55 protein-coding genes and 1 riboswitch (2 of these 56 cut by a window edge) are annotated in these 57,428 nt (G+C 45.9%); of the genes, 41 read left to right on the top strand and 14 right to left on the bottom strand.

Features of this window, described 5'->3' with window-relative positions; all coding sequences use genetic code 11:
• Both Q9R36_RS21465 and gnd read left to right on the top strand, forming a co-directional pair.
• Positions 1 to 77 carry the end of a nucleotidyltransferase family protein gene (locus Q9R36_RS21465; protein ID WP_009795043.1) on the top strand. Its footprint begins 490 nt before the window's first position, so 77 of the gene's 567 nt are visible here — the last part of the coding sequence; its start codon lies off the left edge, out of view; its stop codon occupies positions 75 to 77.
• Between the two features lie 119 nt (positions 78 to 196).
• The gene (gene gnd, locus Q9R36_RS21470) at positions 197 to 1,123 is read left to right on the top strand and encodes a phosphogluconate dehydrogenase (NAD(+)-dependent, decarboxylating) (RefSeq protein WP_311225860.1); all 927 of its coding nucleotides are present in this window, start codon (positions 197 to 199) and stop codon (positions 1,121 to 1,123) included.
• Between the two features lie 159 nt (positions 1,124 to 1,282).
• On the opposite strand, the gene Q9R36_RS21475 is transcribed toward gnd, so the two are convergent.
• Entirely contained in the window at positions 1,283 to 2,131 is an 849-nt protein-coding gene (locus Q9R36_RS21475) for a MurR/RpiR family transcriptional regulator (RefSeq protein WP_009795046.1), read from the bottom strand.
• A gap of 213 nt (positions 2,132 to 2,344) precedes the next feature.
• Between Q9R36_RS21475 and Q9R36_RS21480 the strand changes: the two genes are divergently transcribed.
• Positions 2,345 to 3,688, top strand: a complete 1,344-nt coding sequence (locus tag Q9R36_RS21480; protein ID WP_022543531.1) for a GntP family permease — start codon at positions 2,345 to 2,347, stop codon at positions 3,686 to 3,688.
• Between the two features lie 157 nt (positions 3,689 to 3,845).
• On the top strand, positions 3,846 to 5,390 hold the full coding sequence (gntK, locus tag Q9R36_RS21485) for a gluconokinase (protein WP_009795049.1): 1,545 nt from the start codon (positions 3,846 to 3,848) through the stop codon (positions 5,388 to 5,390).
• A 47-nt stretch (positions 5,391 to 5,437) separates the two neighbouring features.
• On the opposite strand, the gene Q9R36_RS21490 is transcribed toward gntK, so the two are convergent.
• Together Q9R36_RS21490 and Q9R36_RS21495 are read right to left on the bottom strand one after the other, a co-directional pair.
• On the bottom strand, positions 5,438 to 6,436 hold the full coding sequence (locus tag Q9R36_RS21490) for an inorganic phosphate transporter (RefSeq protein WP_009795050.1): 999 nt from the start codon (positions 6,434 to 6,436) through the stop codon (positions 5,438 to 5,440).
• Between the two features lie 13 nt (positions 6,437 to 6,449).
• Complete coding sequence (locus Q9R36_RS21495) at positions 6,450 to 7,067, bottom strand: DUF47 domain-containing protein (RefSeq protein ID WP_009795051.1); 618 nt, start codon at positions 7,065 to 7,067, stop codon at positions 6,450 to 6,452.
• A gap of 413 nt (positions 7,068 to 7,480) precedes the next feature.
• On the opposite strand from Q9R36_RS21495, the gene helD reads away from it, so the two are divergent.
• The 3 genes from helD (at position 7,481) to Q9R36_RS21510 (ending at position 10,941) form a co-directional block, all read left to right on the top strand.
• Positions 7,481 to 9,739, top strand: a complete 2,259-nt coding sequence (helD, locus tag Q9R36_RS21500; RefSeq protein WP_253616491.1) for an RNA polymerase recycling motor HelD — start codon at positions 7,481 to 7,483, stop codon at positions 9,737 to 9,739.
• A 368-nt stretch (positions 9,740 to 10,107) separates the two neighbouring features.
• On the top strand, positions 10,108 to 10,629 hold the full coding sequence (locus tag Q9R36_RS21505; protein WP_253616492.1) for an apolipoprotein A1/A4/E family protein: 522 nt from the start codon (positions 10,108 to 10,110) through the stop codon (positions 10,627 to 10,629).
• Between the two features lie 54 nt (positions 10,630 to 10,683).
• A complete protein-coding gene (locus Q9R36_RS21510; protein WP_009795056.1) occupies positions 10,684 to 10,941 on the top strand; it encodes a GlsB/YeaQ/YmgE family stress response membrane protein in 258 nt (85 codons plus the stop codon).
• 513 nt (positions 10,942 to 11,454) lie between these two features.
• Here the strand turns inward: Q9R36_RS21510 and Q9R36_RS21515 are convergent.
• Positions 11,455 to 12,366 (bottom strand): RluA family pseudouridine synthase, encoded by a 912-nt coding sequence (locus Q9R36_RS21515; RefSeq protein ID WP_253616493.1) that lies wholly within the window; start codon positions 12,364 to 12,366, stop codon positions 11,455 to 11,457.
• 336 nt (positions 12,367 to 12,702) lie between these two features.
• Here Q9R36_RS21515 and Q9R36_RS21520 point away from each other — a divergent pair, with 336 nt between their 5' ends.
• Entirely contained in the window at positions 12,703 to 13,101 is a 399-nt protein-coding gene (locus tag Q9R36_RS21520; protein WP_022543532.1) for a YhcU family protein, read from the top strand.
• Positions 13,102 to 13,631: 530 nt separating this feature from the next.
• Here the strand turns inward: Q9R36_RS21520 and Q9R36_RS21525 are convergent.
• Together Q9R36_RS21525 and Q9R36_RS21530 are read right to left on the bottom strand one after the other, a co-directional pair.
• Complete coding sequence (locus tag Q9R36_RS21525) at positions 13,632 to 14,102, bottom strand: thioredoxin family protein (protein WP_009795059.1); 471 nt, start codon at positions 14,100 to 14,102, stop codon at positions 13,632 to 13,634.
• 1 nt (position 14,103) lies between these two features.
• On the bottom strand, positions 14,104 to 14,541 hold the full coding sequence (locus tag Q9R36_RS21530; RefSeq protein WP_009795060.1) for a disulfide oxidoreductase: 438 nt from the start codon (positions 14,539 to 14,541) through the stop codon (positions 14,104 to 14,106).
• Positions 14,542 to 14,777: 236 nt separating this feature from the next.
• Between Q9R36_RS21530 and Q9R36_RS21535 the strand changes: the two genes are divergently transcribed.
• The 7 genes from Q9R36_RS21535 (at position 14,778) to Q9R36_RS21565 (ending at position 22,752) form a co-directional block, all read left to right on the top strand.
• Positions 14,778 to 15,326, top strand: coding sequence for a Rossmann-fold NAD(P)-binding domain-containing protein (locus tag Q9R36_RS21535; protein WP_101551062.1), 549 nt, complete (start codon positions 14,778 to 14,780; stop codon positions 15,324 to 15,326).
• 48 nt (positions 15,327 to 15,374) lie between these two features.
• Positions 15,375 to 16,913: a carbon-nitrogen hydrolase family protein gene (locus Q9R36_RS21540; RefSeq protein WP_009795062.1), complete on the top strand. Its 1,539-nt coding sequence runs from the start codon at positions 15,375 to 15,377 to the stop codon at positions 16,911 to 16,913.
• Positions 16,914 to 17,140: 227 nt separating this feature from the next.
• Positions 17,141 to 18,895, top strand: coding sequence for a phospho-sugar mutase (locus Q9R36_RS21545; RefSeq protein ID WP_253616494.1), 1,755 nt, complete (start codon positions 17,141 to 17,143; stop codon positions 18,893 to 18,895).
• A 165-nt stretch (positions 18,896 to 19,060) separates the two neighbouring features.
• On the top strand, positions 19,061 to 20,179 hold the full coding sequence (locus Q9R36_RS21550) for a GAF domain-containing sensor histidine kinase (protein WP_022543533.1): 1,119 nt from the start codon (positions 19,061 to 19,063) through the stop codon (positions 20,177 to 20,179).
• A gap of 11 nt (positions 20,180 to 20,190) precedes the next feature.
• Positions 20,191 to 20,826, top strand: a complete 636-nt coding sequence (locus Q9R36_RS21555) for a response regulator (RefSeq protein ID WP_009795065.1) — start codon at positions 20,191 to 20,193, stop codon at positions 20,824 to 20,826.
• A gap of 147 nt (positions 20,827 to 20,973) precedes the next feature.
• The gene (locus Q9R36_RS21560) at positions 20,974 to 21,504 is read left to right on the top strand and encodes an NADPH-dependent FMN reductase (RefSeq protein ID WP_009795066.1); all 531 of its coding nucleotides are present in this window, start codon (positions 20,974 to 20,976) and stop codon (positions 21,502 to 21,504) included.
• A gap of 9 nt (positions 21,505 to 21,513) precedes the next feature.
• The gene (locus tag Q9R36_RS21565) at positions 21,514 to 22,752 is read left to right on the top strand and encodes an MFS transporter (protein ID WP_253616495.1); all 1,239 of its coding nucleotides are present in this window, start codon (positions 21,514 to 21,516) and stop codon (positions 22,750 to 22,752) included.
• 32 nt (positions 22,753 to 22,784) lie between these two features.
• Here Q9R36_RS21565 and Q9R36_RS21570 read toward each other — a convergent pair whose 3' ends face one another.
• Positions 22,785 to 23,033 carry a YhdB family protein gene (locus tag Q9R36_RS21570; protein ID WP_022543534.1) on the bottom strand — a complete coding sequence of 83 codons (249 nt, stop codon included), beginning with the start codon at positions 23,031 to 23,033 and terminating at the stop codon, positions 22,785 to 22,787.
• A 211-nt stretch (positions 23,034 to 23,244) separates the two neighbouring features.
• On the opposite strand from Q9R36_RS21570, the gene Q9R36_RS21575 reads away from it, so the two are divergent.
• The 7 genes from Q9R36_RS21575 to Q9R36_RS21605 all read left to right on the top strand — a co-directional run bounded on the left by Q9R36_RS21575 (position 23,245) and on the right by Q9R36_RS21605 (position 30,066).
• Positions 23,245 to 23,565 carry a DUF3889 domain-containing protein gene (locus Q9R36_RS21575; RefSeq protein ID WP_009795069.1) on the top strand — a complete coding sequence of 107 codons (321 nt, stop codon included), beginning with the start codon at positions 23,245 to 23,247 and terminating at the stop codon, positions 23,563 to 23,565.
• A 97-nt stretch (positions 23,566 to 23,662) separates the two neighbouring features.
• Positions 23,663 to 25,078 (top strand): SpoVR family protein, encoded by a 1,416-nt coding sequence (locus Q9R36_RS21580; RefSeq protein ID WP_009795070.1) that lies wholly within the window; start codon positions 23,663 to 23,665, stop codon positions 25,076 to 25,078.
• A 124-nt stretch (positions 25,079 to 25,202) separates the two neighbouring features.
• Positions 25,203 to 25,499, top strand: coding sequence for a hypothetical protein (locus Q9R36_RS21585; RefSeq protein WP_009795071.1), 297 nt, complete (start codon positions 25,203 to 25,205; stop codon positions 25,497 to 25,499).
• A gap of 306 nt (positions 25,500 to 25,805) precedes the next feature.
• Positions 25,806 to 26,936, top strand: a complete 1,131-nt coding sequence (locus Q9R36_RS21590; protein ID WP_009795073.1) for an NAD(P)-binding domain-containing protein — start codon at positions 25,806 to 25,808, stop codon at positions 26,934 to 26,936.
• 12 nt (positions 26,937 to 26,948) lie between these two features.
• Positions 26,949 to 27,401 carry a MarR family winged helix-turn-helix transcriptional regulator gene (locus Q9R36_RS21595; RefSeq protein WP_009795074.1) on the top strand — a complete coding sequence of 151 codons (453 nt, stop codon included), beginning with the start codon at positions 26,949 to 26,951 and terminating at the stop codon, positions 27,399 to 27,401.
• A gap of 27 nt (positions 27,402 to 27,428) precedes the next feature.
• Positions 27,429 to 28,793, top strand: coding sequence for an NAD(P)-binding domain-containing protein (locus tag Q9R36_RS21600; protein WP_094768348.1), 1,365 nt, complete (start codon positions 27,429 to 27,431; stop codon positions 28,791 to 28,793).
• Between the two features lie 55 nt (positions 28,794 to 28,848).
• A complete protein-coding gene (locus Q9R36_RS21605) occupies positions 28,849 to 30,066 on the top strand; it encodes an MFS transporter (protein WP_253616496.1) in 1,218 nt (405 codons plus the stop codon).
• A 206-nt stretch (positions 30,067 to 30,272) separates the two neighbouring features.
• Here the strand turns inward: Q9R36_RS21605 and Q9R36_RS21610 are convergent, their stop codons facing one another.
• A complete protein-coding gene (locus Q9R36_RS21610) occupies positions 30,273 to 30,764 on the bottom strand; it encodes a PCYCGC motif-containing (lipo)protein (RefSeq protein WP_269147780.1) in 492 nt (163 codons plus the stop codon).
• 228 nt (positions 30,765 to 30,992) lie between these two features.
• Here Q9R36_RS21610 and Q9R36_RS21615 point away from each other — a divergent pair, with 228 nt between their 5' ends.
• The 5 genes from Q9R36_RS21615 (at position 30,993) to Q9R36_RS21635 (ending at position 35,704) form a co-directional block, all read left to right on the top strand.
• Positions 30,993 to 31,358 (top strand): ArsR/SmtB family transcription factor, encoded by a 366-nt coding sequence (locus Q9R36_RS21615; protein WP_009795078.1) that lies wholly within the window; start codon positions 30,993 to 30,995, stop codon positions 31,356 to 31,358.
• Positions 31,355 to 33,490, top strand: a complete 2,136-nt coding sequence (locus Q9R36_RS21620) for a heavy metal translocating P-type ATPase (protein ID WP_253616497.1) — start codon at positions 31,355 to 31,357, stop codon at positions 33,488 to 33,490. The genes Q9R36_RS21615 and Q9R36_RS21620 overlap by 4 nt, the downstream gene beginning before the upstream one ends.
• A 140-nt stretch (positions 33,491 to 33,630) precedes the next feature.
• Positions 33,631 to 34,590, top strand: a complete 960-nt coding sequence (trxB, locus tag Q9R36_RS21625) for a thioredoxin-disulfide reductase (RefSeq protein ID WP_009795081.1) — start codon at positions 33,631 to 33,633, stop codon at positions 34,588 to 34,590.
• Between the two features lie 129 nt (positions 34,591 to 34,719).
• Entirely contained in the window at positions 34,720 to 34,914 is a 195-nt protein-coding gene (locus Q9R36_RS21630; RefSeq protein WP_009795082.1) for a hypothetical protein, read from the top strand.
• Between the two features lie 385 nt (positions 34,915 to 35,299).
• Positions 35,300 to 35,704 (top strand): hypothetical protein, encoded by a 405-nt coding sequence (locus Q9R36_RS21635; protein WP_009795084.1) that lies wholly within the window; start codon positions 35,300 to 35,302, stop codon positions 35,702 to 35,704.
• A gap of 98 nt (positions 35,705 to 35,802) precedes the next feature.
• Here Q9R36_RS21635 and Q9R36_RS21640 read toward each other — a convergent pair whose 3' ends face one another.
• The gene (locus tag Q9R36_RS21640; RefSeq protein WP_101551047.1) at positions 35,803 to 36,669 is read right to left on the bottom strand and encodes a TetR/AcrR family transcriptional regulator; all 867 of its coding nucleotides are present in this window, start codon (positions 36,667 to 36,669) and stop codon (positions 35,803 to 35,805) included.
• Between the two features lie 208 nt (positions 36,670 to 36,877).
• Here Q9R36_RS21640 and Q9R36_RS21645 point away from each other — a divergent pair, with 208 nt between their 5' ends.
• Entirely contained in the window at positions 36,878 to 40,060 is a 3,183-nt protein-coding gene (locus tag Q9R36_RS21645) for an efflux RND transporter permease subunit (RefSeq protein WP_101551045.1), read from the top strand.
• A gap of 65 nt (positions 40,061 to 40,125) precedes the next feature.
• Here the strand turns inward: Q9R36_RS21645 and Q9R36_RS21650 are convergent, their stop codons facing one another.
• Complete coding sequence (locus Q9R36_RS21650; RefSeq protein WP_224949890.1) at positions 40,126 to 41,316, bottom strand: chromate transporter; 1,191 nt, start codon at positions 41,314 to 41,316, stop codon at positions 40,126 to 40,128.
• A gap of 23 nt (positions 41,317 to 41,339) precedes the next feature.
• Positions 41,340 to 41,648 carry a PadR family transcriptional regulator gene (locus Q9R36_RS21655; RefSeq protein WP_009795088.1) on the bottom strand — a complete coding sequence of 103 codons (309 nt, stop codon included), beginning with the start codon at positions 41,646 to 41,648 and terminating at the stop codon, positions 41,340 to 41,342.
• A 202-nt stretch (positions 41,649 to 41,850) separates the two neighbouring features.
• Here Q9R36_RS21655 and Q9R36_RS21660 point away from each other — a divergent pair, with 202 nt between their 5' ends.
• The 6 genes from Q9R36_RS21660 to Q9R36_RS21685 all read left to right on the top strand — a co-directional run bounded on the left by Q9R36_RS21660 (position 41,851) and on the right by Q9R36_RS21685 (position 45,925).
• Positions 41,851 to 42,168: a YckD family protein gene (locus Q9R36_RS21660; protein WP_009795089.1), complete on the top strand. Its 318-nt coding sequence runs from the start codon at positions 41,851 to 41,853 to the stop codon at positions 42,166 to 42,168.
• 373 nt (positions 42,169 to 42,541) lie between these two features.
• Positions 42,542 to 43,156 carry a serine/threonine protein kinase gene (locus Q9R36_RS21665; protein WP_009795090.1) on the top strand — a complete coding sequence of 205 codons (615 nt, stop codon included), beginning with the start codon at positions 42,542 to 42,544 and terminating at the stop codon, positions 43,154 to 43,156.
• Positions 43,157 to 43,227: 71 nt separating this feature from the next.
• The gene (locus tag Q9R36_RS21670) at positions 43,228 to 43,566 is read left to right on the top strand and encodes a hydrolase (protein ID WP_253616498.1); all 339 of its coding nucleotides are present in this window, start codon (positions 43,228 to 43,230) and stop codon (positions 43,564 to 43,566) included.
• A 90-nt stretch (positions 43,567 to 43,656) separates the two neighbouring features.
• Positions 43,657 to 43,986, top strand: a complete 330-nt coding sequence (locus Q9R36_RS21675) for a four-helix bundle copper-binding protein (RefSeq protein WP_009795092.1) — start codon at positions 43,657 to 43,659, stop codon at positions 43,984 to 43,986.
• Positions 43,987 to 44,185: 199 nt separating this feature from the next.
• A protein-coding gene (locus Q9R36_RS21680) for an IS3 family transposase (protein ID WP_396137133.1) occupies positions 44,186 to 45,366 on the top strand; the annotation gives its coding sequence in 2 pieces (ribosomal slippage) (positions 44,186 to 44,494 and positions 44,497 to 45,366; 1,179 coding nt in all).
• 190 nt (positions 45,367 to 45,556) lie between these two features.
• Positions 45,557 to 45,925, top strand: a complete 369-nt coding sequence (locus tag Q9R36_RS21685; RefSeq protein WP_009795094.1) for a rhodanese-like domain-containing protein — start codon at positions 45,557 to 45,559, stop codon at positions 45,923 to 45,925.
• 175 nt (positions 45,926 to 46,100) lie between these two features.
• Here the strand turns inward: Q9R36_RS21685 and Q9R36_RS21690 are convergent, their stop codons facing one another.
• Both Q9R36_RS21690 and Q9R36_RS21695 read right to left on the bottom strand, forming a co-directional pair.
• The gene (locus Q9R36_RS21690; RefSeq protein WP_022543541.1) at positions 46,101 to 47,093 is read right to left on the bottom strand and encodes a sensor histidine kinase; all 993 of its coding nucleotides are present in this window, start codon (positions 47,091 to 47,093) and stop codon (positions 46,101 to 46,103) included.
• 42 nt (positions 47,094 to 47,135) lie between these two features.
• Positions 47,136 to 47,837, bottom strand: coding sequence for a LytR/AlgR family response regulator transcription factor (locus tag Q9R36_RS21695; RefSeq protein ID WP_009795097.1), 702 nt, complete (start codon positions 47,835 to 47,837; stop codon positions 47,136 to 47,138).
• A 165-nt stretch (positions 47,838 to 48,002) separates the two neighbouring features.
• Between Q9R36_RS21695 and Q9R36_RS21700 the strand changes: the two genes are divergently transcribed.
• The 5 genes from Q9R36_RS21700 (at position 48,003) to Q9R36_RS21720 (ending at position 55,044) form a co-directional block, all read left to right on the top strand.
• A complete protein-coding gene (locus tag Q9R36_RS21700; protein WP_022543542.1) occupies positions 48,003 to 48,752 on the top strand; it encodes an ATP-binding cassette domain-containing protein in 750 nt (249 codons plus the stop codon).
• Positions 48,742 to 49,908, top strand: coding sequence for an ABC transporter permease (locus tag Q9R36_RS21705; RefSeq protein WP_129613560.1), 1,167 nt, complete (start codon positions 48,742 to 48,744; stop codon positions 49,906 to 49,908). Before Q9R36_RS21700 ends, Q9R36_RS21705 begins: the two co-directional genes overlap by 11 nt.
• 157 nt (positions 49,909 to 50,065) lie before the next feature.
• A complete protein-coding gene (locus tag Q9R36_RS21710; protein ID WP_009795100.1) occupies positions 50,066 to 51,277 on the top strand; it encodes an MFS transporter in 1,212 nt (403 codons plus the stop codon).
• 291 nt (positions 51,278 to 51,568) lie between these two features.
• The gene (locus Q9R36_RS21715; RefSeq protein ID WP_165352675.1) at positions 51,569 to 53,899 is read left to right on the top strand and encodes an immune inhibitor A domain-containing protein; all 2,331 of its coding nucleotides are present in this window, start codon (positions 51,569 to 51,571) and stop codon (positions 53,897 to 53,899) included.
• Between the two features lie 284 nt (positions 53,900 to 54,183).
• Entirely contained in the window at positions 54,184 to 55,044 is an 861-nt protein-coding gene (locus tag Q9R36_RS21720; RefSeq protein ID WP_094768457.1) for a YihY/virulence factor BrkB family protein, read from the top strand.
• A gap of 42 nt (positions 55,045 to 55,086) precedes the next feature.
• On the opposite strand, the gene Q9R36_RS21725 is transcribed toward Q9R36_RS21720, so the two are convergent.
• Entirely contained in the window at positions 55,087 to 55,401 is a 315-nt protein-coding gene (locus Q9R36_RS21725) for a DUF948 domain-containing protein (protein ID WP_022543543.1), read from the bottom strand.
• A 199-nt stretch (positions 55,402 to 55,600) separates the two neighbouring features.
• A riboswitch (purine riboswitch) is annotated at positions 55,601 to 55,702 on the top strand.
• A 135-nt stretch (positions 55,703 to 55,837) separates the two neighbouring features.
• Between Q9R36_RS21725 and Q9R36_RS21730 the strand changes: the two genes are divergently transcribed.
• Positions 55,838 to 57,133 (top strand): NCS2 family permease, encoded by a 1,296-nt coding sequence (locus tag Q9R36_RS21730; RefSeq protein WP_094768335.1) that lies wholly within the window; start codon positions 55,838 to 55,840, stop codon positions 57,131 to 57,133.
• A gap of 165 nt (positions 57,134 to 57,298) precedes the next feature.
• A protein-coding gene (locus Q9R36_RS21735; RefSeq protein ID WP_148950886.1) for a nitroreductase family protein crosses the window boundary here: on the top strand, positions 57,299 to 57,428 show its beginning. It continues 491 nt past the right edge of the window; only the first 130 of its 621 coding nucleotides appear in the window; the start codon lies at positions 57,299 to 57,301; its stop codon lies off the right edge, out of view.

Below are 57,428 nucleotides of genomic sequence, written 5' to 3' on the forward strand. Positions count from 1 at the left end.
GGGAAATATACCGCCAGAGGATAATAAAGAAAAAATGGCATCTCAGCTGGAGCGGGCTGTGCATTCAGCAGATTTAAAAGGGCTATAAAATAATCCAGCAGAAATAGGGCATGAATAAGGTAATTGGGCAGAGGTTGTAGTGATTGATTTTTGGAGATAAAATGTTATAGTTGAAAAGGATTTTAATCAAAGGCTTATGCTGTACATAGGAGGAAGAAACGTGAAGCTAGGTATAATCGGACTGGGCAAAATGGGATATAATCTTGCCCTTAATATGAGAGACAAAGGCCATGAAGTGGTGGCTAATGATGTAAATACAGAAGCAATGGAAAAGATTTCGGCAGAAGGCGTCGCGACGGCAGCTTCGATAGAAGAGCTTGCAGCAAAGCTCCCTTCTCCTAAGGTCATCTGGATGATGGTGCCTGCTGGCGACATCACAGAAAAGGTTCTGAGCAGTGCAGCAGCCGTGCTGACAGAAGGAGATATCATCATTGACGGCGGAAACTCCAACTACAAGGAAACTCTGCGCCGCGGAGATGAGCTGGCAGAGGAGGGCATCCATTATATCGACTGCGGAACAAGCGGCGGCCAGGAAGGTGCACGCCATGGCGTCTGCACGATGATTGGCGGCGACAAAGAAGCTTTCAGCCAGGTTGAGCAGCTGTTTGCTGATATTTCTGTTCCAAACGGCTATCTTTACTCTGGAAAGCGCGGCAGCGGCCACTTCCTGAAAATGGTCCACAATGGCATTGAGTACGGAATGATGCAAGCTTTTGCCGAAGGCTTTGAAATTCTTGAAAAAAGCAATTTCAACTATGACTACAAAGAAGTATCGCGTGTATGGAATAATGGTTCTGTTATCCGTTCATGGCTGTCTGAGCTTCTGGAGAATGCGTTCAGCAAAGATCCTAAGCTTGAAGGCATCAGAGGCGTCATGAATTCTTCAGGCGAAGGCAAATGGACAGTAGAGGCAGCACTTGACTTCCAGGCGTCTGCCCCGGTTATTGCGATGTCCCAGTTCATGCGCTATCGCTCACTTGAGGATGATACATTCCACGGTAAGGTAGTGGCAGCACTCAGGAATGAATTCGGCGGCCATGCGGTCGTAAAAAGCGGCGAATAATAAAAAATGATCCTGCCTAAGCAAGATCTGAAGACTGCAGATAAATTCAATGAAAATTGAATGTCTGCAGTCTTTTTTTTTTGCTGGTTATGCTGTGAATTTTGATGTTCACAGCCGTACCTGAAATACGCAGCATATAAAGCGTTTTCATTTTCGAGGTTAAATCCGTTTTGAAGAGATGGCATTTCTCATTTTCCGAAGTGCCTGCTTTCCTTCATCTTTGCGGGCGATCATGACGTTTACATATAAGGCGTCAATGATGCTCAGCTGGGCAATGCGGGATGACAGGGCCTCTGAGCGGTAGTCTGTTTCTTCAGCAACCGTGTAAAGGGCGATGTCGGCCTGCTGGGTCAGCGGGGTTTTGGCAAAGTTGGTGATGCTGATCGTCCTGGCGCCGTTTTCCTTGGCCACCTTCAGCACTCCGATCATATCCTTCGTTGCCCCTGAATGGGAAATGAACACGGCCGTATCTTTATCGGAAAGCTGGGAAGCTGACATGAGCTGCAAATGGGAATCACTGTTGGCATGAACGGTAAGTCCGGTCCGGATGAATTTGTGGTAGGCATCCTGGGCAATGATTCCTGAGCCCCCGCTTCCGAAAAACTCAACCTTTTCCGCCTGCAGGATTGCTTCCACAGCCATTTCAAAAGCGCCTCCTCTTATCAGCTTCAAGGTATCCTCCAATGTATTGATGTTTGAGCGGAACACTTTTTCCGAGACCGTAAGAATGTCATCCTCCTCCTGGATCGTCTCATGGATATCCTTTATCGGTGCGACAATCTCAGAGGCAAGGGCTATTTTCAGCGCCTGATAGCCTTTGAAGCCAATCCTTTTGCAGAAGCGGAAAACCGTTGAATCTGCAATCCCTAAATCATCTGCCAGCTGATTGATGGAGCTGTGGACTATTTTTTCGGGGTTGTCCAAAATATAGTCAGCAATTCTTTTTTCTTTATCACTGAATTTGGAATAATGGGTTTTAATGCGGGCAAAGCAATAAAGAGTTTCCATTGACGCACTCCCTATCAAATTTTTCTATAGTACTATTATAAAAGAAAAAATTTTCTTTGAAAACGGTTGCAATTAGAAAAATATTTTATATAATAAAAACATAAGGCGAAAGAATTTTTTTTCGTTGGTTAATAGATAAAGAAGAAAATTATTTCGTATTCTGCCAAATTATTAAAATTAAAAATGTAAGCGTTTAATAGGGGAGGAACAAAAATGTCTGGTTCAATGCTTATTTTAGTAGCAATGGCAGGAATCTTCCTGCTGCTGTTTCTTGTAATGAAAACCAAGCTTCATGCTTTCGTCGCATTGCTCCTTGTCAGCCTGCTTGTAGGGATTGCTGCAGGAATGCCGCTTGGAGGCGTCATCGAATCTGTCCAGAATGGCATGGGGGGAACCCTCGGGTTTGTGGCTGTCGTAGTCGGGCTCGGGGCTATGTTCGGCCGGATGCTCGAGGTTTCCGGCGGTGCTGAGCGCCTGGCACAGACGATGATCAAGAAATTCGGGGAAGATAAAGCACAGTGGGCCCTGGGCATCACGGGCTTCATTGTAGCCATACCAGTATTCTTTGATGTCGGCTTCATTATCCTTGTGCCGATTGTCTACGGGCTGGCCAAGAAAACTGGTAAATCCCTTCTATACTACGGGATACCGCTGCTGGCCGGATTGGCTGTCACACACAGCTTCATTCCGCCCACTCCGGGCCCAATCGCGGTAGCTGACCTGATTGGTGCAGACTTGGGCTGGGTGATCCTGTTTGGTATTTTAGCAGGTATACCTTCCATGATCATCGCTGGTCCGCTGTTCGGTAAATTTATTGCCAAAAGGATTCATGTCACCATTCCGGAATATATGAATATTGAAGAAAAAGAATATGATAGGGAACTTCCAAGCTTTGGAATGATTGCAAGCATCATCTTCATCCCGCTTGTACTGATTTTAATTAATACAGTGTCCGGTGTTGTACTTGATGAAGGGAACGGCTTGCGTGCCGTATTCACTTTCATGGGACATCCATTTGTTGCTCTGACGCTGGCTACACTGCTGGCATTCTATTTCCTTGGGACGAAGCGCGGCTACTCCCGTCAGGAGGTACAGGATATTGCGACAAAATCTCTTGAGCCAGCCGGGATCATCATCCTTGTAACCGGTGCCGGCGGTGTCTTCAAACAGGTTCTGATTGATTCAGGCGTTGGACAGGTTCTTGGGGATATGATGGCTTCTTCATCACTGCCGCCGATCCTGCTCGCATTCCTGATTGCTACATTTGTGCGTGTGGCCCAGGGTTCGGCAACGGTAGCGATGGTAACAGCGGCAGGCCTTATTGCCCCGCTTATTGAAATCATGGGACTGGAAGGACCGGTCCTTGGATTGATTGTAATCTCTATCGCGGCAGGCGCAACCATTTTCTCGCATGTCAACGACTCAGGGTTCTGGCTTGTTAACCGCTACTTCGGCCTTGATGTTAAGGACACGCTGAAGTCCTGGACTGTCATGGAAAGCTTGATTGCCATTGTCGGATTCCTGGTTGTATTTATAATCGGATTCTTCATTTCTTAACCAGAGGCAGATAAATATAAAGGAAAAAGGGAGCGGGAGCGCTTCCTTCTTCTGCTTTCCGGACATGCTGCCCCGGAAGGGAATCCATATCGGTGTATGTTATTTTTGATTCGTTGTAAACTTAAAAAGAGAGCTTTAAAAGATTGGAGAGGTTCATATGACAGCTGAAAAATATATGCTAGGAGTGGACATCGGGACGACGAGCACAAAGTCTGTCCTTTTTAATAAAGAAGGCAAGGTGGCTGCCAAGCATTCCATCGGCTATCCTTTACATACGCCAAGCCCCTCGGCTGCAGAGCAGGATCCGGATATCATCCTGGCAGCTGTGGCCGGCACCCTAAAAGCCTGCATGGAAGAAGGGGGCATCAGTTCAGCAGACCTGCTGTGCGTGAGCTTCAGTTCTGCCATGCACAGCCTCATTGCTGTGGATGGGGATGGGATACCCCTGACCAAAAGCATCACATGGGCGGATAACAGGAGCGCCGGATGGGCCGAGAAAATCAAACGCAACCTGAACGGCCATGAAATCTACTTGAGGACAGGTACACCTATCCATCCTATGTCACCATTATCCAAACTGCTCTGGATGAAAAATGAGGAGAAAGAAATCTATAATCAGGCGGCGAAATTTATCTCAATCAAGGAATATGTATTCTTCAAATTCTTTGGCGAGTATATTGTCGATTATTCCATTGCGTCTGCAACAGGCATGTTCAATCTAAAAGATCTGTCGTGGGATGCTGAAGCGCTGGAGGTAGCCGGAATTCAGGGGGATAAGCTTTCAGAGCCGGTCCCGACAACCTATACTCTGAAAGGCCTGAAAGAGGAATATCAGAAGCTGACAGGACTTGATGCCTCGGTGCCTTTTGTAGTGGGAGCGAGCGACGGGGTACTATCAAATCTTGGAGTCAACGCGATCGATCCAGGCGTCGTAGCTGTTACAATCGGAACAAGCGGGGCCATCCGGGCTGTGACCGATAGGCCTGTAACAGATCCGAAAGGAAGGATTTTCTGCTATGCGCTCACTGAAAAGCATTGGGTGATAGGAGGACCGGTCAATAATGGCGGCATGATTTTCCGCTGGGTCCGGGACGAACTTGCTGCCTCCGAGGTGGAGACTGCCAAGAGGCTGGGAATGGATGCCTATGATGTGCTGACAAAGATTGCGGCTGCGGTCCGCCCCGGCGCGGACGGCCTTATCTTCCATCCATATATGACAGGCGAAAGAGCACCGTTATGGAACAGCAATGCAAGAGGTTCGTTTTTCGGACTCAGTCTTCACCATAAAAAAGAGCATATGATCCGCTCTGTTCTTGAGGGGGTTATTTATAATCTGTTCACCGTCCTGCTGGCCCTGGAGGAACTGATCGGGGAGCCGAAGAAAATCCAGGCGACAGGCGGATTTGCAAGATCTGAGCTGTGGAGGCAGATGATGGCTGATATTTTCAATCAGGAGGTCGTCGTGCCTGAGAGCTATGAAAGCTCCTGCCTGGGCGCTGCCATCCTGGGCTTGTATGCCGTCGGTGAAATCGAGGATCTGAGCATTGTGTCAGGCATGGTGGGGGATACCTTCAGCCATAAGCCGAATCCAGAGAATGCAGCTGTTTACCAGGAGCTGCTGCCGGTCTTCATCCGCCTATCCAGAGCACTTGAAGGCGAATATGAGAACATAGCCCGCTTCCAGAAAAAGCATCTGGGATGAAAAAAAAGCTATTGGAGATTGGCTCCAATAGCTTTTTTGCTGTTTGTTTAGAAAATTGCATTCAGCAATAAGTACACAAGACCTGCAATCGTAGCGGAAATCGGCAGGGTGATGACCCAGGTGATCAGCATCCGCTGTGCCGTGCCCCATTTAACGCCTTTTAGGCGGTGGGCTGATCCCACTCCAAGAATGGAAGAAGAAATGACATGGGTTGTACTGACCGGCAGGTGTATTGCCGTTGCACCGAAGATGATGGCTGCGCCGGTCAAATCAGCTGCAACACCGTTGATAGGGCGAATTTTCATGATCTTGCCGCCGACAGTCTTGATGATTTTCCAGCCGCCGACAGAAGTACCAAGCCCCATTGCCAAGGCACAGGAGAACTGGACCCAGAACGGGATATCATCAGTTGTGACATAGTTATTGGCAATGAGCGCCATTGTAATGATCCCCATTGCTTTCTGGGCATCGTTCGTACCATGTGTGTATGACTGCAGGGCAGCAGTGAAAATCTGGAACAGGCGGAAATTCCTGTTTGTTTTTGTCAGGTTATTGTGTTTAAAAACAATTTTAAAAATGCTATATACGATGAATCCAACAACAAATGCGATGAGCGGAGAGAAAATCAGCGCCTGGATGATTTTCATGAAGCCCCCGTAATTAAGGGCCTGGAATCCTGCTGCTGCTATCGCAGCGCCTGCAATGGAGCCGATAATCGCATGAGATGAACTGCTCGGAATTCCGTAATACCAAGTGAGCAAATTCCAAAAGATCGCAGCAATTAATGCTGCCAGGATGACAATTGATCCGTTCTGCAGAGTGAAGGGATCAACAATATCTTTTGTAATGGTCTTGGCTACTCCTGTAAAGGTCATAGCCCCGACAAAGTTCATCGTGGCGGCAAGAATAATGGCATGCCTTGGCTTCAGTGCTTTCGTTGAGACGGCTGTAGCAATGGCGTTGGCTGTATCATGGAAGCCGTTAATAAAGTCGAAGGCCAATGCCCCTATGACAATCAGTATGGTTATGATGAATATGGAATCCATTTATGAAAGCTCCTTACGCATTCTTCATGATGATGGTTTCTAGAGTGTTGGCGACATTCTGGCAGCTGTCAGCGATGTCTTCCAGGTTTTCATAAATTTCTTTATATTGAATGATGCGGATCGGATCTTTTTCAACTGAAAATAAGTGCTTGATGGACTGGCGCAGGACCCCGTCACATTTTGATTCGTAATCCTTGATTTTGATGGCATGCTCTCTGATATCAAGAAGCTTTTTGGTTGAAAGCAGCTCTACGGCCTTTTCGATTTCCAATGAACAGCTGCGGATGGCATCAACAAATTTAAGCATATAATCGTCTGCCTGTGTAATCGAGTACATCTCAAACAAGGCAGCACAATGTTCAATCCCATCAAGGACATCATCCATGCTCATCGCAAGGTGGAGGATATCTTCACGCTCGATCGGAGTGATAAAAGCATTATTAAGTTCTTTGATGACCTCGTGGACAAATGTGTCGCCTTTTGTTTCATACTCTTTCATCGTTTCGGAAAAAATCTTCAGATCACTGACGTTTTTCAATTTGTAATCGGCAAAATAGTGAGCTCCCTCTTTTACGTTGGAAGAGATGCTGCTCAACAAAATTGCAAACTTGTCCTTCTTCTTGAAAACCATATTTAAACCCCCATTTGTTAAATGCCTAGAACCAAAAGCTGCTTAAGCGGATGGCAAATTGCTGTTCCGGTTAGTTACATAGTATACCCGCTATCCCGCTAAAGAAGCTCTTTCATCCAAAATTTGTGGCGATTCCCTGCCTCAGCTCCAGCAAAAAATCCCCCAAACGAAAATATTTTATATGAAATTTGTCGAATAAGGTAGCATTTCGCTCAAAATTTACAAAAACTTAATATAAATACTATACTGGCTGAGAATTTATATGGTAGTATCCTGAGAATTTACATTTTTTCCAGCTGAAACAGAAAGGTGTTGTAAGTGGTTGACTTTTCTGATAATATAACTTTCTGCTCCTTACAAGCCCATATAAACTTCTTTCTCAAGCGGCTGAATTGGAATGAAAGGAGAAACATATGACATCAGACCAGCATCCCGATTATCAGAAGGAAAGTGAACGGCTCGATTTTACCAGAAAATATATGGAGGCTGTCATTAAAACAGCTGAATCCAGCAAAGACCAGTTCAAGGAAAATATGAAAGAAGCCTTTCAGGACACGGACTGGCTCGAATCAAGCTTAAGCTATTCCTCCATTTTGACAAACGCCCGTTTTTTTGAAATGTCCAAAGATGAGCTGTCAAGCCTTCGAAATGCCCATCCAAAGCCTTATTTTGCCCGGCTTGATTACCAGCATAAAGGCCAGGAAGAGAAGGAGAGTCTGTATATTGGAAAAACCTCGCTCTATTCCAGGGAAAACCAGGAGCAGATTATCGTGGACTGGAGGTCCCCGATTGCCAATCTCTATTATGAAGGCAGGCTTGGAAGGGTCGAATATGAGGCCTACGGTGAAAATTATGATGGCCAGCTGACATTAAAAAGACAGCTAATGATTGAGGATGGCATTCTGGAGGAAATCCGGGACATCGATCTAACCACTACCGACGAACTGCTTCAGGATTCCCTCGCCAAAAGCTCCAGCAGCCGGCTGACTGAAATTATTTCAACGATCCAGGAAGAGCAAAACCGCATCATCAGGGCTGATCTGAACAAGCCCATCATCGTCCAGGGAGCAGCGGGAAGCGGAAAGACAACCATCGCCCTCCACCGAATCAGTTATTTCATCTATCAGTACAAAGAGAATTTCCTGCCGGAGCAGCTGATGATCCTGGCTCCGAGCCAGCTGTTCATAGACTACATATCAGAAGCATTGCCTGAGCTAGGTGTGGAAAGAGTCAGGCAGACAACGTTTCCCGAGTATGTCCTGCAGTGCCTATCCGGAAATTTCTCCATTGCAGAGGACAGGAAGCTCATCCAGCTTCTTGAAGAAAAAGAAGAAGGATTCGGGCTCAGAGTTTCAGAAATCAAGGGATCCCGGGTGTTCAAGACCGTTTTAGATCAGTACTTAAAGAGCATCTCTTATAGCTTTTATCCTTCTGACGACTTTATGGCGGATAAGTTCCGCCTGTTCAGCAGAAAGAAATTCATCAGGCTTTTTCATGAAGATTATCATTATCTTCCCTATTTCCGGAGGCTTGAAAAGCTTAAGAGCATCCTTCAAGGCGATTTGAAAAGGAAGAAAAAGAATATCCTCGCCAAAATTGAAGCCTACTATGATGACCGGATTGACAGGGCCATATACCGCGGCAAGGATCAGGATAAAAGAAGGGAATATGTCTCGCATGCCCTTGATCAAAAAGCCGGGCGGCTGGAGGAGATCCAAAAGAGCATCAGAAGGGCTGTGCCCGACTATATGAAGCAGTTTCCGAAAAAGAAGGCGCTGGATTACTATCGTGAGCTTTTCGAGGATCCGTCAAGGATCGTCCGTTTTTCAGGGAATGAACTGACAAAAGGCGAAGCAGAAGAATTATGCAGCTACTCACTTTCCATTCTCTCCAAGAAGAAGGTTGAACGGGAAGATCTGGCTGCCCTTCTGTATCTGCAGACAGAGCTTTACGGGGTTGATAAAGATTTAAAGGCAAAAAATATTGTCATTGATGAAGCCCAGGATTACAGCTATATGGAGATATATGCTCTAAAAAAGGCCTGTGATACAGATATGTTTACGCTGGTGGGAGATCTCGCTCAGGGAATCCACTCTTATCGGGGGCTAAAGGCTTGGGAACCGGTCGTCACCGAGATATTCCCGCGTGCTACCTATACTGAGCTTCAGAAAAGCTATCGGACGACAATAGAAATCATGGAAAAAGCAAACCGCCTGCTGAAGCTCCTGCCCTACTCCTTTCCGCAGGTGGAACCTGTTGTCAGGCATGGTGAGAGCCCGTCTTTTATAGAAAGAGAAGAAGGAGCCGGGCTCGCGCGGCAAATTGCAGAAAAGGTAAAGGAGCTGCGGGAAGAACAGCTAAAGAACTTTGCTGTCATCGGTAAAACAATGAAGGACTGCCAGACTTTATTCGATTATTTCAAGGAAGAGACTGATGAAAAAGTCCGTCTGCTTGCAGAACGGGAAAGCATTCCGAAGGATGAAATCGTAATTGTCCCTTCCTATCTATCCAAAGGACTGGAATTTGATGCAGTATTCATTGTTTCGATACATGAAAAATATGATGCATCTTCAGAAATCGATATTAAGCTTCTATATGTGGGAATGACCAGGCCGCTCCACCGGCTGTACTTTTACGGAGGGGAGAAGGCCGATTTCCTGCTTGAAGAATAAAGCGTGCAGAAGAATCCTGTTGAACAGGATTCTTTTTTGTTAGGCACAAATTCTGCTGATGGAAAATTGGGCTCGTTTTAGAAAAAATCTTTGCAGAAAATCAGTTTTGGACAAGTTTTCCAGGGGAAGAAGATAATTACAATATCGGCGGAAGCCGTTTATATAAAATGGGCGGCTGCAGCGGGAGCAGCCGCTTTCGGTTTTTCAAGAACATTTTGGCGCAGAGACAAGACCAACTATCTTGTTTTCCCGCTGTGTAAAAATTCACCCTAGCAAATAAAGGAAAGAAGACGCATGTTTTAGATTTTGAAGCTGGGGTAATTTATTTGTACAAGCAGCAAACAACAAACCGAAAAGGAGGGTGATGATTGAAAAAACTCTATTCGGTACCGATTATTGCCATCTTAATATTTCTTATAGGCTGCAGCAACGGGCAGGAAGCTGAGCAGGAACTGAATCAGGCGGCTGATGAACTGGAACAGTCAGTTGAGGAAGTTGCTCAATCTGCCAAAGAGAAGACCAAAGAGGCTGCTGATGATGTTAAAGAAAATGCGCCTGATACGATTGATAAGATTAAAGGTGCATTAGAGGAAGGCAAAGAAACTGTTAAGCAAGAAATGGTCGAAAAAGGGGATACTGTTAAAGCGGAGGAGGATTTTTACCTCGCTGCGACCCCAGAAGCCTATGACAGTCTCTACGATTTCATCCAGATCAATGATTATGATGGAATCAAACAGCTGGAAGAAGAAAAGGATGCGCTGCTTGTAGAAAAAGGAACCGAACTGGAAGTGCTGGACCGTGATCCGGTCCGTGTAAAAGTGGCGGTAAAGGCCGGAGATGAAGAAGGCTTTGCGCCAGTCAATCTGTTAGAGCCAGCTGGCAACAGCTGATGCTTTTATAAACTTAATTCTGCAAAACAAAAAACTAATTAGGAGTGAGAAATTATGTTAAGTTTTCTTTGGGCATTAATTATTGGTGGAATCATCGGGTGGATTGCCGGCATGATCGTAGGAAGAGACATTCCGGGCGGCGTAATCGGTAATATTATCGCAGGTTTCGTTGGAGCTTGGTTAGGTACATTGATTCTTGGCGACTGGGGTCCTGTCGTAGCTGACTTTGCTATTATCCCTGCCATTATCGGTGCTGTTGTTCTGGTATTTGTACTAAGCTTGATCATGAAAGGTATGCGTAAAGCAGACTAATACAAGAAAGCCCCTTTTTAGGGGCTTTTTTGTGTTTGATTATCTATTTGTTTCACTAGGGTGTAGTGGAATCTTTTGTTTGGTTTTTTAGGTGGATAGAGGGTCTGAGTTTATTCAGCTGGAGTCATCTGTTTGAGTTTTAGGGGATGGAGGGTGATAGTCGGCATGACAGGAACCCTCTGCAGGGATATTAAGAGTTCAGAGGGTCTTAGTCAGCTGGACTAGAGCCCTCTGTAAGGCAATTAAGAGTCTAGAGGGCCTTAGTCAGCTGGACTAGAACCCTCTGTAAGGCAATTAAGAGTCTAGAGGGCCTTAGTCAGCTGGACTAGAGCCCTCTGTGTGGCTATTAAGAGTCCAGAGGGTCTTAGTCAGCTGGACTAGAGCCCTCTGTGTGGCTTTTAAAAGTCCAGAGGGTCTTAGTCAGCTGGACTAGAACCCTCTGTAAGGCTTTTTGCAGTAAAGAGGGTCTCAGGTGGCTCAGCATGAATCCTTCATTTGCTTCTGCAGAAAGATTTAAAGCTCCTCCGGCTGAAAGCCTCTGAACATTTCCGGGCAGTCAGTTACAGGTGCGTAACAGACCACTGCTTCCTCTGTAAAGGGATGCGGAACCTCCAGCTTGGCAGCATGAAGGGCCTGCCGCGGAAAGGCCGGGCTGCCGCCATACAATCTGTCCCCAGTCAATGGGTGGCCCATATCACTGAAGTGGACCCTGATCTGATGGGTCCTTCCTGTTTCCAGCCGGCAGGACACAAGGGTCTGCTGCTCTCTTGGAAATATTGCAGCAACTTCATAATGAGTGACCGCATCCTGACCGCCTGGGGAAACCCGCCTTCTTGTAGGGTGATGCCTGTCCCGCCCAATGGGCTTGCGGATCACCCCTTTTTTTTGTTTAATGACCCCGTCCGCCATGGCGATATAGGTCCGCTTGATTTTTCTTTCCTTAAGAAGCTGATCAAGCATGCCTCCTGCAAGTGCATGCTTGGCGAACAATACAACACCGGTTGTATCTTTATCAAGGCGGTGGATGTGCTTGACCTGGCGGTACTCCCCTTTGGCCAGGAGATGAAAGGCAGCTGCGTTGGCAAGCGTGTCTTCCTGCATCGGCTCATTGGGGTGAGTATCCATGCCGGCAGGCTTGTTGAGAATCAGCATATGATCATCCTCATACAGCACGTCAATTTCATGGTATGCAGGCTTTACGCCGAAATCTTCTTCAGCAAAAAGCTTTAGCCCCAGCCTGCTGCCTTCAATAAGCGGTGATGTCCAGGCAGGAGCTGAGCCGTCCACTAATATGCTTTTTTCCATTCTCATCAAATGGATTTGCTTTTTAGGGGCCTTCCAGCGGCTGCGGAGAAGCTCCTCAAGCGTCATGCCCTCCCAGTGGCTGGGGATTATAATTTCAAACCATTCACCTTTTTTCTTCATAATGATACAAAGCCCTCCTTCAGCCAGTATTTTCCTATAATAGTAAGCCGTTAATTCACATATAAATCATACATGAAAAATGTTTCCATGCAATGGATGCCGGCAGCCGATTCATATCTCCCCAGTATGCTCCAATATTGTATAATTGTAAGCGGGTAAGCCAAAAGACATATTTTTATGTAAAAAAAAGCGGTTTCTTTATTCGCGATTTCCTAGGCTATGTAAAAAAATGCCGTCTCTATGGGTATAATTACCACCCTTAGAGATTCGGCTGATATGTTATTCTAGGATTATATGTTACGAAATGATTACAAGGATTACAAAGGTGGGTTTTCAGTGAAAGTAGTTTTTGCATCGACTCCTAACCAGGAAGAGAGGATCAGGGAACTGGTAGATTATTTTTATACATCTATTTTTCCTGCTTATTTTTCAGATGAGGATATTAAAGAGTTTGAAAAGCTGAAGGTGCTGCATACTTCTACCAGGCATTTTGAATATTTCGGGACTTTGAAGGAAGCATTTCAGGTGATCGCCAGCCTGCAGACGCTGATTTCTATCCTGGAATCTTCTGATCCGGAAAACCGATATGAGGGCATCTTTCAGAAGAATGTACATATCCTGAAAGATTTCGGATTATTCTTTCCTTTCGGCTTTAGCTCTTTTATTGATGCAAAAGAGCTGAAGGGTGATATGTTTAGTGTGTATACGAAAGCGGCGAATGAGCTTTTGGTTTAAAATGGGGCAGAAGTAGTGAGTTGAAGAACGGGAAGGAGCGGGGGTGCTTCTTCCTGTTTTTTTATAGTGTTTTATTTAATATGGAGCTGTTGGTTTCCGTTCCGGGCACTTCGCTTTCCGTGGGGCGGCGCTCAGCCTCCTCAGAGCAAGCTCCTGCGGGGTCTCAGCTTTGCCGCTATTTCCCGCAGGAGTCTGCGTTGCCCTCCACTCCAACCACCAGGTCTTTTTAAACTTTGGTACATTTCTGCAAAACCAATAATCGGGACTAAAGATTCGTTTCAATCTCTTTTTCAGGAGCACTAGATAAATAAAGTCTTAAGAGGTATAAACCCGCTAATTGTTGGACATCCTGCATAACAACCAGCTCCTTCCGTAATGCAGCTCTGATTCGGGAATGTCTGTAACTGCAGACATTCCGGCCGGATTAACCTGCGATGTTACGAGTAGGGGCTTGTTTATTAACAAAAAATTTTAAGGTCTTTTTGATATACAACGTAAAAACGGGAAGGAGCGATCCTTCGCGTTTTTTCTTATTTAGAATTCTCGTTAAACCATTCTTCGAATACTTCTTTGTCTTGTGAGCCTGTGATTCTGTTTGTTTCTTTGCCGTCTTTGTATTGGACGATTGTTGGTGTTTCGTTTATGTTGTAGTTGTCCCAGCCGTTTTCGAATTCCCACAGGTTGAATTGTACAAGGTCGACTCCCATTTCATCTGCCAGCGGGGCGACAACAGGGGTTGTCCTTTGGCAGTGCGGGCATGTAGGGCTGAAGAAGTAGACGGTTGCGTCTTCTCCTGCTTCAAGCTTTTTCTCCAGTTCATCCGGGAGAATAATGTTCTGGTAGTTCGGATCATCGAGCTGGTCGATTGTTTCAGACTTCAGATTCTCTGTTCCGTATGGGTTATTGCCGGATACCTTTTCTTTATTCTGCATACTGGTGAGCACTGCCACACCTGCAAATAGTGCTATGATTATAACTAAAAATATAATGACTTTCTTCAAATCACACTGCCTCCTTTGTTTTTTTCCAGATGATCAAGCTTGTTATAAAGATAATGATAAAAGCTGTAAGCGCAAGCAGGGGAATCGTAATGAATCCCAGCCAGTTGATATATTGCCCTGTGCATGGGACCCTGCCGCAGGAAAGGGCATTTTCGCCAAGGAATGAGACCTTCTGTATAGAATAATGATAAATAGATATGCATGCACCGGCAGCGGAGAGGATCATTGTATAAAAGCTGATTTTAAAGTCTTTTTTAATCACAGCGATCCCGAGTATGACGGCGAGGGGGTACATGGCGATGCGCTGGTACCAGCAGAGTGCGCAGGGCTCATAATGGCGGACTTCAGAAAAATAGAGGCTTCCGAACATCGCCAGGATGGAGGCTGCCCAGGAAAGGAATAAAAGGTTTTCCCTCGGATCTTGTTTTGGCTTATCCATATGCTTCTCCTTTAATTGGTTTATGGTGAAATTATAAAGAGATTCTCCGGACTTGTAAATTCCCTTGAATTAAAGACACCTAATCTTCACATTTTTGCAGTGTTCAGGACAGCATGAGTGAAGATGTGCAGGCATAAGCTGTTAACGGCAGCCGGAAATTCCTTCTTTCATTCTACCATTGATACAGGGGCGAGCATCAGTCCTAATATTATCCTATCTGTAAAAGGAGTATTAATATGAAAAAACATGCGTTAGTCATTGGCGGAACGGGTATGTTAAAAAGAGTGATTGAATCGCTCTGCAAAGAAGGATTCCATGTCAGTGCAATGGGCAGAAGCCATGACCATTTTTTAAAAATGATGGAAGAAATTTCTGTACCTGGAGACGTATCTTTTATACAAGCAGACTATTACAGTCCCGTCCAGTTCCAGGAAGGCTTGATCCAAGCTGTTCTGGACCGGGGGACGTTCGATTTGGCCGCCGTTTGGATGAGAAGCGATGCTTCGGACAGCTTCCAGTGGCTTTTGCAGTACATAGCGAAAGATGACAAGTTTACAGAGCTGTATGAGATTAAAGGCAGCCATGCTTCGAGGGAGCCTTTCAAAGGCCTGGAAACTTCCTCTCTCAAGTGGATGAGGATTATTCTTGGATTCCGTTTTGAAGGGGAAAAGGCCAGATGGCTTACCCATGAGGAAATTTCTGAGGGGGTGCTGAAGGCAATCAGCCTGAAAGCCTCCTTATTCACAGCGGGCGTGACGGAGCCTTGGGAGAAAAGGCCCTCATAGTGTAAATGCCATTAACATGCAGCGCGAATAAGAGGAGATGCAGACAGTATGTCAAAATTGGATTTGAGTAAATTTGAGAAGAAAATGATCATACGCAATACAAGGGCTGAAGATATTGATAAAATCATAGCCCTGCAGGAGCTATGCTTTCCCGGGATGGATCCGTGGAAGCGGGAGCATCTGGAGAGCCATCTGGAAGTCTTCCCGGAGGGCCAGTTTGTCGCAGAATATGATGGCGATATCATCGGGTCCTGTTCCAGCCTGATCATCAATTTCGATGAATATGATGACAGGCATTCGTGGAGCGATGTGACGGATAATGGCTATATTACGAACCATAATCAGGATGGGTATAATTTATACGGCATTGAAGTAATGGTGCACCCCGATTTCCGGCGCATGAAAATCGGCTACCGCCTGTATGAGGCACGGAAAGAACTGGTGCGGCAGATGAACCTGAAAAGCATCATCATTGGCGGCAGGATCCCGAACTATCATAAATATGCCGGGGAAATGAGCCCGCGCGAGTATGTAAGCGAGGTATCCCGCCATAAAATTTATGATCCGGTCCTCTCATTCCAGCTCCTGAATGAGTTCACTCTCATGCGGATCAATCCTAATTATCTGCCGGATGATGTCCAGTCCAACAAATATGCGACCCTGATGGAATGGAATAATGTCGACTACCTGCCAACAACGAAAAGATTCTATAAAACAAGCTATCCAGTAAGGATTTGTGTGGTTCAGTACATGATGAGGCAAATCAGTTCATTTGATGATTTTGCAAACCAGGTGGAATATTTTACAGACGTCGCCTCAGATGCAGGGGCCGATTTTGCGGTTTTCCCTGAGATATTCACCACGCAGCTGATGTCATTCCTTGATGAAAAGTCACCCAGCCTTGCAGTGCGGAGGGTTACAGAGTACACAGAAGAATATATCGAGCTGTTTACCGATCTGGCTGTCAGATATAATGTCAATATCATCGGCGGCTCCCATTTCGTCAAAGAGGATGATGATGAAATCTACAATATTGCCTATCTTTTCCGGAGAGATGGCACGATTGAAAAGCAATATAAGCTCCATATCACCCCGAATGAGCGTAAATGGTGGGGGATCAGCCGCGGGGATGAAGTGAAGGTATTCGATACAGACTGCGGAAGGATTGCGATCCAGATCTGCTATGATATTGAATTCCCTGAGCTTGCCAGGATCGCAGCAGATAAAGGCGCAAAGATTATTTTTACCCCGTTTTGTACAGAAGACCGCCAAGGCTATCTGCGTGTCAAGTACTGTGCACAGGCAAGAGCGGTCGAAAATCAAATCTATACGGTCATTTCGGGAACGGTCGGGAACTTGCCGCAAACGGAAAATATGGATATCCAATATGCGCAGTCAGGCATTTTTGCGCCGTCAGACTTTGAGTTTGCAAGGGATGGCATCGTCGGAGAGACCAATCCCAATATCGAAATGGTGCTGATCGGGGACGTGGACCTTGAAATCCTCAGGCGCCAGCGCCAGGACGGGACAGTCCGCCAGCTGAAGGACCGGCGCCATGATATCTATAAGATTCATTACAAAAAATAACATCAGCAGCCTGCCTTTCACTGGCAGGCCTTTTTCTATATAATATAATTGCGGAAAATTGTCGTGAAAGCTCGAAAGGTTTCAGGAGGAAATTCGCGGGCCGCAGCAGAATGTATAAAATAAACAGTCCCTGTGAAGGGATGAACAAGTACATAACAAATAAGCAGAACGAGCGCCAGATGCTTTACTGCAATCAGCCTGTTGAGAGGCAGCCGGGAGGTAAAGAGATGGACTGGAAACAAAAAGCGGAAAAATGGCTTGGATATGCAAATATGGACAGCAGCCTGCAGCAGGAGCTGGCAGAGCTTCGCTTGGATGACAGCAGGATGGAGGATGCCTTCTATAAAGATCTGGAATTCGGCACAGGCGGCATGAGGGGAGAAATCGGCCCCGGCACGAACAGAATGAACATCTATACGGTCAGGAAGGCAGCAGCCGGACTTGCTGCCTATATTGAAACATACGGGGCAGAAGCTAAAAAAAGAGGCGCGGCAATCGCGTACGATTCGCGCTATATGTCAAAGGAATTTGCAATGGAGACGGCTAAAACGCTGGCAACGCGCGGAATCCGTGCTTATGTATTCAATGGTTTGAGGCCAACGCCTGAGTTATCCTTTGCGGTCCGCTATCTGCAGGCATTTGCCGGTGTTGTGATCACCGCAAGCCATAACCCGCCTGAATATAATGGCTATAAGGTATACGGCGAGGATGGCGCACAGCTGCCTCCTGAAAGCGCAGACATCGTCATAGAAAAAGTCAATGAAATTGAAAATGAGCTGCTGATAGAGGCGGCTGAAGAAGAAACTCTGCTGGAGCAGGGGCTCATTACGATGATCGGGGAGGAAGTGGACCAGGCTTATCAGGAAAAGCTCAAAACCATTTCTGAAAATCCGGCCCTCGGCAGTGAAACAGACATAAAAGTAGTATTTACCCCGCTGCATGGCACCGCCGGTAAGCCAGTGCAGGACATACTGGCAGCAATGGATTACAGGCATGTTTATACCGTTGAGGAGCAGGCTGTTCCGGACCCGGGCTTCTCAACTGTCAAAAGCCCGAATCCGGAAGAGCATGCCGCATTTGAACTCGCAATCAAGCTCGGCAATGAGGTTGGGGCAGATCTTCTGATCGCAACAGATCCTGACGCAGACAGGCTTGGAATCGCAGTCAAGGATGACAGAGGGGAATATACCGTTCTGACCGGGAATCAGACCGGCGCCATTCTGCTTCACTATATTCTGAACGAGAAGAAAGCAAAGGGAACGCTTCCTTCCAATGGAGCGATGCTGAAAACGATTGTTACATCGGAACTGGGTGCAAAAATTGCCGAGTCCCATGATGTAGAGGTCATGGATGTGCTTACGGGCTTTAAATTCATCGCTGAGAAAATCAATGCTTTCTATAAAGAAAACAGCTACAAATTCCTGTTCGGCTACGAAGAGAGCTATGGCTATCTGATCGGCGATTTTGCCCGTGATAAAGATGCCGTCCAGGCTGCCCTTCTGGCGACAGAAGCATGCGCTTTCTACAAGAAAAAGGGTATGTCGCTGTACGATGCACTGATGGCTATCTACAAGGAATATGGCTATTATCTGGAAGGGCTCAGATCTCTCACCCTTAAAGGGAAGCAGGGGGCCGAGCTGATCCAGGAAACGCTGGCTTCCTTCCGAAGAGATCCGATTGAAAGCCTGGGTGAATGGAAGGTCCTGAGGATGGAGGATTATCTGACAGGCCTTGCAAAGCCGGCCACAGGCGAGGAAGAACCAATCGGCCTGCCGAAGTCCAATGTCATCAAGTATCTTTTTCAGGACGGTTCATGGATCTGCCTGCGTCCTTCCGGAACAGAGCCGAAGATCAAATTCTATTTCGGAGTCAACAGCACAGGACTGGAAGAGAGCAGGGAAAAGCTGGCAAAGCTTGAAAACGAGTTCATGAATCTGATTGATGAAAAAATGAAAAAGCTTGAAGAGGCCAAGAAGGCCTGACCAAAGAAAAGGCGGCCGTTCTGCAGAGCAGAATCCGCCTTTTCTTCTGCGCATTTTTAATAAAGAAGCTGCAACTTTAGCCGCAGACGCTTCTCATCCAAAATGCGAAGGCCGAACTGTTCACAAAGCTTTATAATAAAGAGAGTAAAAATGGGAGGCACGACTATGACCATGGAAGACCGGCTTTCTGAAGTGAAAATATTAAAAGGAATCGCAGAGCTTCTCAATGAGGGGACGGATATAAAGTCAGTTTTGCCGGAAGTGCTGAAGAAGCTGCTTGAAGTGACAAATCTGGAAACAGGCTGGATCTTTCTGATTGATGGGGAAGGAGGATATCATCTTGCCGCAAAAGAGCGGCTTCCGCAGGCCTTGTCCTTAAATCACTATGCGCCAATGTGCCAGGGAGGCTGCTGGTGCGTTGACAGATTCAATAATGGCAAGCTGAATAAGGCGACCAATATTATCGGCTGCAAGCGGATTGAAGAAGCGATTGAAGAGGGGCGCGGAGATACGAATGGGCTGACCCACCATGCCAGTGTCCCCTTGAGGGCAGGGGAAGAGAGGTTCGGCATTCTTAATATCGGCTCCCCTCATAAAACCAGATTCTCTGATGGGGAGCTGGCATTGTTGGAATCAGTTGCGTTTCAAATAGGCACGGCCCTTAAACGGATTGCCCTGACCCAGAGGGAGCAGGAATTGGCTCTTACGGCTGAGAGGAACAGGCTTGCAAGAGACTTGCATGACTCTGTCAATCAGCTGCTGTTTTCTGTGAATTTAACGGCAAGGGGCGGGATGGAAATGGCCGAAGGGGCTGAAGTGAAGGAAACATTTTCTTACATACAAGATCTTGCCCAGGAGGCGCTCAGCGAGATGAGGGCACTGATCTGGCAGCTTCGCCCGCGCGGCCTTGAGAACGGGCTTGTCAGCGCCCTGAAGAATTATGGCCAGATGCTCGGCCTACAGGTAGAGGCAGAAGTAAAAGGAATCATTGCCCTCCCGGGGAAAATTGAAGAAGCATTGTGGAGAATGGGGCAGGAAGCCTTCGGAAACTGCAAGAAGCACTCAGGCAAGGATATGGTGCGGCTTTTTGTGGAGAAAGACAGCAGCAGAGTCACAATGATCATAAAGGATGCAGGCTGCGGATTCTACTATCATAAAGGAAAAGGCCTGCCTACTATGGGACTGAACAGTATGAAGGCAAGGACAGAAATGCTTAGCGGCAGTTTCTCTATCAAAACTGCGCCAGGCAAAGGGACAGAAATACAGATAAGCATACCAATTTAAGGGGGATTATGATGAAAGTGCGCGTGCTGGTGGCTGATGACCACAATGTTGTCAGAAGGGGTCTGATTTTTTTCCTTAAGACGCAGAAGGAGATTGAAATTGCGGGGGAGGCAAAGGACGGGCTGGAAGCAGTCGAGCAGACAGGGAGACTAAAGCCGGATATAGTCCTCATGGACCTGGATATGCCGAATATGAATGGGATAGAGGCAACAAGAATGATCAAACAGAAATACCCGGAAACAAAGGTTCTAATGCTAACCAGCTTTTCCGATCAGGACCATGTCATTCCGGCACTTGAGGCAGGGGCTTCCGGATACCAGCTGAAGGATATTGAACCGGATGAGCTTGTCAAGGCGATCGTCCAGGTTACGCAAGGGGAAAATCAGCTGCATCCAAAGGCAACCTCCCACCTGCTGTCACATCTGTCCAATAAGGATAAGAAGAAAAGCCCAATAGATGAACTGACAAAAAGGGAACTCGATGTATTGAAGGAGATAGCGAAAGGGAAAAGCAACAAAGAAATCGCTGCCTCCCTTTTTATCACAGAGAAAACGGTCAAGACACATGTATCCAATCTGCTGTCAAAGCTCGAGATCTCGGACCGGACGCAGGCAGCACTGCTGGCTGTGAGGGAGAAGCTTGTTTAATACGGCTCCATCCAAAGTTGTAGGTGCCTGAATTTTCAGTTAGACTAAATGTGTATGTAACATTAAAACAAAGCGACGATTTCCGCGGTGCAGTCTCTCCCTATAATAAGAACATAGAGAAGCTACAGAAAAGGAGAGAGAACTAGCATGAAAATTGCAGTATTTAGCGGAAGTCCACGAAAAAAGGGCAGAACAGGAATCGCTGCCCGGTATATTGCGAAAAAGTACGGAGCAGACCTGATTGATTTAAGCCTGGGTGAGATTCCCCTTTACAGCGGGGAGCAGCACCAGTACGAGCTGACGGCTGTAAAGGAGCTGCGCCAGAGGGCTGCAGAGGCAGATGGGATCGTTCTTGCTTCGCCTGAATACCATAGCGCCATGAGCGGCGTGCTGAAAAACGCCCTTGATTTTCTGAGCAGTGATCAGTTCGCACATAAGCCGGTTGCACTGCTCGCTGTATCCGGCGGAGGAAAAGGGGGCATTAATGCCCTGAATAATATGAGGACTGTTGGAAGAGGGGTCTATGCAAATGTGATCCCAAAACAGCTTGTGCTTGATCCTCACTGCTTTGATTATGATAATGACGGGCTGAACGAGGAGCCGGCAGCTCTCGTCGATCAGCTGATGGATGAACTGAAACTTTATGTAAATGGCTATGTCCAGATGAAAGGCAAGTAAGGAAAAAGCATGAATGGATTGTACCGCGATCGTCGCTTCTGCTTTATTGTTGCTGCCAATATTCTGTCTTCCATCGGGTCTGGGATTACCATGATTGCGATTCCCTGGCTGCTTGCATCCGGTGAAAACGGCGGGAAGGTTTTCGGTTATGCGGCCATAGCCATGACCATCATCAATTTTGCTGTTACACCGTTTTTTGGCCAGCTGATTGACCGCTTTTCCCGCAAAAGGATACTTTTGTTCGGGGAAGGAGCAGGCTTTATCATAATCGCTGCTTTTTCCGCAGCCGGCTATTTTGGACTCGATTATGAAACAGTTCATCTAATCATTCTGTACGGGGCTGGAAGCCTTTATTATACATTGTTTTATCCCGCCATCTTTGCATTCAACCAGGAAATTTTCGACCCTTCCCACTATAGAAGGCTCAATGGCGCCATGGAGATTCAGGGCCAGCTTTCAAGCGTGGCAGCGGGGGCGCTTGCAGCGGCCATCATATCCACTGTCCCTCTGGAGCGGCTGCTGCTGATTGATGCTTTGACCTATCTGGGAGCATTTGGGCTGTTTTGGCTGATTCCTTATACCTCAGGAGAAAATTCTGTTAAACAGCAGGGGAAAGTGAAAGCTGGAGGCGGTCTGCTGTTTCTTAAAGCAAGTCCGGTGCTGTTTGTCTTCCTTTTTGCTTCAATGATGCCTTTTATTGGCGTCATGGTGACCAATTATCTGTTCCCTGTTTATATCGCGGATATTCTGCAGGCTGATGCTTCGGTATATGGAACCCAAAGCATGATTTATGGGATAGGAGCCGCATTGGCCGGACTCGCTGTTCCGGCCATCACTTCCCGGTGGGGCAATGAAAGGTCGATGATTCTGACGATCGGTGCCTATACAGCAGCCATTTCGGTCATTGTTTTTATAAAAGATGTTCCTGTCTTCTTGTCCTTAGCGATCTTCCTTGCCTTTGGCAATGCTGGAACAAGAGTGGCCAGGAATGCACTGATGATGGAAAGGGTGCCGAATCATCTGATCGGCAGGACAGACAGCCTTTTCCGGTCCATGGGGCTTTTAATCCGGACGCTGCTGCTGCTTGTTTTTACCGGGCTGTCAGGAGCCTCCAGCATAGCTTTCAGTTTTTATATTCTATCCTTCCTGCTTATTTTTTCCTTCGCAGCAGCTGTTATTGCAGGAAAGCTGCTCCAGGAAGGACAGCAGGAGAAAACAATAGGGGAAGCAAAGGAAAACACGGCCTGATTGACCGTGTTTTTTTGGTGGAATTTTTTTTGTTATATTGACAAAGGCTCCTTGAACAGGCTGTCCTCTGAAATTTCATTTGCATGATCGATATATCTCAGCAAAGAATACAAATGCTTTTCGATCATGGAATAGTCTTTTTCAAAGTTATACGCATGCAGGAAATGCTCAATTTTCTTGGAAAGGAACTGGTCCTGGGTTCGGACCATTAATATCAGGAGATTATCCCATTCTGAACGGTGTGTGTAGTATAACGCCCGGTCATAATCGACTTTATTCATCTGGCTCACCCTCCTATGTTGAGGAGATGATATTAGTTTGCGCCCTTCAGTACAGATTTCTCTCAGCAAATCTTGGTCTTCCTGATACAGCGCGTCTTTCATCTTTTACCTGTATAGAACAAGCAGTGCAGGATACTTCTCTGCAGTAAATGACCATGCATAAAGTCTGCAGTTCTGAAGAAAGCTAATGAAAAAGATGGAGGATTGAAAAATGAAAAAACATTTTCTTTCTATGCTGCTTTTTGGATTCTTATTATCAGCACTTGCTTCTCCGGCAGCCCTGGCTGTGCAGAAGCCTGATTATGAAAAATTCGGCCGCATAGCGACTTCCGTGATCAAAGAGGATTATCCCGGGGAAGAAGTCGTCGACTACCAGTACCAGGGGCGCCAGGCATTATCAGAGAATACGGCAGCAGATCTGTTCGAGTTTCAGGTAAAAGAAGGACAGAAAACAAAGACAGTTGTCGTAAGGGTGTCGCATGACACTGTCAATGATAAATTGATCAGCTTGTCGGTGGAAGAGAAAAAGTAGGCACTAAGGGACTCAGGATGCAGAGTCCCTTTTTATTGATTCATCAATCCCGTCCTTCTCTCATAAATTGAGATAAGAAGATGAAGGAGGAGAGATGATGAGAGACACCGACCGCAAAGGCCTTGAGCATGCCATACAGGAAATAACCGAGATTGCCACGGGTTTCGGCTTGGATTTTTATCCGATGCGGTATGAAATATGCCCTGCCGATATCATTTATACATTTGGCGCCTACGGGATGCCCACACGATTTTCCCACTGGAGCTTTGGCAAGCAGTTTTATAAGATGAAGCTTCATTATGACCTTGGCCTATCAAAAATATATGAGCTTGTCATCAATTCAGATCCCTGCTACGCGTTTCTGCTTGACTCGAATTCGCTTATCCAGAATAAACTGATTGTGGCCCACGTCCTGGCCCACTGCGACTTTTTCAAGAACAATATCCGTTTCCAGAATACAAAAAGGGACATGGTGGAGAGCATGTCTGCAACAGCAGAAAGGATCCGCCAGTATGAAATCGAGCATGGGAAGCATGAGGTGGAAACCTTCCTGGATGCTGTGCTAGCCATCGAGGAGCATATTGATCCAAGCCTGATGCGGCCGAAGCTTGCCTGGAGCGCGGAAGACTTTGAATATGAAGAAGAGGAAGCACCGGCTGCGACTCCTTACGATGATCTCTGGAATCTGGACAGCAGAAGCAAAAAGAAGCCTGAGAAGAAAAAGAAGCTGAAGAAAATTCCCCCGCAGCCTGAAAAGGACCTCCTGCTGTTTATTGAATCATACAGCCGGGAGCTTACAGACTGGCAGCGGGATATACTGACGATGATGCGCGAGGAAATGCTGTATTTCTGGCCGCAGCTGGAAACGAAGATCATGAACGAAGGCTGGGCATCCTTCTGGCACCAGAGGATCCTCCGCGAGATGGATCTGACCAGCGATGAATCCATTGAATTTGCGAAGCTTAACGCAGGGGTGGTGCAGCCTTCGAGGACTAATATCAATCCGTATTATCTTGGCCTGAAAATTTTCGAGGATATTGAAGACCGCTATGACAATCCTTCAGAGGAAATGAAAAAGCGCGGCGTCCAAAGCGGATCCGGCAGGGAGAAGATGTTTGAAGTGCGCGAGGTCGAATCAGATATCTCCTTCCTGCGCAATTACCTGACTAAGGATCTTGTCATGCGGGAGGATATGTATCTGTTTCAGAAGCAGGGGAAGGATTATAAGATCGTGGACAAAGGCTGGGAAGAGGTAAGGGATCAGCTTGTCAGCATGAGGGTCAATGGAGGGTTCCCATACTTAACAGTCGCAGACGGAGACTATCTGAAAAACGGGGAGCTGTACTTAAAGCACGGATTTGAAGGAATTGAACTGGATCTGAAGTACCTTGAGAAAGTCCTTCCTTATGTTCATCAGCTCTGGGGGCGCAGCGTCAATCTCGAAACGATCGTTGAGGGCAAGCAGATGCTGTTTACCTATGACGGGAAAGGGATACACAGGAAGTATTTGTAGGGATAAAAAAAACGGGGAGCCGTTCGGCTTCCTTTTCTTTTGGGCAAAATCGTTTAAAAAAAAAGGATTTACAGGGGAATTAAACGAAATGTGCTTCTAAGAAGAAGAATGGAGGTACAGATTCATGAGGAATAGGAGCTTATCTATTTTTGGAGCTGCAGTTCTACTGGCCATTTTATTGATCCTGACCAATCCTTCAAAACAGGACTATCTGGAATTTAGTGAGAAGCAAACTGGAGAACCGCCTCCGGCAATCGTTAAAGCAGAGAGAACGAATTTTCTTTTTTTCTCTTTCTATACGCCAAATGTCCACCATGAACAGGGTATCACACATTTGGGGATCTTCAGCGGTTTTCATCAGGTATCTGATGGTCAATTTGATGATCCATGGTGGATGAAGTTGCTTGATTTTTTCAAGTGAAATCCTTCTGCATGTCATTTCTTTTTTTCTGGCCCTCCATAAGGAAGAGGAAAGCATATTGACCAAAAATCCAACAAAACGAAAAAAGCTTCTATAAGTCCATCACTCATTTCCTCTCATACTGCCGGTTTATTAAAAAGATATGAGAGCAATTGGCTGCTAAATACATCAGGGCCTGCTGGCTTCTTTTTTTTTTTTTTTTTTAAAATTACTTGTAAATTTCAACTAAAAGTATTATAAATTAATTATAAGTATTTTATTTATACATAAATTTACTCAATTTTGTAAACTAAAGGAGAGGTTATTATGTTGGATGTCATCATTATTGGTTCTGGGCCTTATGGAATTTCACTTGCTGCCCATGCATTGGGAAATGGTCTTTCTTATAAAATTTTTGGATATCCTATGGATTTTTGGAAAAATCAAATGCCGCAGGATATGTTTATCCGAACCCCGCATGATTTTGTGAGTTTTTCTGATCCTGAGGATAAGTGGACAGTACATCAATTTGCAGCGGAAACAGGGATACAGCTTGTGACTCCTCTTCCGCGTACGATTTTTACACAATATGCCAGCTGGTTTGCGGAGAAAGCAGGAATCATATTTACTCCTCAATTAATCACTCATGTTTCCTTTAAGGAAGGCATCTATGAAGTTGTTTCAGATTCAGGCGAAAAGCATTTTGCCAGAAATGTAGTTGTTGCAACGGGAGTTGAACATTATAAATACTTGCCGGAAATGGTTAAAAATTTTTCCCCGAAGCTGGTTTCCCATACTTCCGGATACACAGACTTCTCCGCTTTTAAGGATAAAAAGGTTATCGTGCTCGGAAGCGGACAGAGTGCATGGGAAGCAGCCGGTCTATTAAAGCGTGAGGGAGCAGAGGTGGAGCTGGTGTACAGAGCCGCATCACCTAATTATGCCGGAAGCAGAGAAGCTGAGATAGAACTGAGGGATCTGGGTAATGTATTCTTCCATCTCACTGATGATGAAAAGAAAGAAGAATGGGGCCAGTCGCCAGGGAGTATTGCCCATTTCTTAAAACCATATGTCGACGGAATCGTTCCCCAAAGGGCAAATGTACAAATTCAACAGATAAAAGAACAGGATGGCCAGTTGCTGTTAAAGTTGTCTGATGGGACAGAAAAGCTGGCGGACCATCTCCTGTCAGCTTCAGGGTTTCATATCGATTTAGACAAAGCCTATTTTATCAATGCCGAATTGCGTGAGCAAATTGACAGGGAACAAGGTTTTTCCCAGTTCCCAAGATTGAGTGAGTCATTTGAATCGAATATACCTGGACTTTATTTTGCAGGTCCCCTTTCATCCCATAGTCATGGTCCGACATTCAGATTTATATTAGGCCTTAGAAAAACAGCTTGCTCCATCATTTCCGGCATCACGGAAACGAAGGAAAAAAAGATTGCATTGATATAGGGAGGGACTAGCATGAGAGAATCATTTCAATCCATTACCAGAAGCTTTGGACTGCTGAACAAAGTGTGCTGTTCTGTAGATGGAATAGATGTATCCGCGATTCAAAGCCATATCCTTTATGAAATAAGCGTCAATCATAATCCGTCCATGCAGTATGTCGCTGATCTTCTGGGTGTGGAAATTGCCACTTTTTCGAGGCAGATTCAGACATTAAGCAAAATGGGGCTGGTTGAAAAGCTTCCATCCAAAGAAGATAAAAGGGCGAGCATCCTTTCATTGACAGACTCAGGAAAGAAGGTTGCAGATGGCATTGATGAGCAGGTGAATACCTATCTGGAAGATGTCTTTGCCCGTATGAATGATTTTGAGCGGGATATTGTCCAGCGATCCGTCCGCCTTCTGGCGAATGTCATGACAGAATCCCCGGTATGCTGCGGAGACAGGAAAGACAATAAAGGCTGTTAAAAATTTTGCTTAAATAGAGGAGGACATATGATGAAGAGGGTTAATGAGGGGCAATTGCCTGTTGCGATTATTGGAGGAGGTCCGGTCGGTCTTGCAGCAGCAGCCCATTTAGTGAAAAAAGAAGAGCCATTTATATTATTTGAATCCGGTGATGGTGCGGGTTCCAGCATAAAGGAATGGAGCCATGTCAGAATGTTCTCCCCCTGGCAGTACAATGTGGATGCAGCAGCGAAGGAATTGCTGGAGGCATCAGGATGGGAAGCTCCGGATGATCAAGAGCTGCCTGCAGGCAAGGAGCTTATCGAGCGGTATCTGCTTCCTTTAAGCAGCCTTCCGGCCATAAAGAAAAACATTTTATTACAAGCAAAAGTCACCGGTATCGCAAGAAAAGCACACGATAAACTCAAAACGGGAAAGAGGGACAGCGCTCCATTTCAAATCTATGTGGATGTTGAAGATTCCACAGAATTATTCGAAGCGAGAGCCGTAATTGACTGCTCAGGTACATGGACTAATCCCAATCCTATATTATCGAATGGAATCTGGACGAAGTCAGAAAGAACGCTGAGAGACCGCATTCATTATGGTATCCCTGATATTCAAAAGCAGGGAAGCAAATATAAAAATAAAACCATTGCAGTGGTGGGCAGCGGCCATTCTGCCATTAACGGCCTCCTTGAACTGGCGAGGCTTAAAGAAGAATATCCTGATACAGCTATTCACTGGATACTTCGAAAAAAGCATATAGCTGAAGTGTATGGCGGGCAGGAAAACGATGGGCTGCCTGCCCGCGGAGAACTCGGTATCAGAATTCAGCAGCTTGTGGAGTCCGGGGCTGTGGAGGTTTTAACTCCGTTTCATATCAGCAAGGTCCAATCAGTCAACGGTAAACTAGCCTTAATCGGAGAACTGAATGGAGAAGAGATGTCCATTGGGGATATTGATGAAATTGTGGCAGGCACGGGGTTCCGGCCGGATACAGCATTCCTGCATGAAGTGAGGCTGCAGCTGGATGCTGCAGTAGAAAGTGCCGGGGAACTTGCACCGCTGATAGATCCGAATATCCATAGCTGCGGGACCGTCCGGCCGCATGGGGAAAAGGAACTGCGCCAGCCTGAGAAGGACTTCTATATTGCAGGCATGAAGAGCTATGGCAGGGCCCCGACTTTCCTGCTTGCGACAGGCTATGAACAGGTCCGTTCCATAGTAGCGTATCTAACCGGCGATAAAGAAGGCGCAAAAGAAGTGCAGCTTGAGCTGCCCGAGACAGGGGTATGCAGCACGAATATCCAATCAAGCTGCTGTGTGTCTGACACCATGGCTGCGAGCGCCGGCCAGGAATCTTGCTGCGGACCTGCCGTTGTCGCTTCGCTGGAATTAAAAAATTTATAAGTCAGCACAAAGGACCAGCCAAACATGACTGGTCCTTTTGAAAGGGGAGGGCAGAATGCAGACTGACAGGCAGACTATAATAGGCATGGCCCTTTTGACCGCAATCTGTATGGCTGGTGATTCTATGCTTTATATTGTTTTGCCGGTCCATTGGAAAGAAGCGGGGCTTTCATCTTTGATCCAGGTCGGCGTATTACTTTCTGTTAACCGCTTTGTGAGACTGCCGCTGAATCCGCTCATTGGTTTTTTCTTTAAAAAGGTCACATTTCGAAATGCGATGTACATAGCTGTTATTTTTAGCGGCATCACGACCTTAGGATATGGTGTGGTGAAAGATTTTGAATTGTGGATTCTTCTTCGGTCAATCTGGGGGTTCTGCTGGTCCATATTTAAGATTGGAGCTTATTTATTGATATTACAGCTTGCAGCGGACAGCAATCGGGGCCAGCTCATGGGGTTGTATAACGGGCTGTACAGGCTCGGAAGCCTGTTCGGCATGCTTCTAGGGGGTCTGTTTGCTGATTTGTTCGGGATGTCAGCCATCAGTATGATATTAGGGTTTTCTGTTTTCATCATTCTTCCTTTCCTGCATCTATTTCTTCCTGAGGCTCTGCATACAAATACGCCAAAACAAACAGGACCAACCATATATGAAAATGTGAAGCTGCTTAAGGAACCAGAATTAATCAGGATTTTTCTGACAGCCTTCCTGGTGATGATGCTTCTTGATGGGATGCTGACAGCAAGCTTAAGCCATTTGATTGAAATTCAATACTCAGATCAAGTCAATATCCATGGGCTGGCCATAGGGGCAGCTGCTTTAGCTGGCATTATGCAGGCAATCAGATGGGGAATTGCTCCTTTCGTCGTGTCAAAAGTAGGATCTGCATTGGACAGAACAGATGAAAAACACAAGATACTGCTGTCATTTTTAGGTGTGGCTGCGATTCTTCTGGCGGTGATTCCCCTGCATCTGCCGATTGCAGTATGGCTGCCTTTTTTACTTTTGCATCTGCTGACCTCTTCAAGTCTTATTACCGTGATGGATACACTTATGTCTCAATATTGTTCTAAGTCTTCTGGGAAAGTCTTTTTTATGACATCTTATACAATCGTAATTGATCTGGGAGCAGCTGTAGGGCCAATCTTTGGATATTCGTTAGAAAAAGCAATAGGAATGGCAAATGTTTTTTGGCTGGCTTCAGGCATCATGCTGCTAATCATCTTTATGTGGAAATTTTTTAAACCCACAGAATTATCCTATGCCAATTGAGGCAGGTTAACGAAAGGTAGGTAAGCATGTGAGTGATGAGATAGGAGATCGCATCAAGCGGTTCAGCGAAACTGGCGTTTGAGTCAAGCGCAGGTCTTGGTTTAAGTAAGAAATGTGAAAATGAAGGCAGCTCCTGTTAAAATTCAAAAATAGAAAGCACACATCTGCAGTTTCAGATGTGTGCTTTTCCTTTGCCGCCAAAGCTTTTACACTTCAGGCATTGGGGTAGGAGTTGATTCAATCCCTGTCCCTTTATATTTCTCATCGATCATTGTACGGATATCCTTAAGAGGTGTCCCTTTATTAAACTCTGATTTAGCCTCACGGGCTATGTCTACACAGACCCCTCAGCCAAAGCCCATTGTATCAAGGGAAACGGTGCTGCCGCTGACACTGTCAACAAAGCAATTGGTATTGCTTTCGTGGCCATCTTCCTCGTAGCAGCCGCAATAGCATGGCATATAATTAAGTACCTCGGGATGCTCGACTGCAAACTGATAAGCTTCCAGTATTTCCGGGCTGTCTGTGTAAGTGGTCACGGCCGCCCAATCATTGCTTCCCAGGGTATAAGTTAATTCTGGAGCACCCTGATCCTTATGTTCATCTGAATGGCCTGCATGTGAGGAATCCTCCTCTGCAGAAGAACATCCTGCCGCAAGCGTAATAGCAGCAAGAATCGGAAAAATAGATCTCTTCATCGAACCTCCCTCTCTCTTTAAATCTTCTTTTACTATGCTAGCATACAAAAAAACCTCTCAATGAAACAATCCTTATTGAACAAATGTCAGAAAGGATTTTTGCTTTTTCAAAAAATAGACACATACTTCACAGAAATTTTCCCGGAACATTCAAACAATTATTTGACCGTTTGCCAATAATTGCATAAACTAATAATCAAATACATGTTTGAATGTTGAGGTGAAGCTATGAAGCAGAATGACATTTGTGAAGTAAAATGTGTGGATGAAGTAAAAGTTAAACGTATAAAGAAAAGCATTGAAAAAGAAAATACACAGGCAGTTGCGCAAATATTCAAAGCGCTGTCCGATGATACCAGGGTCAAGATTGCTCTTTCCCTTTGCCATGAACAGGAGCTGTGCGTATGTGATGTGGCCAATATTGTCGGCAGTACGACTGCTACAGCCTCCCACCACTTGCGCCTGCTGCGCAATCTTGGTTTGGCAAAATACCGCAAAGAAGGCAAGCTCGTTTATTATTCCCTGGATGATGAGCATGTGAAGCAGCTGATACGGATTGCCTTCGAACATCAAAAGGAGGTGGCCGGCCAATGAGTGAGTCTTTGGGGAAATCTATTGATAAAACGGTCTATAGAGTGCAGGGCTTTTCCTGAGCAGGCTGTGCAGCTAAGTTCGAAAAGAACGTAAAACACCTGGATGGTGTTTCTAATGCAAATGTAAACTTTGGCGCTTCAAAACTGACTGTATACGGAGACGCCACGATTAAGGAACTGGAAAAGGCCGGTGCCTTTGAAAACCTGCGGATCATCCCTGAGAATCAGCGGTTTGAAGAAAAGAAAGAGCCTTTTTGGCAAAAGCATTCTTATGTTATAGCTTCCTTCGTCCTGCTGATTATCGGCTGGGCAGCTGGACACATGAACGGCGAGGAAAGTTTGTTCTCTGCCCTGGCGTACGCAGCTTCAATAGCAATCGGCGGCTGCCGTCTTTTTATTACAGGCTTAAAAAACCTTTTCCGCCTCCAGTTTGATATGAGGACGCTGATGACCATAGCGGTCATTGGTGCAGCATTTATAGGTGAATGGGGGGAAGGGGCCACTGTTGTCATATTATTTGCCATCAGTGAGGCCCTGGAAACCTATTCAATGGATAAAGCACGCCAGTCGATCCGGACGCTGATGGATATATCCCCTAGGGAAGCGCTGATCCGCAGGGGAAATCAGGAACTGATGGTTGAGGTGGAGGATATCCAGCTTGGCGATATCATGATAGTAAAGCCAGGCCAGAAAATTGCGATGGATGGAACAGTGGATAAAGGCTTATCTTCTGTTAATCAAGCTGCCATTACGGGTGAATCTGTCCCTGTGTCAAAAACAAAGGGAGATGAAGTATTCGCTGGGACGATAAATGAAGAAGGTGTCCTTGAAATTAAGGTGACCAAGCGCGTAGAAGATACAACAATTGCCAAAATCATTCATCTTGTTGAAGAAGCCCAGGCCGAAAGAGCCCCTTCACAGGCATTTGTCGACAGATTTGCCAAGTACTACACACCAATTATTATAGTGGTGGCATTCGGTGCGGCAGTTGTTCCGCCTCTATTTTTTGGTGCTGATTGGAGCGAATGGATCTACCAGGGGTTGGCAGTGCTGGTGGTTGGCTGTCCGTGTGCCCTGGTCATTTCAACTCCGGTTGCCATTGTGACGGCGATTGGCAATGCTGCTAAAAATGGAGTACTGATCAAAGGCGGAATCCATCTGGAGGAGATGGGGGGCATAAAAGCCCTGGCATTCGATAAAACAGGGACCCTCACAAAAGGGAGTCCCGCTGTTACAGATTTTATCCCTTCTCCAGGGACTGACTCCAAACAGCTGCTTTCTGCTGTGGCTGCCCTTGAGAACGGCTCCCGGCATCCATTGGCATCAGCCATCATGAAAAAAGCGGAGCAGGAAGGGCTGGACTATCAAAACATTGAAGTGGAGGACTTTGCCTCCATCACGGGAAAAGGAATTAAAGGCAAGATAGGTGGTGAAACCTGCTATGTCGGCAGTCCAAATCTTTTTGATGAAGTACTGCAGAATGGAATTCCTGAAGAATTAAGAACGGTGATACTGGACCTGCAAAACCAGGGCAAGACAGTGATGGCAGCAGGAACTCCTGCTGGAATAATGGGAGTGATTGCTGTTGCAGATGTGCTGAGGGAAAATAGCAGGGATGTCATTCAAAAGCTTCATGCATTAGGAATTGAGAAAACTATTATGCTGACAGGTGATAATCTTGGAACGGCAAAAGCCATTGGAGTCCAAGCGGGGGTAACCGACATCAAAGCCGAATTGCTGCCTGAAGACAAACTTTCCTATATCAAAGACTTGCGGGAGAAATATAAACGTGCCGGCATGGTGGGAGACGGTGTGAATGATGCACCTGCACTGGCTGCTTCAACAGTTGGGATTGCCATGGGAGGCGCTGGTACGGATACAGCTCTTGAAACGGCTGATATTGCACTGATGGCTGATGACCTCGGGAAGCTGCCTTTTACGGTTAAGCTGAGCAGAAAAGCAATGACGATCATCAAGCAGAACATTACATTCTCGCTGGGCATTAAGCTTGTGGCCCTGCTGCTCGTCATTCCCGGCTGGCTTACTTTATGGATTGCCATCTTTGCTGATATGGGCGCAACATTGATTGTCACGCTGAATGGGCTGCGGCTTTTAAGAATAAGGGACAAATAGATCTGCAGGAAGCTTCCCAAGTCATGAGGGAAGCTTCCTTTTTTACAGGGAAGTGTCAAGTGGCCAGTTGCAGCTGCCTGTTATAAATAAGGATGAAAAGGGTACGGAACAATAGAAACTGTTATTGGAGGTTGATCATAATGGAAAAGGTAGTAATTCTTGGAACTGGACCTGCCGGCCTGACTGCAGCAATCTATTTGGCCCGTGCCAATATGAATCCGGTAATCATTGAGGGCGATCAGCCTGGAGGACAGCTGACACTGACGACAGAGGTCGAGAACTTCCCGGGCTTCACCGATGGAATCATGGGTCCTGAGCTGATGGATAATATGAGAAAGCAGGCTGAACGCTTTGGTGCGGTCTTTAAGAGAGGATGGGTGACAGAAGCAGATTTTTCAAAAAAGCCGTTCAGGATGAAGGCAGACGGTATTGGAGAAATAGAAGCAGAATCAGTCATTCTTTCAACCGGCGCCTCTGCCAAGCTTTTAAACATTCCCGGCGAGAAAGACAATATAGGCAAGGGAGTCAGCACCTGTGCCACTTGTGATGGGTTCTTTTTCCGCGGGAAAAAGGTCCTGATCATCGGCGGCGGGGACTCTGCCATGGAAGAAGCCAACTTCCTTACTAAATTTGCTGACAATGTAACCATTGTCCACCGCAGAGATGAGCTGAGGGCTTCAAAGATTATGCAGGACAGGGCCAGGGAAAATCAGAAAATCAGCTGGAAACTGAACAGGACTCCTGTAGAGGTCCTATCAGAATCTGATAAGGTGACCGGCCTTAAAGTGCTGAATAATGAAACCGGAGAGGAAGAAGTCCTGGAAACAGACGGCATTTTTGTTGCCATCGGCCACAGGCCCAACACAGGATTCCTCGGCAGCCAGATCGACCTGGATGAGTCTGGCTATATCACTGTAAAGCCTGGCACGACAGAGACCAATATCAAAGGTGTGTTTGCCTGCGGCGATGTCCAGGATAAAAGGTACAGGCAGGCCATCACAGCTGCAGGAACCGGCTGCATGGCGGCCCTTGACGCCGAAAGATATCTGGAAGGTGACGCCATCCTTGATTGGAGCGAAACCCTCAACCAGGGCCAGTAGAAGATTTTGCCTTTAAAAATGCTGGGAAATCAGCTATAAATCAACAGGGAAAAGGCAGGATAAAAGATGGATGCGTTATTTTATGAACCTGCTATAATGAGTGAAAAATCATTATTAGGGTGGTTTTGCATGGGAAATACAAGCTGCAGATATGTCATTAATGCTTCAGGAAAAAGCGGTGAAATGTATCATACAACATGCGAAAATAAGATGGAAGTCAAAAGATGGATCGAGGAAAACCAGGAAAAGATTCTGGCAGACAGAATAAAAGTGACTGACAAGAAAAAACGTCCTTTTTCCGGGCTTCTGTTTTTTATAAAATAATCATCCAGGGGGTGCCGCGATTGCCGCGGCATTCTTTTTTTGTATAAAGTTTTGTAAACTGGTGAATATAATAGCATGGTGCCTGTAGCTCAATGCAAAGAGCAGCCGGTTTTTACTACTGTGAAAAATTGTGCATTTTGCGGGTTGAAATCCCGCCAGGTCCATTGAAGCCGCATCCCTTTGGGGGTGCGGCTTTTCTGCCGGAAGCTAATCAAATGAAAATTTAAAAATGCTATTTTCAAATTGACATTGAGAATCAATATCAATTGTAATAAACTTAATGATATTGAGAATCAATATCACTTAAAGCGGGACTGACCTGCCAAACCCCCTCTGCAGTCCCGCTTTAATACATATCTTAAAATTTTTGATAGGAGGGACTGATATGAATCATCAGTTTGCGGTATTGGAAGCTTTCAGGCATGAATATCCTGTCTGCAGGGCATGCTGTGCGGCTAAGGCGCCTGGACCGCTCGATTTGAAAAAGGGCGATGTTCTGGCCATAACGTGTGAGAAAAAGTATGTTGACCTTCTGGGATGGTTCTTTTTAATCAATATTAACGGAGAGCGGCAAGTATATATGTCTATATCTGACTTAGAAGATTATTATTTAACCGGAAAGATATGCTCTTTCTTTGACCTGGCATTAAAGATGAACCATTTGAGCTATAAAGTCAATCAGTCCCTGGACTGCAGGAATAAAAAAGAGTTTGGTATGTATTCTGAACAGCTGAGGCAATGGAAGGAATTCCAGGAGTCCGTTTACGAGAAAGATAAAGAAAGGGTATAAAGGCAGGAAAATGCGTCATTGATGCATTCTCCTGCCTTTTTTTATATGAAGCCTTTTCGGGGGGTGAGTCAATGCTCTTACACATCCCTCCCAATCCATCACAAGTTTATATGGAAATGCGCTGCAATCACAGAAATATAGGAATCAAATTCCTGGATTCCCTTGAAGTTGGACAGCATGCCCTGAATGACTGGAACCCTTGGGCTGCTGCTCAATATTTCCGCTTCCAGCACTTCCATGGACACTGCCAGATCTTCTTTATGCCTTCCTGACAACGCTTCCTTTTTCATGCTTTTCACCGCCGAAGTTAAATTACCCTTGTGCCCGGCAAGCATTTTTTTTGCTGCTTCCAGCAGAGCTGCATTTTTTTCCTCAGAGATGATCGGCTCTTCCTCGAGGATGCCGCCGACAATGCTGTCCATCCTTCGCATGATATATTCAGCAACCCCATCTGCTTTAAAGTTTTCAGGATCGTGCATAAGAATTTTAAAGAACGGGTGGAACATACCTTCGATCATCATGGAGAGGTCCCAAAGATATGGAGTGATTTTTTCACCATAGATGGAAGACAGGCCATTTCTGTAAAATTGATGCACCTCTATGATCCGTGCAAATATAAGTTCCTTTAGTGCTTCATCCCTTGGCAGCGCCTGCTCCCGGGTAAGCATGATCATAAAGTCTTTATGAGTGGCAAATGTATTGAAAAGGGAACCCAGCTGGCTGATGAATTTTTCGCGGGGCTCCAGTTCCCTGTTTTCATATACAAAAATTTCTGCATGCAATTCATCGAAGCTATTGTCGAAAATAGCATGAAGGAGTTCTTCCTTTGATTTGAAATAAAGATAGAAGGCTCCCTTTGACATGCCTGTGTCATTGACGATTTCCTGGATGGAGGTTGAGCTGAAGCCCTTTTTTGCAAATAGTTTCTTAGCGGAATCAAGTATCAGTTTTTCTTTTTCCTTCAATTGATCAGAACCTCCCTGTCTGGGTCTCTTAAAGCCATTTATAGATACTGCAGCGTTCTGCTGCCAGTCACAATATCGCCACATTTTAAACCTGTGGTAAAACTTGACGCATGACCGGTCAGTCAGTTATGCTAGGCACTGTAGTGACCAGTCAGTCACATCATAATACAAAAAGTCAATTAAATCAATTATAGCAAGGAGAGGAAGTATGAAAAGCATTATCCAGTTTTCCCTGAAGAACAAATTTGCTGTCTGGCTTCTGACAATTATTATTACGGCAGCAGGCTTGTATTCCGGGCTGAACATGAAAATGGAAACCATCCCGAGCATTTCGACCCCGCTTGTTTCGGTGATGACGGTCTACCCGGGTGCCACTCCGGAACAGGTGGCAGATGAAATTTCAGAACCGATTGAAAAGAGGGTCCAAAACCTTGAAGGAGTATCAGTGGTAAGCTCTTCTTCCTTCCAGAACGCTTCATCGGTTCAGATACAATACAATTTTGACAAAGATATGGATAAAGCACAGGATGAAGTGAAGGAAGCGCTGGACAGCATTGAATTTCCAGACGGTGCCCAGGAGCCCGGTGTTTCCCGCCTCAGCCTTGATGCATTCCCAATCATGTCCCTGAGCATCTCTGATGAGAAAAAATCTCTGCCTGAGCTGACTAAAACGGCTGAAGACCAGATTGTGCCTGCGATTGAGGGGATAGAAGGAGTTTCTTCTGTCCAGATATCCGGCCAGCAGCTTCAGGAAGCACAGCTCACCTTTGACCAGGAAAAGATGGCTGAATTTGGGCTTGATGAAGAAACAGTCAAGAACATCATCAAAGGTTCTGATGTTTCTTTCCCGCTCGGATTGTATACATTTGAAAACACTGAAAAATCGGTTGTTATTGATGGAAATATCGCTACAATAGATGACTTAAAACAGCTGAAGATTCCAGCTGTTCCGCAGGGAGCCGGCCAGCAGGCCCAGGGTGCTCCGGCTGAAAGCGGCCAGCAGGCTGCAGGACAGCAGCAGGGTGCTGCCCCTGGTGCAGGTGCACAGCAGGGCGCTGGCCAGGCTGGTGCAGCTGCAGGAATTCCGACTGTTGAGCTTCAGGATATCGCCACTATTGAAGTGGTCGGCAAAGCCGAATCGATTTCAAGGACTAATGGAGAAACATCAATCGGCGTACAGATTGTTAAAGCCGCCGATGCCAATACGGTTGAAGTTGTCAATGATGTAAAGGCACAGCTTTCAGAGCTTGAAAAAGACATTGATGGCTTGAAGGTAACGCCAATCTTTGACCAGGGAGAGCCGATCGAAGAATCTGTAGAGACGATGCTGAGCAAAGCTGTATTTGGGGCAATTTTTGCGATGATCATCATTCTTCTGTTCCTGCGCAATTTCAGGACGACGATCATATCGGTCATTTCAATCCCATTATCGCTGCTTATTGCGATACTTCTGCTGAAGCAGATGGATATCACGCTGAACATTATGACATTGGGTGCCATGACTGTGGCCATCGGCCGTGTAATCGATGATTCAATTGTCGTCATCGAAAATATTTTCCGCCGCATGAGCCTTAAAGGTGAAGAACTGTCAGGACGGGAACTGATTGTTTCGGCAACAAAGGAAATGTTTATGCCGATCCTGTCTTCGACCATTGTCACCATTGCGGTATTCCTCCCGCTTGGACTGGTTAAAGGCACGGTTGGGGAACTGTTCCTTCCGTTTGCTCTTACCGTGGTATTTGCCCTGCTTGCATCGCTGCTTGTAGCGATTACGATTGTGCCGATGATGGCCCATACGTTCTTTAAGAACGGATTGCCGGCTAAGCATCAGCATCAGGATGAAGAAAAGCCCGGCAAGCTTGCTTCAGGCTACCGGAAGGTCCTTAACTGGGCATTGAACCACAAAATCATCACCTCGGGGATTGCCGTACTGATGCTGGTCGGAAGCTTGTTCCTTGTACCAGTAATCGGCGTCTCTTTCCTGCCTGCCGATGAGCAGAAAATGGTGATTGCCACATACAAACCAGAGCCGGGCCAGACACTTGAAGAGGTAGAGGAAATTGCCGGCCGCGCAGAAGAGATGCTTCTCGACAGAGACGGAGTGAAAAACCTGCAGTTCTCTGTGGGCGGAGAAAATCCGATGAACCCCGGCCAGTCCAATTCCGCTATGTTCTTTGTAGAATATGAGGATAGCAAAGAGAATTTTGATAAAGAAAAAGAAGATGTGATTGAAGAGCTGAAAGGTTTGGCTGATAAAGGGGAATGGGGAAGCCAGGACTTCTCCGGAATGGGTTCAAGCAGTTCGCTTTCCATGCAGGTATACGGAGAGAGCATGGATGATATTGAGCCGGTCATCTCCGAACTTGAAGGCATCTTTAAAGACAATGATTCTTTGACAAATGTTAAAACAAGCATCTCAGATACGTATGACGAATACACGCTCGTAGCTGACCAGGAGAAATTGAGCAGCCTGGGGCTGTCTGCAGCACAGATCGGAATGGGCCTTTCCAACACAGGCCAGCGCCAGGTGCTGACGACGGTTGATTATGATAACGAAGAAGTCAACGTATATGTTGAAATGGAAGCAGAATCTTACCAGGATATCGATGACCTTACAGACCAGACGGTTCAGTCTCCACTGGGAATTGAGGTTCCGATTAAAGATGTGGTCGAAATTCAGGAAGGTACGACTTCCGATACGATTACAAGGCAGGACGGCCGGATTTACGCGAATGTCAGCGGAGAGATTACATCGAAGGATGTTGCAAAAGTTTCTGCAGATGTGAATGCGGAAGCTGATAAGCTTGAGCTGCCTTCAAATGTAGAAATTTCAATGGGCGGTGTAACGGAGGATATCAATGAATCCTTTACACAGCTTGGGCTTGCGATGCTTGCTGCCATCGCGATTGTATATCTCGTTCTGGTCATTACTTTTGGCGGAGGGCTTGCTCCATTTGCCATCCTGTTCTCACTGCCGTTCACGATCATCGGTGCTCTTGTCGGGCTATTGATTGCAGGGGAGACCTTGAGCGTATCTGCCATGATCGGGGCATTGATGCTGATCGGGATTGTCGTGACCAATGCAATCGTTCTGATTGACCGCGTCATCCATAAGGAACAGGAAGGCCTGCCGACACGGGAAGCGCTTCTGGAAGCAGCCGGTACAAGGCTTCGTCCAATCCTGATGACAGCCATCGCAACCATCGGTGCATTGGCGCCGCTGGCTGTAGGACTTGAAGGAAGCGGCCTGATTTCCAAAGGACTGGGAGTAACCGTAATAGGCGGACTCACAAGCTCAACGCTTCTCACATTGCTGATTGTGCCTATTGTGTATGAGAGCTTAATGAAGCTGAAGAGAAGAGGAAAAAAGAAAACAGCCGCTGCTGAATAAGCAGACTGAAGAGGCAACGGGAATCCCCCGCTGCCTCTTTTTTCTGTTCAACTGAAGTATTGCATCTAGAGAAGCCCTAATAAAGCACCGCCGGCTGCCCCGGTTAGTACGACGATCCATGGAGGCAGCTTCCAGTAGGCAAGCATGGCAAAAAGGATGCTTGCGAATGCGAAGTCTGCCGGCGCCAGGATGGAGCTTGTCCAGATTGGATTGTAAAAGGCAGCAATCAGAATGCCTACCACTGCTGCATTGACCCCCATCAAGACACTGGCAGCCTTTGGGTTGCTGCGCAGCCTGGCCCAGAATGGCAGCGCGCCTGAAATCAATAAAAAGGCGGGGAGGAATATAGCGGCAGTCGCCAGGAGACCCCCCTGCCAGCCGCTGATTACGGCTCCGATATAGGAAGCAAAGGTGAAGAGCGGGCCCGGCACCGCCTGGGCAGCGCCATATCCGGCAAGAAAGGCTTCTTCAGTCAGCCAGCCGCCCGGCACAAACTCCCGTTCAAGGAGGGGAAGTACAACATGACCGCCGCCAAATACGAGTGAACCGGAGCGGTAAAAGCTGTCAAACATCGCAATCCAGTTTAAGGAAGTGGCTTCCCGAAGAACCGGAAGGATGATGAGCAGGCCGAAAAATAATGCCAGTGCCGCTGCGCCTGTCTTTTTTGAAATCGGAAATGGCATTGGTGCCTTTTTTTCCTGTGAGTGGTTTCTATAAAGGACAGAACCGGCAATTCCCGCGGCTAAGATAATCGAAATCTGCGAAATTGCAGTTTGCCACAAAAGGGCTGCTGTCAGGGCAAGAAGGACGATGGCCTTCCTTTTCAGATCAGGTGCAAGCTTTGACGCCATTCCCATGATAGCATGCGCCACCACAGCAGTGGCTACAATTTTCAAACCATGGATCCACCCGGAATTGGCTGCGTCCAGGCCATCCATGAGAAGTGCAAAAAGAATCAGCGCTACAACGGAAGGGAGGGTAAAGCCTAAGAAGGCAAGAAAACCGCCAATCAGGCCACCTCTGGCAAAGCCGATTCCCATGCCTACCTGGCTGCTTGCAGGGCCGGGCAGGAACTGGCAAAGAGCTACAAGATCAGCATAGCTTTGCTCATCCATCCACTTCCGCCGTCTTACATACTCTTCATGAAAATAGCCCAAGTGGGCAATAGGACCGCCAAATGATGTCAGGCCAAGCTTGGCCGAAACTAGCAGTATCTCAATAAAAGTATGAATGGTATATTTACTTTCTGTATTCATCTTTTCGTCTCTCCTTCCGTTAATCAATCCTTGATTTCTTTAAAAAGCTCATAAGCCTTTTTCCTGGCTTCTTCCAAAACCGTCTGCCCTTTTGGAGTAGCCGTATAGTACTTCCGGATTTTACCATCCACATTCCGGTTTTCCTTCATAAGCAGGCCATCTGATTCCATCCCGTGAAGAATGGGATACAATGTGCCAGAGCTTATCGAGTAGCCATGCTCTTTCAGCTCTTCCAGCATCCATGCTCCATAGATCGGTTCTTCCAATGCATGGTGGAGGATGTGGATCTGGATAAAGCCCAAGAATAATTTGCGCAGAATTTTATCTTCCACTTCCCAGCCCCCTATCGTTATATCGAAGTTCAATATCGGATTTCGATAACGGTAGTATAACAATATCTGAATGGAATTTAAGTACCTTTACATAATCTTTACAAAAAGAAAGAGGAATGAAAGATTCACTCTAATTTTTTCCATTCATAGATTTGGTTATTTGAGGTAAAAATAAACGAAACATAAAAAAGGAGTGAAGATCATGTTAAAAAAGCTTAGCATCGTGCTTCTATGCGCACTTTTTCTTGGACAGGCTGCTGGAATGGTACAGGCAGAAGGTACGGACAGCGGACAGCGCAAACAGCTGACAGAGGAGCAGGTAAAGGAAATTGAGGCTCTTCAGGCAGATGTCCTGGAGGCGAGGAAAAAGGTCATCATGAAATATGCAGACTTTGGGGCAATCACTGCTGACCAGGCACAGGAAATGGTGAAGCATCTGGAAAAAAGGCACGAAAAAATGAAAGAAGAAGGCTTCATGCCCCACTGGCTGAATCGTAAGCACTGCCCGCATTGCCATTAATAGATGGCTTGTGGAGGCTGTTTGACTTAAACAGCCTTCTTTTGTAAAATAAGTCTATATAAATTGATTTCCTTTTTTAAAAGGGGAGTAGCAGATAAGCACAGTCGTCAATACGGGCAATAGCCCCGGCTATGCTGGCAATCTTCGAATTGTTTGCGAGACCTTTACCACGTTTGTTTGGTATGGGTCTCTTTTGATTATTGAGGCATTATGACCAGGCAAAAGGTCATGATGCCTTTTTTGTCGTTTGAAGGATGCTGTCTGGTTATTAGCATCAGCTAGACTATTGAGAGAAGTTCGGGAATACATCTTTACTAGGAGGGGGCAGGCTCTGCCATTTTGCAGAGTCTGTAAAACAGGAGGAGGAACTTCTATGCCGCAGAAAAAGTATAAAAGGCTCGCTGAAAGCGTCCTTATTGCCGAAAATCCAATCAGATATATACAAAAAGACGAAGCCCTCCTTCATGCTGGAACGGGCAGAAGTGCAGCTGTTTTCAAGATTGCCGGGACAGAAAAGGCACTCAAGGTATTTGCCCCTGCTTTCAGCCACATTGCCCTGGAAGAGGCTGAGATTTATGGGCAGCTCGAAGGAGGCGTATTTTATCCGCGCCTGCATGAAAAAGGGGATAACTATATTGTCATTGACTATATTGAAGGTCAAACCTTTTTTGAATGCCTTACAAACGGAACCAAAATCACACCGGACGATATTGCAAGAGTGGATGCAGCGCTGGAGCTTGCCCGTGCTAAAGGGCTGAATCCTTCTGACATCCACCTCAGGAATTTATTTAAAACGTCAGCTGGGGAAATCATGCTGATTGATGTGGCAAGATTCAGGCAGGCCAGCTTCTGCAGGCAATGGGAAGACCTGAAATATTTTTTCTGCAAGTTCTATTTCAAGCCATTGTTTCCAAAAAGGTTCCCCGAACCTGTATTAAATGGGGCAGCTTATGTGTATAAAAGGTTATTGAAGCGGCGCAGCTGCTGACGGGAATGGGCAACTCTGGTTTAGCCATAGCTTACTGTGTGGTAAAGGCATAAAAAAAGCCAGGAGTTGAGATGATGGAAGAGAAGAAAGATTATTATATTGATATCGAGAATGGCCAAATCCATCCGGGAAAAGCAGAAGGAGAGGACTGGCAATTCAGGGTCTTTGCAGATGATGAGGAAATCCACCAGCTGGCAAAATATTTAAATATCAACTATGATGCGGATTTAAAAACATTCGTACGCTCACATATTCCTTTCCTTGAATATCATAAAGATCCTCAGAATGATGAATATGATGCCACGATTGAACAGGCATATGCACTGATCTACCAGCTTGGAGATGAAGAAGCAAGGGCGCATGTAAAGAGCATGGGCATCTTATCCGAGGAAGAACTGGACAGACGCTGATAACATCCAGGCAGCCGGAATTTGGCTGCCTGTTTGTTTTATTTCTTTTTAAAGTGGTAACAGAGTAGAAAAGAGAATGGAGGGATTCAATTGGAAAACTCAGTTTATGAAGAATGTATACAGGCCTGTCTTGAATGTATGGATGCATGCAATATGTGCTTTGATGCCTGTCTGAAGGAAGAGGATGTAAAGATGATGGCCCGCTGCATCAGGCTTGACAGGGAGTGTGCCGATTTTTGCGCGTTTGCGGCTAAGGCAATGCAATCTGACAGCCCATTTGCAAAACAGATCTGCGCTGTCTGCGCTGATATTTGCGAGGCATGCGGAGAAGAGTGCAAAAAGCACGATCATGAGCATTGCCAGAGATGCGCAGATGCCTGCTTAAAATGTGCTGAAATCTGCCGCAGCATGGCAGCGTAAAAGGAATGTGCAAACTGTTTTCCGGCCTCCGGGCAAAATGCCGGCTGAGCCTGGAACAGGCATTTGAAGTGTAAAAAAAACAGATCTTAAGATCATCTGAAAAAGCCGGGCTGAATGATATTGTCCCCTTTAAGTAGACATTCAAAAAAACCTTCATGTTACCATGGAGGAAAGAATGCTACTTGGAGGGGATTTTTTCATGGCAAAGAAAGGGCAAACTTTTAATAGCTATTCGGAGGAGTTTAAACATAATGCCGTCATGAGATACGTGAATGGGTCTAAAAGTTATAAAGTGTTGGCAGAAGAATTGGGAATCCGTCACTGTAGCCAGCTAAAAGTGTGGGTTAAGAAATGGAAAGAAGGAGTCCCGTTTGATGAGCGTAATGGAGTCTCTAACCCTTTAAAAGGCAGGCCTAGGACTAAATTCAAATCGGTTGAAGAGGAAAGGGATTATCTAAAAGCACAGGTTGACTTTCTAAAAAAGCAGTATCCAAATCTGGTAAAGGAGGAGGAAACATACCCAGAGGAATAAAGTATGAGCTGATCGATGAGCTAAGGGATACCTATCCGGTATCCTGGCTGCTGGAAATAGCCTATATCAAACCGGCTAGTTATTACAAATGGAGAAAAACGAAAGCTATACGGGAAGAAAAGGCTAGGGATGACCATGACATTCGAGAACACATATTAGGGATTCATTTCATACATCCTGAATATGGTCGGCCACGTATTACAGACGAATTACATGAAAACGGGTATGTAGTTAACCACAAGAAGATTAACAGGCTGATGAAGGAAATGGATATACAATCAGTCATCCGGAAGAAAAGAAAACGGCACGGCCATAGTCCTTCTATCATCTTCCCTAATCGCCTTAAAAGGAATTTTAAGGCTGCAGGACCTAATCAAAAAATGGTAACGGATATCACATATGTGTCTGTTGGAGAAGAATTTTATTATTTATCGGTCATACAGGATCTCTTTAATAACGAAATAGTCAGTTGGGAACTATCTAAGAGAAATGACCTGGAACTTGTGTTAGATACGGTAGAAAAATGGACAAAGAAAAAAGATGTAGCTAAAGCCGTTCTCCATTCAGATCAAGGCTTTCAGTACACGTCAAAGTTATACAGCAGCCGATTAGAGAAGAATGGCATCAAGGGCAGCCACTCTCGAAAAGGAAACTGCCTGGACAACGCGTGTGTAGAATCATTCTTCTCACACCTTAAAACCGAGAAGCTGTATATAAATAAATGTAAGTCAGAAAAAGAACTAGAGCAAGCTCTTGAGGATTACATCTACCATTACAACTACAAAAGAAGACAAAAGAAACTAAAGAAACGCGCGCCGATTGAATATCGACACGCGCTCACTGCATAGCTTTTTATATTGTCTACTTGACAGGGACAAGACCATGAACCGGCTTTTTTCATGGAGAAAAAAGTACAGGCAGCTGCAGACATTTGAGTTGATTTTATACCTGAAGGCGTATATGATCGAAGTGCCGATACACAAAAATCTAATGTGAAACTAAGGGAAATATCACCAACTTCAGTGAGGTACAAAAAAGATGATATATATGCTGATCGTTTTCTTGTTTTTGCTAGCGGTTCCTTTCTACAATCGTTATATTCCAGTCCTCAAGGTGCCGTGCCGCAGGGTGGATGAAATCCCCGGGGACCATGTGATCCTTGATATCAGGGATTACAATGAGGGCTATGAAGAACGGATTCCGGGTGCTGTAAATCTTCCTGTCCCTTATATTGTCCGAAATCTTGACGATATCCCTGCAAGAAAGATCCATCTTATCTGCGCCTCCCCGCTGGAGCGGAATATGGGAGTCCGTCTGCTTCAAAAAAATGGCTTTCAAGTGGCCGGATTCACTTTGTCCAATAAAAAATGTGGCGGGAAGGCGCTGGCCTGCTGCCATAAATATTAAAGAATCCCCCCACTGTGAGAATGGGGGGATATCTTTATGTTTAGGGTATTTTTAAAATATAAGTCTTCGTCTTGAGGCCCAAAAAGGATGTGTGTATGCAGACGCTGGCACAGGACACCGCGTACTTAGTCTGCATGCCTAAAGGGTGATCAAGAAGCTTGCGTTTTAGTTCAGACTAGGAGATGTGCGGAATCTTTATTTTAACTTCAAAAGATTGTCCTTTATGGGTATAATCCAGGAAGCCATTGTAGGAAAGGACAATATCTTTAATGATTTTTGTGCCAAGCCCTTCATGGTCCCCCTCCTTAGTAGACATGCCGAATCTTTCAAACAAGGAGTCTATGATGGACTGTGGGACAGGCAGCGTACTATTGGAGCAGGTCAAAATCATAAGTCCGCTTCTTTTGTAAAACTGGAGCCTTGCGTATGCATCATCAAAGCCGGAAGCTTTATAGTCAGCTGCAGCCTCAATGCTGTTGGACAGGATATTGCCCGCTAATGCCGCAATATCCTCATCTTTCATGGGGAGAGAAGACAGGGGAAGCTCCAGGTCGTAATGGATGCTTATGCCTTCTGCCGAGGCCTTTTTCTGCATATGATGCAGCACACCGGCAACAGGGCCGTTTTCCCCTTTGATGGCCAGATTCACTTCTTCATATCCGGACAAGAGCCCCCCGAAATACGCTTTTGCTTCGCTGAATTGCCCTTTATCCAGCATATATTGGACAGCCGAGACATGCTTCAGGAAATCATGCCGCTGCTTGCGAACAGCGAGATAGGTATCATTGAGCTGCCGCACCTCCATCTCCTTTTCTTTGAGGCGTGCACCTGATGATAAAATGATCTTCCCGCTGTACCATCTGGCTGTTTCTGCCAGCACTGCTGCTCCTGCTGCAGCTGCAATAGCAGCCTTTGAGCCGGACAGGACTGCAGCCAGAAGGACTAGCAGCTGAAAAACCAAAAATAACGCTCCAAGGGCTGGGTGGAAGCTGGAGGAGTTCAGTTTTACCGAAAAGAAAAGGATGGCAGAAAAAATCATGAATGCCAATGCACCTGTCATCAACGGCTTCCACTGCGGTGCCAGGAGTATAAAGCAGCCGGCTCCGGCAGCGGATAATAGCACCGAATACAGGAGGGCAGGCGCTGAGCTGTTTATCTGAGAGCGCAAAATCCATCTTCCCCTTTTCAACTAAAATAAAGGCATAGCCTGTTAAAAATAGTGATCCTGCAAAAAATCTATCTTCTCTTTTGTAATCATTGCCTTCTCTGTTGTCCCATCAAAAAAAACAACATAGGAGTTTTTGGCGTACAAAGAAAAGTTCTTTACATAATGGATATTGATAATGAATGAACGGTGCGAGCGGATAAAATCTCTTTCACGGAGCTCGCCTTCAAGCTCATTCAGCGTTTGGTATGTTTTAATTTGTTCCTGCTTTGTATGTATGGTGGTTGATCGGCCGGAACGCTCAATAAAGATAATATCTTTTTTCTGGATGATATGAATATCGCTTTTTTGCCTGAGAAACAGCCGGCCGGAAATTTCCGGTGTCCGGTTTTTTTCAATATATCGGAGGACGGCTTTTTCAAGCCTGTCTTTTGTGAATGGCTTCATAATATAATCATGGACATTCAGTTCAAAGGCATGGACCGCGTAGCCGCTCGTGCCAGTCACGAAAATGACGGCAATATTGAGGGCATACGTATGGATAATATCGGCCAGTTCGTATCCTGAAAGGCCAGGCATTTCAATATCGGCAATCAGGAGGTCAATTTCTTCCCTTTTGACCCTTTCATAAGCCTCTTCTGCAGAGGTGGTTGAAAACACAATTTCTGTCCCTTCCATCTTGGATATAACTCCGTACAGCTTGTCTAAATCAATCGGCCGGTCATCCACCAATCCCACTCTTATCATAGTTTCGCCTCTCGTCAATTAAATTACGTATCTATTTTACCATCTATTGGACAGAAAACATCCTTTTCACGACATGAAATGGCATTTTCGCGACAGAATCGAAGCGGTGATGCGATCAGACAGGTAAGATTAAGCTACAAAGAGAGCAGGAAAGGAGCAAAAAAGATGATCGAGATAAAGGAAGTAACGAAAAGATTCAAAGATAAAAAGGTGCATGTAACTGCATTGAAGCATATATCATTTTCAGTCAGGGAAGGCCAGGTGGTTGGCCTCCTCGGAGAAAATGGGGCCGGGAAAACAACACTACTGAGGACGATTGCCACACTGTACACGCCGACAGAGGGTGCCGTTTCAGTCGGCGGCTTTGATACCGTTAAACAGCCAGATGAGGTAAAGAAGCGTATGGGCGTTCTGTTTGGCGGGGAAACCGGATTATATGACCGCCTTACGGCCAGGGAAAATCTTGAGTATTTTGCATCTCTTTACGGCCTTGGACGCCATGAAACAAAGGTCAGAATCGATGAGCTTGCAGTGATGTTCGGCATGAAAGACTATCTGAACAGGAAGGTAGGGGGATTCTCCAAAGGGATGAGGCAAAAGGTTGCCATTGCGAGGACCCTTATCCATGACCCGGAAATCATTTTGTTTGATGAACCGACAACCGGCCTTGATATCACTTCTTCAAATGTATTCAGGCAGCTTGTCAGCTCACTTAAAAGGCAGGGGAAAACAATCATCTTTTCCAGCCACATTATGGAGGAAGTGAAGATGCTCTGCGACTCAGTAGTCATGATTCATAAAGGTGAAATGGTCTATAAGGGCGGACTCGAGGATCTATACCGTGAAGAGGGAAGCTCAGATCTGAATTATATTTTTGAATCAAAATTGGTGAGGGGGAACGATTATGCTTCGTAATATTTATATAAAAGAAATGAAGGATATCTTGAGGGACCGGAGGACATTACTTTTGAGCGTCCTGCTCCCGATCCTTCTGCTGACGGGCCTTACCTTATTTTATGAGAAAATGATGTCTGATGATGGTTCAGAAACCTATACCCTAGCCATCAGCGATACTGCAGGCGAAGAAGTTAAGGAGCTTGTGTCAGGCATTCCTAACCTTGAGGTGAGTGAGTATGCCAACCCCGGGAAGGCTGTAAAAGATGGGAAGGCTCATGCAGCCATTGAATTCAGCGGCCAATTCTTTGAAAATCCGGAAGGCGGGGAGCCGGGTACCGCAGTCATTAAAGGTGACTCTCTCAGCCAGAACTCTGCTTATGTGATGTCACAGCTGGAAGGGGCTTTGAATGCGTACAGCGATACACTGGTTTCGGAAAGGCTGACAGCTGCAGGGTTGGATCCACAAGTTACTCAACCGATCGTTGTTCAGGTAACTGAAATCAATAATGAAGATGAAAATGCTGCTTCTGTCGGAATACTTGCGGGCTTCCTGCCAATGGTCATTACGATTGCAATCGCATCCGGTGCATATCCTGCTGCTTCAGATTTATTTGCAGGAGAGAAAGACAGAAAGACAATGGAGGCATTGCTGATGACACCGGTCAGCAGGATCAAGCTTCTGTTTGCCAAATGGCTCGCAATCTCCACAATCGGCATGATTGCAGGCATTGTATCAGTAGCCGCAATTGTACTGGAAACCATTTTCCTGACCGAAAAACTCAAGGCTGCCCTGGAGTTTGGGGACAATACGTTCACGATTATCGCTGTGACAATTGTGATCACCCTGCTGTTCGCCTTGTTCATGGGTGCCCTGCAAATGGTCGTCAGCATCATTGCGAAGACGGTAAAGGAAGCGCAGAATTATATTTCACCGATCATGATGCTTGCAATTGTGCCGACTCTATTCCTGAGCGGCGTAGGCATCAATGAATTGACTATGAAACATTTTCTGATCCCGTTTGTGAACATCCATGCGCTGATCAATGAACTGCTCCACGGGAGTGTCAATATGGAGAATATCCTTCTGACGCTTGCAAGTACGGCTTTCTCCATTGTCCTTGTATTCATCATCTCCCGCTCATTATTCCTTAAAGATAAATGGGTGCTGAACTGATATAGTTACAGAAAGGGCGCTGCAGCTGCAGCGTCCTTTTGTTTGTTTTTCAGGCATTGTGGAAAATAATATGAAAATCTGTTTTCAATATCAGATTATTTCGGTATGATAATATTTAGTATAGCGAAATATTCAAAAGACGAAAGAAGTGGAGTGGATGAATCAGGAACAGGCAGCAAAGAGAAATTTAATGATTATGTGGTTTGCCAACTTTTTTGTGGCAGCCAGCATGACAATGGTTTTGCCATTTATCTCTTTATATATAGAAACCTTCGGGGACTTTTCAGAGGAATATGTCCAGCAATGGTCAGGATGGACATTTGCAATCACTTTTGTGACTGCTTTTCTCTTTTCGCCGATTTGGGGAAGGATCGGGGATAAATACGGGCGAAAAAAAATCCTGCTTATCTCCGGCTTTGGCATGGCTGTCTCTATCTTTATGATGGGATATGTCACCAGTGTATGGCAGCTTTTCATGCTTCGATTGTTTATGGGGATGTTTACAGGCTTTATTTCCCTTTCCCAGGCGTTCATTTCTACCCAGACGCCGCAGCGGATTGCAGGGAGGGTCCTCGGCACCCTGCAGACAGGAAGCATTACCGGATCGCTGCTAGGCCCGATGCTCGGTGGGGTCCTTGCTGACTCGCTCGGATACGCGACAACCTTTCAGTGGACCTCGATTTCCATTTTTATCTCAGCAGTTCTCGTTATTTTTACGAAGGAATTCAAGGTTGACCTCAAAAAGGGTTCGAAAACGAGCTATTCCAGCAAAGAGGTCATCAAGCATATAGCGGCAAATCCGGTCCTTTTGACTGTACTCTTTATCAGCATGCTCATTCAGATTGCGCACTTCAGCATCCAGCCGATACTATCATTGTATGTGAATGAGCTTCACGGCCATGAGAACATTGCTTTCTTCTCGGGGATTGCCTTCTCAGCCGCTGGTCTTGGAAACCTGCTCATGGCAAGAAAATGGGGGAAGATCGGTGATCAGTCCGGGTATCTGAAAGTGCTGGTATTTCTGCTGTTCATGGCGGCTATCGTTTATCTGCCAGGAGCTTTTGTAACGAATATCTGGCAGCTCGTGGTCATCCGGTTCCTCCTGGGCATTGCCATTGGCGGAATCATCCCTGTCAGGATTGCCTATATCCGCCAGGAAGCACCTGTCAGCATGCAGGGGGAGGTGCTGGGATATAATACAAGCCTCCGCTTTCTCGGGAATATTATCGGGCCGGTTCTTGGCGGCTTCCTTTCCGGATATTTCGGGTTTTCGTCTGTCTTTTATGTCACAAGCTTTTTATTGCTGATAAGCGGCGTGCTTCTCATAGCAGCGATGAACCGGAACCCTGAATTAGCGAACAACCATTAGACTCTCCTTTCAGGGGAGTTTTATTTTGGTTTTAGAGTAATATTAGAATAATTTACCAATTAACAAAACTTATTAATCATCCTATTATTTCTTATATTTTTAGGGGAAACTAGGTATTTTAAATTATATGAATATATAAATAATAGTGCGAATGATTCATTGTTCGAGCCTCGAAATAAAAGTATACTCGTTATTAGACAATTTCGACTTCTAGATTTGTCAGAATAATTAGAGGGGGCTATCACATTGAAAAGAAGAAAGAAAGCTGCTTCTGCTGTATTGGCTGCAGCCATGGGGCTGAGCGTATTTTCAGCCGGTGCCTTTGCGCCAGTCCAAAAAGCTCAGGCTTATAATGCTGTATCCAGCCCATATGCAGGAGCGCAGGCAGATTTAGGCATCGCCAATGATGAAAGATTAATAGAGCTTTTGAAAAAGCAGGGAAAGATTTCGAACAATGCTACCCATTCAGAAGCTGATAAGGCACTAAAAAAATTCCTGAAGGCCAAAGCAGAGAATGCAGCTAAGGTCCCGGCCGGAAAAGTAGGAAAAGAGCTGGATGTTTCTGAACAGCAGGAAAAAGGCAAATCAGGAAACGGTTTGAAAAACGGCAAGGGCAACAAGCTTGGACAAGCTAAAAAAGCGCATGTTGATCCTGTACAAAAGGAAAATTATGAAGGGGATACAAGAGAAGATAAAGTTCTTGTCCTTGCCATCGAGTTCTCGGATTATAAGCACAGCTCGATTACCAAAGAAGAATCAGACATGTTCTATGAAGATTATCCTTTAGAGCATTTCCAGGATATGATCTTTGGAGAGGAAGGCTATGAAGGGCCTTCAGGCCAGAACCTCGTATCCATGAAGCAGTACTATGAACAGCAGTCCGGCGGAAGCTATACCGTGGATGGGAAGGTTGCCGGCTGGTATACAGCCGATCACCCTGCTAAATATTACGGCGAGAATGTGCCGGCACCGGACGGTAATGATAAAGCCGCCAGAAGCCTTGTAATGGAGGCATTGAATAAAGCGGCTCAGGATCCGAATGTGAACCTGACTGAGTATGATCAGTGGGACCGTGACGATTATGATGGGGACGGCGTTTATAACGAACCGGACGGCCTTATCGACCATCTTATGGTCATCCATGCAGGTGTTGGAGAAGAAGCAGGCGGAGGATCGCTTGGCGGGGATGCCATCTGGTCTCACCGTTCAAAACTTGGATCAGGCCCGGTAGCGGTTAAAGGAGCTAAATCCGACAGCGACCGCTGGGGCGGCGTATTGGGAGCCTGGGACTACACGATTGAACCTGAGGACGGGGCAGCGGGTGTATTTGCTCACGAATATGGACATGATCTCGGCTTGCCTGATGAGTATGACACACAATATACAGGGCAGGGAGAGCCAGTAGCCTACTGGTCAATCATGTCGAGCGGAAGCTGGGCAGGAGATGTTCCTGGAACAGAGCCTACAGGATTCAGTGCCTACGCAAAACTGATGCTTCAGAATTGGCATGGGGGCAACTGGCTGTCTGGTGCGACCATTTCCTCGGAGGATGTAAATTCTAAAGGTGTGGAAGTTCTTCTTGATGAGGCTGTAACGAAAGGAAATAATAATGATGCGGTCAGAATCGATCTTCCGCAGAAAGAAAATATCGTCAATACACCAGCGAGCGGTTCATATGAGTATTTCAGCGGCAGCGGCGACGAGCTGAATAACTCAATGACAGCTTCAATCGATCTTACCGGCGCTTCGGAGGCTGAGCTTTCCTTCAAGGCCTGGTATGACATTGAAGAAGATTGGGACTACGCTTCTGTCCAGGTCCGTGAGCAGGGGACTGAGGAATGGGTATCTATTCAGGGCAATCTTACAACAGATACAGACCCGAATAACCAAAATCCGGGCTTTGGGATTACAGGGAATTCAAATGGCTGGAAGGATGGCAGCTTTGACCTGTCTGCATTTGCAGGAAAGAAAATTGAGGTTAAATTCCATTACTACACAGATGTTGCTGCCACAATGCCAGGTTTCTATGCAGACGATATCCTTATAACAGCCGATGGAAAGGAAGTCCTGAAGGATGATGCAGAAGGAGAATCTGCATTTTCGCTGGAAGGATTCACTAAAGACCAAGGGAAATTTTATTCAGACCATTACTATCTTCTCGAATGGAGATCTCATAATGGAGTGGATGCAGGACTTGCCCATGTGCGCCGCGGCGACAGCCTGATCAGCTATGATAAAGGCCTTGTCGTATGGTATGTCGATGATTCATTCACAGATAACTGGACTGGCATTCATCCAGGCGAGGGGTATCTCGGCGTTGTGGATGCAGATCAGCATGCATTGAAGTGGAACGACGGTTCAGTTGCCAACAACCGCATTCAGATGCATGATGCAGCATTCAGCCTGAACAAATCAAGTAAAATGCTGATAGAGTATTTAAACCAGGGGCTAAGCCTGAAGGACAACCAGACAAAACAAACGCCGTTATTCGACGACAGCGCTGACTACAGCAATCCAGGGCTCGTAGATGTGGGGCGGAAGGTGCCTCAGGAAGGGCTGAAATTCCGTGTTACAGGAGAAAGTGCTGACGGAACAGTCGGAAAGGTCCTGATCTTTAAATAATCATTTTTGAATCCAGCCTGAAGCCAGGCTGGATTTTTTTTTGTTATTAAGGAACTTATGAAATTTGTACAGCTAACACGCGGAATAGTGAATTCCTGAGTATACTGCAGCTGCGCATGGCCTGCAGTTTTTTGCAGAGGGAGGCATAGCGGGGTTCCCTCCAGAGTATTTCTGGTAATACATTGGAATATAAAATAAGGCGGTTAGCGGCCGGCATTAGAGGGAAAAGGACAATAAATCATAATCCCCATTTAAGCGGGCTGGCAGGAGTTGATGAATCACAAATGAAAAAAATGATAGCGTATTTAAAAAAACTTGGAAAGGAAATAAAAGATGACAGGGCAACAGGACTCGCAGCTGAACAGGCATATTATTATATGCTCTCCATATTCCCGATCCTCATTCTGCTGCTGTCCATCGTTCCTTATCTGAATATTGATCCGCAAAAGGCCATTTCCTTTCTGCAGACCGTCATGCCTTCCGAAACCGCAGCTGTGTTTGAAGAAAATGTCGTGAACATAGTGACACAGCCAAGCGGCGGCCTGCTGACTTTCGGTATTATTGGTACATTATGGTCGGCATCCAACGGGATGCAGGCTTTCATACGGGCGATGAATCAGGCATTTGACGTCGAGGAGACCCGTTCCTTCATCAAGGCAAGACTCATTTCGATCGGCCTTACACTCGGCCTTATTTTTTCACTGATCGTTGCCTTGGTTCTCCCGGTATTCGGAAATGTAATTTTGGATCTTGTCCAATCTTTCATCAATATCCCGGATGAAATGCAAATCCTGTTTTCGGTTCTGAGATGGGTTGTCGCCATAATCGTCATAGCGGCTGTACTTTCTGTCCTCTACAAGCTGGCGCCGAATAAGCATTATCCTTTCAAGCATGTTATACCGGGGGCGATTGCAGCAACCGTCATCTGGCAGCTGATCTCCCTTGGACTTTCCATCTATATTGGCAATTTTGCCAATTACTCAGGTACTTATGGAAGCCTAGGGGGAGTCATCGTGCTTATGCTCTGGTTCTATCTGACGGGTCTTACCCTTGTGGTAGGCGGAGAAATCAATGCTATCTATCACCGGGAGCGCGTAAGCCCTACAGTACGGGCAAAGAAGAAGGCTGCCGCTTCCTTCAACTGAAGCATAAAAAAAAGGAACCTTGGAGGTTCCTTTTTTTATGGATTAATTAAACTTGTTCACATAAGGGATGCGTTTCGTCCAAAGCTTTTTAAACAGCTTTGGAGTTTGTTTTGCCTGTACAACAACATGGTTGACTTTTTCCTTTTTCGCCTGGATATCCTGCTGAATTTCCTTTTGGTGAGCCGTGAGCTCAGTTGTCTGAGTTTTAATGTTCTCAGTCTGTTTCTGCAGCCTTGCAGCAGTCTCTGTCAGGTTTTGGATAGCGGGCTTGGAATCCTTATAAATTTTAAAGGCGCTGATGCCGAGATAAATAAGGGCTCCGGCAAAAATGGCTAAACTGATGTAGACGATGATCAAATTCTGCACCTTCCTTTCTTTATAAATTTAGTCCTTATCACTTTAATACCCATTCTGCTCAGGGTTTAACAGTGAATATGCACTGCCGTTCTGTAAAATTCAACCACGGGACGGTGCTGGCCCCGAAAACGATATCAGTAGTCTGAATTTATTTTTAAATTGACGCTTGCGGATTCTGCTTGTTAGAATGGCAACATTATATTCATAAAATATTTATTACTGTATATGTCCGGAAATAAGGTCTGGACGTTTCTACCAAGCTGCCGTAAATGGCTTGTCTACAGGTTAAGCTTTTCCCCGTATTCTTTTTTGGGGCTTCCTGTATATTTGCGCCGCGGCTTCGCTTGTAAAAGCGGGGCTTTTTTTGTTTCAGTTCTGGACAACAATAAGCCTAAAGAGAAACAACTTCAAAAATAATTCCTGCAGGAGGAGCCAAATGTCCAATTTCTTTCAATTCACTTCAAGAGGCACCACATATAGACAGGAGACGGTTGCCGGCATCACTACGTTCTTATCCATGGCTTATATCCTGATCGTCAATCCTATTATCCTGAGCCAATCCGGGATGGATAAAGGAGCTGTTTTCACAGCTACAGCTCTTTCTGCCATCATTGGTTCGCTTTTGATCGGCCTGCTTGCCAATTATCCTATCGGGATAGCGCCAAGCATGGGACTGAATTCGTTCTTTACTTTTTCTGTATGCATCGGGATGGGAATTCCTTGGCAGACAGCCTTGACAGGCGTATTTGTATCTGGTGTGCTGTTTGTTATCTTAAGTCTCCTGAAAATCCGCGAAAAAATCATTAATGTCATTCCCGGGGACTTGAAGCATGCCATTGCTGCGGGAATCGGCTTCTTCATCGCTTTTATCGGGCTGAAAAACGCCGGACTGATTGTGGGAAATGAAGCAACATTTGTATCGATCGGCAATCTGAAATCACCTGCTGTCCTTCTGGCAGTTTTCTGTTTCATCCTTACTGTTATCCTGCTTGTAAAGGGCATAAAAGGCGCAATCTTTTATGGAATGGTCGTTTCTGCTGCTGCGGGTATGATTTTTGGGGTGATTGAGTCCCCAACGCAAGTGGTTGGGCCTATCCCAAGCCTCGGACCGACCTTCGGGGAAGTGTTCTTGCATTTGGATCAGGTGTTTACGCCGGAAATGCTTGCCGTCATCTTCACATTCCTGTTCGTTGCTTTCTTTGATACCGCAGGAGCCCTGATTGCCATCGCAAGCCAGGCGGGACTGATGAAAAATAACGAAATCCCAAATGCCGGCCGGGCGCTTCTGGCTGATTCTGCTTCTACGGTTGTTGGTTCCGTCCTCGGAACTTCCACGACAGCATCCATGATTGAATCCAGCTCAGGTATTGCGGCAGGGGGCAGGACCGGATTCACTTCTGTCATCATTTCCGGGTGTTTTGCCATTGCTTTGTTCTTTTCGCCGCTGCTCGGTGTCATTACGGCTGAAGTAACCTCTCCGGCCCTTATCATTGTGGGGGCCCTTATGGCATCCGAAGTGCGGCTGATTGACTGGACCAGGCTTGAAATCGCCATACCTGCGTTTGTAACGATCCTTATGATGCCGCTCACCTTCAGTGTTGCAACAGGGATTGCATTAGGCTTCATATTATATCCGGCCGCCATGCTTGCCCTGAAAAAAGGAAAAGAAATCCACCCAATCATGTACGGGCTGTTCGTGGCCTTTCTGGCATATTTCGTCTATCTTGCCTGATGGGAATAGGGAGCATGCTGCCTGGATATAGTAAGGGGGCCGCTGTGAGCGGCCTCTATTGCTATATTTTGCCGCTGTCTGAAGTGGAGTTGCTTGACGGTGAATATTTTCTCATTATAATATCGAGGTTGTATGAACTCGATTCTTTTTTAGGAGTGGAACTTAATGGCACAGCAGACAGCAGATTTTTTTGAAATAGCAGCCGGGCGCAGGTCCGTTAAAAATTATGACCCAGAAAGCAAGCTTACGAAGGGTGAAGTGGAAGAGCTTATTGAATTGGCGGCAAAAGCGCCGT

It is taken from the genome of Bacillus sp. AG4(2022) (genome assembly GCF_031844465.1).
In the GTDB taxonomy this organism is placed as follows: Bacteria; Bacillota; Bacilli; order Bacillales; family Cytobacillaceae; genus Bacillus_AB; species Bacillus_AB infantis.

What these genes read in the sequence shown, in the direction of transcription:
- Q9R36_RS21705 (WP_129613560.1), top strand. Translation starts at nt 48,742, where the DNA reads ATGCTTCGTAATATTTATATAAAAGAAATGAAGGATATCTTGAGGGAC.
- Q9R36_RS21510 (WP_009795056.1), top strand. Translation starts at nt 10,684, where the DNA reads ATGTTAAGTTTTCTTTGGGCATTAATTATTGGTGGAATCATCGGGTGG.
- Q9R36_RS21685 (WP_009795094.1), top strand. Translation starts at nt 45,557, where the DNA reads ATGATATATATGCTGATCGTTTTCTTGTTTTTGCTAGCGGTTCCTTTC.
- Q9R36_RS21595 (WP_009795074.1), top strand. Translation starts at nt 26,949, where the DNA reads ATGAGAGAATCATTTCAATCCATTACCAGAAGCTTTGGACTGCTGAAC.
- Q9R36_RS21580 (WP_009795070.1), top strand. Translation starts at nt 23,663, where the DNA reads ATGAGAGACACCGACCGCAAAGGCCTTGAGCATGCCATACAGGAAATA.
- Q9R36_RS21560 (WP_009795066.1), top strand. Translation starts at nt 20,974, where the DNA reads ATGAAAATTGCAGTATTTAGCGGAAGTCCACGAAAAAAGGGCAGAACA.
- Q9R36_RS21490 (WP_009795050.1), bottom strand. Translation starts at nt 6,436, where the DNA reads ATGGATTCCATATTCATCATAACCATACTGATTGTCATAGGGGCATTG.
- gntK (WP_009795049.1), top strand. Translation starts at nt 3,846, where the DNA reads ATGACAGCTGAAAAATATATGCTAGGAGTGGACATCGGGACGACGAGC.
- Q9R36_RS21605 (WP_253616496.1), top strand. Translation starts at nt 28,849, where the DNA reads ATGCAGACTGACAGGCAGACTATAATAGGCATGGCCCTTTTGACCGCA.
- Q9R36_RS21695 (WP_009795097.1), bottom strand. Translation starts at nt 47,837, where the DNA reads ATGATAAGAGTGGGATTGGTGGATGACCGGCCGATTGATTTAGACAAG.
- Q9R36_RS21515 (WP_253616493.1), bottom strand. Translation starts at nt 12,366, where the DNA reads ATGAAGAAAAAAGGTGAATGGTTTGAAATTATAATCCCCAGCCACTGG.
- Q9R36_RS21565 (WP_253616495.1), top strand. Translation starts at nt 21,514, where the DNA reads ATGAATGGATTGTACCGCGATCGTCGCTTCTGCTTTATTGTTGCTGCC.
- Q9R36_RS21635 (WP_009795084.1), top strand. Translation starts at nt 35,300, where the DNA reads ATGAATCATCAGTTTGCGGTATTGGAAGCTTTCAGGCATGAATATCCT.
- Q9R36_RS21665 (WP_009795090.1), top strand. Translation starts at nt 42,542, where the DNA reads ATGCCGCAGAAAAAGTATAAAAGGCTCGCTGAAAGCGTCCTTATTGCC.
- Q9R36_RS21650 (WP_224949890.1), bottom strand. Translation starts at nt 41,316, where the DNA reads ATGAATACAGAAAGTAAATATACCATTCATACTTTTATTGAGATACTG.
- Q9R36_RS21715 (WP_165352675.1), top strand. Translation starts at nt 51,569, where the DNA reads ATGGGGCTGAGCGTATTTTCAGCCGGTGCCTTTGCGCCAGTCCAAAAA.
- Q9R36_RS21590 (WP_009795073.1), top strand. Translation starts at nt 25,806, where the DNA reads ATGTTGGATGTCATCATTATTGGTTCTGGGCCTTATGGAATTTCACTT.
- Q9R36_RS21540 (WP_009795062.1), top strand. Translation starts at nt 15,375, where the DNA reads ATGTCAAAATTGGATTTGAGTAAATTTGAGAAGAAAATGATCATACGC.
- Q9R36_RS21700 (WP_022543542.1), top strand. Translation starts at nt 48,003, where the DNA reads ATGATCGAGATAAAGGAAGTAACGAAAAGATTCAAAGATAAAAAGGTG.
- Q9R36_RS21670 (WP_253616498.1), top strand. Translation starts at nt 43,228, where the DNA reads ATGATGGAAGAGAAGAAAGATTATTATATTGATATCGAGAATGGCCAA.
- trxB (WP_009795081.1), top strand. Translation starts at nt 33,631, where the DNA reads ATGGAAAAGGTAGTAATTCTTGGAACTGGACCTGCCGGCCTGACTGCA.
- Q9R36_RS21645 (WP_101551045.1), top strand. Translation starts at nt 36,878, where the DNA reads ATGAAAAGCATTATCCAGTTTTCCCTGAAGAACAAATTTGCTGTCTGG.
- Q9R36_RS21550 (WP_022543533.1), top strand. Translation starts at nt 19,061, where the DNA reads ATGACCATGGAAGACCGGCTTTCTGAAGTGAAAATATTAAAAGGAATC.
- Q9R36_RS21720 (WP_094768457.1), top strand. Translation starts at nt 54,184, where the DNA reads ATGAAAAAAATGATAGCGTATTTAAAAAAACTTGGAAAGGAAATAAAA.
- Q9R36_RS21530 (WP_009795060.1), bottom strand. Translation starts at nt 14,541, where the DNA reads ATGGATAAGCCAAAACAAGATCCGAGGGAAAACCTTTTATTCCTTTCC.
- Q9R36_RS21600 (WP_094768348.1), top strand. Translation starts at nt 27,429, where the DNA reads ATGATGAAGAGGGTTAATGAGGGGCAATTGCCTGTTGCGATTATTGGA.
- Q9R36_RS21585 (WP_009795071.1), top strand. Translation starts at nt 25,203, where the DNA reads ATGAGGAATAGGAGCTTATCTATTTTTGGAGCTGCAGTTCTACTGGCC.
- Q9R36_RS21710 (WP_009795100.1), top strand. Translation starts at nt 50,066, where the DNA reads ATGAATCAGGAACAGGCAGCAAAGAGAAATTTAATGATTATGTGGTTT.
- helD (WP_253616491.1), top strand. Translation starts at nt 7,481, where the DNA reads ATGACATCAGACCAGCATCCCGATTATCAGAAGGAAAGTGAACGGCTC.
- Q9R36_RS21545 (WP_253616494.1), top strand. Translation starts at nt 17,141, where the DNA reads ATGGACTGGAAACAAAAAGCGGAAAAATGGCTTGGATATGCAAATATG.
- gnd (WP_311225860.1), top strand. Translation starts at nt 197, where the DNA reads ATGCTGTACATAGGAGGAAGAAACGTGAAGCTAGGTATAATCGGACTG.
- Q9R36_RS21570 (WP_022543534.1), bottom strand. Translation starts at nt 23,033, where the DNA reads ATGAATAAAGTCGATTATGACCGGGCGTTATACTACACACACCGTTCA.
- Q9R36_RS21535 (WP_101551062.1), top strand. Translation starts at nt 14,778, where the DNA reads ATGAAAAAACATGCGTTAGTCATTGGCGGAACGGGTATGTTAAAAAGA.
- Q9R36_RS21730 (WP_094768335.1), top strand. Translation starts at nt 55,838, where the DNA reads ATGTCCAATTTCTTTCAATTCACTTCAAGAGGCACCACATATAGACAG.
- Q9R36_RS21475 (WP_009795046.1), bottom strand. Translation starts at nt 2,131, where the DNA reads ATGGAAACTCTTTATTGCTTTGCCCGCATTAAAACCCATTATTCCAAA.
- Q9R36_RS21575 (WP_009795069.1), top strand. Translation starts at nt 23,245, where the DNA reads ATGAAAAAACATTTTCTTTCTATGCTGCTTTTTGGATTCTTATTATCA.
- Q9R36_RS21660 (WP_009795089.1), top strand. Translation starts at nt 41,851, where the DNA reads ATGTTAAAAAAGCTTAGCATCGTGCTTCTATGCGCACTTTTTCTTGGA.
- Q9R36_RS21495 (WP_009795051.1), bottom strand. Translation starts at nt 7,067, where the DNA reads ATGGTTTTCAAGAAGAAGGACAAGTTTGCAATTTTGTTGAGCAGCATC.
- Q9R36_RS21555 (WP_009795065.1), top strand. Translation starts at nt 20,191, where the DNA reads ATGAAAGTGCGCGTGCTGGTGGCTGATGACCACAATGTTGTCAGAAGG.
- Q9R36_RS21615 (WP_009795078.1), top strand. Translation starts at nt 30,993, where the DNA reads ATGAAGCAGAATGACATTTGTGAAGTAAAATGTGTGGATGAAGTAAAA.
- Q9R36_RS21630 (WP_009795082.1), top strand. Translation starts at nt 34,720, where the DNA reads ATGGGAAATACAAGCTGCAGATATGTCATTAATGCTTCAGGAAAAAGC.
- Q9R36_RS21480 (WP_022543531.1), top strand. Translation starts at nt 2,345, where the DNA reads ATGTCTGGTTCAATGCTTATTTTAGTAGCAATGGCAGGAATCTTCCTG.